Origin of the sequence: Parasedimentitalea psychrophila (genome assembly GCF_030285785.1) — a bacterium.
GTDB lineage: Bacteria > Pseudomonadota > Alphaproteobacteria > Rhodobacterales > Rhodobacteraceae > Parasedimentitalea > Parasedimentitalea psychrophila.
This window is the reverse complement of record NZ_CP127247.1, coordinates 114,166-171,836: the sequence shown is the minus strand read 5'-3', so window position 1 is coordinate 171,836 and position 57,671 is coordinate 114,166. Positions and strand designations below refer to the sequence as shown.

52 protein-coding genes (2 of these 52 only partly in view) are annotated in these 57,671 nt (G+C 60.3%); 36 read left to right on the top strand and 16 right to left on the bottom strand.

Features of this window, described 5'->3' with window-relative positions; all coding sequences use genetic code 11:
- The 10 genes from mraZ to murD all read left to right on the top strand — a co-directional run.
- Positions 1-381, top strand: the 3' portion of a protein-coding gene (gene mraZ / locus QPJ95_RS00810; protein ID WP_270918714.1) for a division/cell wall cluster transcriptional repressor MraZ. 126 nt of this gene lie to the left of the window's left edge; only the last 381 of its 507 coding nucleotides appear in the window; its start codon lies beyond the left edge, outside the window; the stop codon is at positions 379-381.
- The gene (gene rsmH, locus QPJ95_RS00805; protein WP_270918713.1) at positions 381-1,373 is read left to right on the top strand and encodes a 16S rRNA (cytosine(1402)-N(4))-methyltransferase RsmH; all 993 of its coding nucleotides are present in this window, start codon (positions 381-383) and stop codon (positions 1,371-1,373) included. The genes mraZ and rsmH overlap by 1 nt, the downstream gene beginning before the upstream one ends.
- Complete coding sequence (gene ftsL, locus QPJ95_RS00800) at positions 1,370-1,723, top strand: cell division protein FtsL (protein WP_270918712.1); 354 nt, start codon at positions 1,370-1,372, stop codon at positions 1,721-1,723. The genes rsmH and ftsL overlap by 4 nt, the downstream gene beginning before the upstream one ends.
- Positions 1,720-3,501, top strand: a complete 1,782-nt coding sequence (locus QPJ95_RS00795) for a peptidoglycan D,D-transpeptidase FtsI family protein (RefSeq protein ID WP_270918711.1) — start codon at positions 1,720-1,722, stop codon at positions 3,499-3,501. Before ftsL ends, QPJ95_RS00795 begins: the two co-directional genes overlap by 4 nt.
- Positions 3,502-3,515: 14 nt before the next feature.
- Positions 3,516-5,000: a UDP-N-acetylmuramoyl-L-alanyl-D-glutamate--2,6-diaminopimelate ligase gene (locus QPJ95_RS00790; protein ID WP_270918710.1), complete on the top strand. Its 1,485-nt coding sequence runs from the start codon at positions 3,516-3,518 to the stop codon at positions 4,998-5,000.
- On the top strand, positions 4,997-6,412 hold the full coding sequence (locus QPJ95_RS00785) for a UDP-N-acetylmuramoyl-tripeptide--D-alanyl-D-alanine ligase (RefSeq protein WP_270918709.1): 1,416 nt from the start codon (positions 4,997-4,999) through the stop codon (positions 6,410-6,412). Before QPJ95_RS00790 ends, QPJ95_RS00785 begins: the two co-directional genes overlap by 4 nt.
- Before the next feature lie 18 nt (positions 6,413-6,430).
- Positions 6,431-7,513, top strand: coding sequence for a phospho-N-acetylmuramoyl-pentapeptide-transferase (gene mraY / locus QPJ95_RS00780; RefSeq protein WP_270918708.1), 1,083 nt, complete (start codon positions 6,431-6,433; stop codon positions 7,511-7,513).
- Between the two features lie 166 nt (positions 7,514-7,679).
- The gene (locus QPJ95_RS00775; protein ID WP_270918707.1) at positions 7,680-7,889 is read left to right on the top strand and encodes a hypothetical protein; all 210 of its coding nucleotides are present in this window, start codon (positions 7,680-7,682) and stop codon (positions 7,887-7,889) included.
- A 1-nt stretch (position 7,890) separates the two neighbouring features.
- Positions 7,891-8,985, top strand: a complete 1,095-nt coding sequence (locus QPJ95_RS00770) for a tetratricopeptide repeat protein (RefSeq protein ID WP_270918706.1) — start codon at positions 7,891-7,893, stop codon at positions 8,983-8,985.
- 70 nt (positions 8,986-9,055) lie between these two features.
- The gene (murD, locus tag QPJ95_RS00765; RefSeq protein ID WP_270918705.1) at positions 9,056-10,453 is read left to right on the top strand and encodes a UDP-N-acetylmuramoyl-L-alanine--D-glutamate ligase; all 1,398 of its coding nucleotides are present in this window, start codon (positions 9,056-9,058) and stop codon (positions 10,451-10,453) included.
- A 229-nt stretch (positions 10,454-10,682) separates the two neighbouring features.
- On the opposite strand, the gene QPJ95_RS00760 is transcribed toward murD, so the two are convergent.
- Positions 10,683-11,867 (bottom strand): BaiN/RdsA family NAD(P)/FAD-dependent oxidoreductase, encoded by a 1,185-nt coding sequence (locus tag QPJ95_RS00760; RefSeq protein ID WP_270918704.1) that lies wholly within the window; start codon positions 11,865-11,867, stop codon positions 10,683-10,685.
- Between the two features lie 131 nt (positions 11,868-11,998).
- Here QPJ95_RS00760 and ftsW point away from each other — a divergent pair, with 131 nt between their 5' ends.
- The 15 genes from ftsW to QPJ95_RS00685 all read left to right on the top strand — a co-directional run bounded on the left by ftsW (position 11,999) and on the right by QPJ95_RS00685 (position 28,685).
- Positions 11,999-13,168, top strand: coding sequence for a putative lipid II flippase FtsW (ftsW, locus tag QPJ95_RS00755; RefSeq protein ID WP_270918703.1), 1,170 nt, complete (start codon positions 11,999-12,001; stop codon positions 13,166-13,168).
- Between the two features lie 21 nt (positions 13,169-13,189).
- The gene (locus QPJ95_RS00750) at positions 13,190-14,287 is read left to right on the top strand and encodes a UDP-N-acetylglucosamine--N-acetylmuramyl-(pentapeptide) pyrophosphoryl-undecaprenol N-acetylglucosamine transferase (protein WP_270918702.1); all 1,098 of its coding nucleotides are present in this window, start codon (positions 13,190-13,192) and stop codon (positions 14,285-14,287) included.
- Positions 14,284-15,681: a UDP-N-acetylmuramate--L-alanine ligase gene (gene murC / locus QPJ95_RS00745; RefSeq protein ID WP_270918701.1), complete on the top strand. Its 1,398-nt coding sequence runs from the start codon at positions 14,284-14,286 to the stop codon at positions 15,679-15,681. The genes QPJ95_RS00750 and murC overlap by 4 nt, the downstream gene beginning before the upstream one ends.
- A gap of 35 nt (positions 15,682-15,716) precedes the next feature.
- A complete protein-coding gene (locus tag QPJ95_RS00740; protein ID WP_270918700.1) occupies positions 15,717-15,956 on the top strand; it encodes a DUF2484 family protein in 240 nt (79 codons plus the stop codon).
- A complete protein-coding gene (locus tag QPJ95_RS00735; RefSeq protein WP_270918699.1) occupies positions 15,953-16,204 on the top strand; it encodes a DUF2484 family protein in 252 nt (83 codons plus the stop codon). Before QPJ95_RS00740 ends, QPJ95_RS00735 begins: the two co-directional genes overlap by 4 nt.
- Before the next feature lie 10 nt (positions 16,205-16,214).
- Positions 16,215-16,496, top strand: coding sequence for a hypothetical protein (locus tag QPJ95_RS00730; RefSeq protein WP_270918698.1), 282 nt, complete (start codon positions 16,215-16,217; stop codon positions 16,494-16,496).
- A gap of 92 nt (positions 16,497-16,588) precedes the next feature.
- The gene (gene murB, locus QPJ95_RS00725; RefSeq protein WP_270918697.1) at positions 16,589-17,512 is read left to right on the top strand and encodes a UDP-N-acetylmuramate dehydrogenase; all 924 of its coding nucleotides are present in this window, start codon (positions 16,589-16,591) and stop codon (positions 17,510-17,512) included.
- 329 nt (positions 17,513-17,841) lie between these two features.
- The gene (locus tag QPJ95_RS00720) at positions 17,842-18,735 is read left to right on the top strand and encodes a D-alanine--D-alanine ligase (RefSeq protein WP_286018226.1); all 894 of its coding nucleotides are present in this window, start codon (positions 17,842-17,844) and stop codon (positions 18,733-18,735) included.
- A complete protein-coding gene (locus QPJ95_RS00715) occupies positions 18,723-19,613 on the top strand; it encodes a cell division protein FtsQ/DivIB (RefSeq protein ID WP_270918695.1) in 891 nt (296 codons plus the stop codon). The genes QPJ95_RS00720 and QPJ95_RS00715 overlap by 13 nt, the downstream gene beginning before the upstream one ends.
- A 4-nt stretch (positions 19,614-19,617) precedes the next feature.
- Entirely contained in the window at positions 19,618-20,952 is a 1,335-nt protein-coding gene (gene ftsA, locus QPJ95_RS00710; RefSeq protein ID WP_270918694.1) for a cell division protein FtsA, read from the top strand.
- Positions 20,953-21,328: 376 nt separating this feature from the next.
- Complete coding sequence (gene ftsZ, locus QPJ95_RS00705) at positions 21,329-22,927, top strand: cell division protein FtsZ (protein WP_270918693.1); 1,599 nt, start codon at positions 21,329-21,331, stop codon at positions 22,925-22,927.
- 210 nt (positions 22,928-23,137) lie between these two features.
- Positions 23,138-24,073 (top strand): UDP-3-O-acyl-N-acetylglucosamine deacetylase, encoded by a 936-nt coding sequence (lpxC, locus tag QPJ95_RS00700; protein WP_270918692.1) that lies wholly within the window; start codon positions 23,138-23,140, stop codon positions 24,071-24,073.
- 249 nt (positions 24,074-24,322) lie between these two features.
- The gene (locus tag QPJ95_RS00695) at positions 24,323-25,171 is read left to right on the top strand and encodes an outer membrane protein assembly factor BamD (protein ID WP_270918691.1); all 849 of its coding nucleotides are present in this window, start codon (positions 24,323-24,325) and stop codon (positions 25,169-25,171) included.
- Between the two features lie 30 nt (positions 25,172-25,201).
- Entirely contained in the window at positions 25,202-26,854 is a 1,653-nt protein-coding gene (gene recN, locus QPJ95_RS00690) for a DNA repair protein RecN (protein ID WP_270918690.1), read from the top strand.
- Positions 26,855-27,002: 148 nt separating this feature from the next.
- Complete coding sequence (locus tag QPJ95_RS00685) at positions 27,003-28,685, top strand: chloride channel protein (protein WP_270918689.1); 1,683 nt, start codon at positions 27,003-27,005, stop codon at positions 28,683-28,685.
- A 20-nt stretch (positions 28,686-28,705) separates the two neighbouring features.
- On the opposite strand, the gene QPJ95_RS00680 is transcribed toward QPJ95_RS00685, so the two are convergent.
- Positions 28,706-29,641, bottom strand: coding sequence for a LysR family transcriptional regulator (locus QPJ95_RS00680; RefSeq protein WP_270918688.1), 936 nt, complete (start codon positions 29,639-29,641; stop codon positions 28,706-28,708).
- A gap of 96 nt (positions 29,642-29,737) precedes the next feature.
- Here QPJ95_RS00680 and QPJ95_RS00675 point away from each other — a divergent pair, with 96 nt between their 5' ends.
- Positions 29,738-29,929 (top strand): hypothetical protein, encoded by a 192-nt coding sequence (locus tag QPJ95_RS00675; protein WP_270918687.1) that lies wholly within the window; start codon positions 29,738-29,740, stop codon positions 29,927-29,929.
- A gap of 188 nt (positions 29,930-30,117) precedes the next feature.
- On the opposite strand, the gene QPJ95_RS00670 is transcribed toward QPJ95_RS00675, so the two are convergent.
- From QPJ95_RS00670 to cobS, 4 genes are all read right to left on the bottom strand, one after another.
- On the bottom strand, positions 30,118-30,459 hold the full coding sequence (locus QPJ95_RS00670) for a DUF427 domain-containing protein (protein ID WP_270918686.1): 342 nt from the start codon (positions 30,457-30,459) through the stop codon (positions 30,118-30,120).
- 60 nt (positions 30,460-30,519) lie between these two features.
- Positions 30,520-32,310, bottom strand: coding sequence for an aminopeptidase P family protein (locus QPJ95_RS00665; protein WP_270918685.1), 1,791 nt, complete (start codon positions 32,308-32,310; stop codon positions 30,520-30,522).
- 104 nt (positions 32,311-32,414) lie between these two features.
- Positions 32,415-34,292 carry a cobaltochelatase subunit CobT gene (gene cobT, locus QPJ95_RS00660; RefSeq protein WP_270918684.1) on the bottom strand — a complete coding sequence of 626 codons (1,878 nt, stop codon included), beginning with the start codon at positions 34,290-34,292 and terminating at the stop codon, positions 32,415-32,417.
- A 196-nt stretch (positions 34,293-34,488) separates the two neighbouring features.
- Positions 34,489-35,475: a cobaltochelatase subunit CobS gene (gene cobS, locus QPJ95_RS00655; protein WP_270918683.1), complete on the bottom strand. Its 987-nt coding sequence runs from the start codon at positions 35,473-35,475 to the stop codon at positions 34,489-34,491.
- Between the two features lie 283 nt (positions 35,476-35,758).
- On the opposite strand from cobS, the gene QPJ95_RS00650 reads away from it, so the two are divergent.
- The 4 genes from QPJ95_RS00650 to QPJ95_RS00635 all read left to right on the top strand — a co-directional run bounded on the left by QPJ95_RS00650 (position 35,759) and on the right by QPJ95_RS00635 (position 40,006).
- Entirely contained in the window at positions 35,759-36,397 is a 639-nt protein-coding gene (locus QPJ95_RS00650; protein WP_270918682.1) for a DUF1326 domain-containing protein, read from the top strand.
- Complete coding sequence (locus QPJ95_RS00645; protein WP_270918681.1) at positions 36,390-37,190, top strand: DUF2182 domain-containing protein; 801 nt, start codon at positions 36,390-36,392, stop codon at positions 37,188-37,190. Before QPJ95_RS00650 ends, QPJ95_RS00645 begins: the two co-directional genes overlap by 8 nt.
- 82 nt (positions 37,191-37,272) lie before the next feature.
- Complete coding sequence (locus QPJ95_RS00640) at positions 37,273-37,605, top strand: GYD domain-containing protein (protein ID WP_270918680.1); 333 nt, start codon at positions 37,273-37,275, stop codon at positions 37,603-37,605.
- A 256-nt stretch (positions 37,606-37,861) separates the two neighbouring features.
- Positions 37,862-40,006, top strand: coding sequence for a DEAD/DEAH box helicase (locus tag QPJ95_RS00635; protein WP_270918679.1), 2,145 nt, complete (start codon positions 37,862-37,864; stop codon positions 40,004-40,006).
- 340 nt (positions 40,007-40,346) lie between these two features.
- Here the strand turns inward: QPJ95_RS00635 and QPJ95_RS00630 are convergent, their stop codons facing one another.
- Positions 40,347-40,973, bottom strand: coding sequence for a DnaJ domain-containing protein (locus QPJ95_RS00630; protein ID WP_270918678.1), 627 nt, complete (start codon positions 40,971-40,973; stop codon positions 40,347-40,349).
- 105 nt (positions 40,974-41,078) lie between these two features.
- On the opposite strand from QPJ95_RS00630, the gene QPJ95_RS00625 reads away from it, so the two are divergent.
- Positions 41,079-41,333: a BolA family protein gene (locus QPJ95_RS00625; RefSeq protein WP_270918677.1), complete on the top strand. Its 255-nt coding sequence runs from the start codon at positions 41,079-41,081 to the stop codon at positions 41,331-41,333.
- A gap of 26 nt (positions 41,334-41,359) precedes the next feature.
- Here the strand turns inward: QPJ95_RS00625 and QPJ95_RS00620 are convergent, their stop codons facing one another.
- The 5 genes from QPJ95_RS00620 to QPJ95_RS00600 all read right to left on the bottom strand — a co-directional run bounded on the left by QPJ95_RS00620 (position 41,360) and on the right by QPJ95_RS00600 (position 45,897).
- A complete protein-coding gene (locus tag QPJ95_RS00620) occupies positions 41,360-41,848 on the bottom strand; it encodes a DUF4177 domain-containing protein (protein WP_270918743.1) in 489 nt (162 codons plus the stop codon).
- 139 nt (positions 41,849-41,987) lie between these two features.
- On the bottom strand, positions 41,988-43,235 hold the full coding sequence (pepT, locus tag QPJ95_RS00615; RefSeq protein ID WP_270918676.1) for a peptidase T: 1,248 nt from the start codon (positions 43,233-43,235) through the stop codon (positions 41,988-41,990).
- 121 nt (positions 43,236-43,356) lie between these two features.
- Positions 43,357-44,868: an Asp-tRNA(Asn)/Glu-tRNA(Gln) amidotransferase subunit GatB gene (gene gatB / locus QPJ95_RS00610; RefSeq protein ID WP_270918675.1), complete on the bottom strand. Its 1,512-nt coding sequence runs from the start codon at positions 44,866-44,868 to the stop codon at positions 43,357-43,359.
- 280 nt (positions 44,869-45,148) lie between these two features.
- A complete protein-coding gene (locus QPJ95_RS00605; protein ID WP_270918674.1) occupies positions 45,149-45,547 on the bottom strand; it encodes a hypothetical protein in 399 nt (132 codons plus the stop codon).
- The gene (locus tag QPJ95_RS00600; protein ID WP_270918673.1) at positions 45,544-45,897 is read right to left on the bottom strand and encodes a VOC family protein; all 354 of its coding nucleotides are present in this window, start codon (positions 45,895-45,897) and stop codon (positions 45,544-45,546) included. The genes QPJ95_RS00605 and QPJ95_RS00600 overlap by 4 nt, the downstream gene beginning before the upstream one ends.
- Positions 45,898-46,008: 111 nt before the next feature.
- Between QPJ95_RS00600 and QPJ95_RS00595 the strand changes: the two genes are divergently transcribed.
- The gene (locus QPJ95_RS00595) at positions 46,009-46,431 is read left to right on the top strand and encodes a winged helix-turn-helix transcriptional regulator (protein ID WP_270918672.1); all 423 of its coding nucleotides are present in this window, start codon (positions 46,009-46,011) and stop codon (positions 46,429-46,431) included.
- Between the two features lie 105 nt (positions 46,432-46,536).
- On the top strand, positions 46,537-48,894 hold the full coding sequence (locus QPJ95_RS00590) for a Tex family protein (protein ID WP_270918671.1): 2,358 nt from the start codon (positions 46,537-46,539) through the stop codon (positions 48,892-48,894).
- A gap of 387 nt (positions 48,895-49,281) precedes the next feature.
- On the opposite strand, the gene QPJ95_RS00585 is transcribed toward QPJ95_RS00590, so the two are convergent.
- The 4 genes from QPJ95_RS00585 to pepN form a co-directional block, all read right to left on the bottom strand.
- Positions 49,282-50,619 (bottom strand): hypothetical protein, encoded by a 1,338-nt coding sequence (locus tag QPJ95_RS00585; RefSeq protein ID WP_270918670.1) that lies wholly within the window; start codon positions 50,617-50,619, stop codon positions 49,282-49,284.
- Between the two features lie 103 nt (positions 50,620-50,722).
- Positions 50,723-51,169 (bottom strand): hypothetical protein, encoded by a 447-nt coding sequence (locus tag QPJ95_RS00580; RefSeq protein ID WP_270918669.1) that lies wholly within the window; start codon positions 51,167-51,169, stop codon positions 50,723-50,725.
- 78 nt (positions 51,170-51,247) lie between these two features.
- Positions 51,248-51,778, bottom strand: a complete 531-nt coding sequence (locus tag QPJ95_RS00575; RefSeq protein WP_270918668.1) for a hypothetical protein — start codon at positions 51,776-51,778, stop codon at positions 51,248-51,250.
- A gap of 73 nt (positions 51,779-51,851) precedes the next feature.
- Positions 51,852-54,404, bottom strand: coding sequence for an aminopeptidase N (pepN, locus tag QPJ95_RS00570; RefSeq protein WP_270918667.1), 2,553 nt, complete (start codon positions 54,402-54,404; stop codon positions 51,852-51,854).
- A 249-nt stretch (positions 54,405-54,653) separates the two neighbouring features.
- On the opposite strand from pepN, the gene QPJ95_RS00565 reads away from it, so the two are divergent.
- From QPJ95_RS00565 to QPJ95_RS00555, 3 genes are all read left to right on the top strand, one after another.
- Positions 54,654-56,783, top strand: coding sequence for a malate synthase G (locus QPJ95_RS00565; RefSeq protein ID WP_270918666.1), 2,130 nt, complete (start codon positions 54,654-54,656; stop codon positions 56,781-56,783).
- A 112-nt stretch (positions 56,784-56,895) separates the two neighbouring features.
- Positions 56,896-57,321, top strand: a complete 426-nt coding sequence (locus QPJ95_RS00560; RefSeq protein WP_270918665.1) for a GlcG/HbpS family heme-binding protein — start codon at positions 56,896-56,898, stop codon at positions 57,319-57,321.
- Between the two features lie 225 nt (positions 57,322-57,546).
- Positions 57,547-57,671: the start of a gamma-glutamyl-gamma-aminobutyrate hydrolase family protein gene (locus QPJ95_RS00555; protein WP_270918664.1), read on the top strand. The gene runs 652 nt beyond the window's last position; the window shows 125 of its 777 coding nt (coding positions 1-125); the start codon lies at positions 57,547-57,549; its stop codon lies off the right edge, out of view.

Genomic DNA, 57,671 nt, shown 5'->3' with positions numbered 1-57,671 from the left:
GAGCTGGTCATCGTTTACGGCGATGACGATCGTAATTTTCTGGAATGTTATACCATGGAGGCGATCGACGAAGTCGATGCCAAGATCGATGCATTGCCGCGCGGCTCGGATCCGCGAAAGGCCTTGCAACGGTTGTTCCACGGGCGGTCTTTTCCGACCACAGTTGACGAGACCGGCCGTTTGGTGCTGCCGGCCAAGCTGCGCAACAAGATCGGCCTCAAAGGTGAGGCGTTCTTTATTGCTGCAGGGGATACCTTTCAGATCTGGAAGCCGGAAACCTATGAGCAGGAAGAATCTGCTCAGACCGATAAATGGTTGGAAGAGTTGCCCAAGGGCTATGATATAATGCAGTTCCTTGATGGAACTGGAGAGGCTGAGTGATGACTACGGACCAGAATGGCGATTCTGCCCCCCATATTCCCGTTTTGCTGCGCCCCCTGCTGAAGGCCGTGGCGCCGGTTTCAGGTCGCTGGCTGGATGGCACATTTGGGGCTGGCGGTTATACCCGTGGATTGCTGGAGGCCGGGGCCTCGCAGGTCATTGGCGTCGATCGTGACCCCTTGGCGTTCGAGCTGGCGCAAAGCTGGGCTGGCGACTATGGCGACCGGCTGGTGATGCAGCAGGGCGTGTTTTCGCGCATGGATGAATATGCCAGCGATTTGGATGGCGTTGTGTTGGACTTAGGCGTGTCGTCGATGCAGCTGGATCTGGCCGAGCGCGGGTTCTCGTTCATGAAGGATGGGCCGCTGGACATGCGGATGTCGCAGGAGGGGCCCTCGGCGGCGGATCTTGTGGCCGAGCTATCCGAGGTTCAACTGGCGGATATCCTGTTTCATTTTGGCGAAGAACGCGCCAGTCGCCGCATTGCCAAGGCCATCGTCAGAGCCCGGGCGCTGGAACCGATCACCACCACCTTGCAATTGACCAAAATCGTTGAAAGCTGCCTGCCGCGCTCCAAGCCAGGCAGATCACATCCCGCCACCCGCAGCTTTCAAGGGCTGCGCATTGCAGTGAATGCCGAGTACGAAGAGCTATTCCAGGGATTGCTGGCGGCTGAACGGGCGCTCAAGCCCGGCGGATTGCTGGCTGTTGTCACCTTTCATTCCATCGAAGACCGTATGGTCAAACGGTTCTTTCAGCACCGGGCCGGCAAGACCGGGCGCGCCAATCGATATGCGCCAGAGATTGAGGAAATCCCGACCCAGTTCTCACTGATCACCGGCAAGGCTGTTGGCCCGGATGATCAGGAATTGGAGGAAAACCCAAGGTCGCGGTCAGCCCGGTTGCGGGTTGGGCGGCGTAGCGAAGCCCCGGCGACGCCGATTGAAGCCCGTGATATTGGCATGCCGCAACTGAAAGAATCGCATCGATGAAAGCACTGGCTTATGTCTTGTCGGCGCTGGCGGTGTTTGGTCTGGCGTTTTGGGCCTATCGCGAAAACTATTCGACGCAGCAGGTGTTAAAGGAAACCCGAACCCTGCAACGGCAGATTGGCTCAGCCCAAGTGCGACTTGGGGTTTTGCGGGCCGAGTGGGCCTATCTGAACCGCCCTGACCGTCTGCGTGAACTGGCCGAGCTGAACTTTAACAGCCTCGGCCTTTTGCCTCTTCGCCCCAATCAGTTTGGCCGGGTGGACGAGGTGGCTTATCCGCAGGTGCCACTGCTGCCCATCACCAATGGTGTTGATGTGTCGACCATGGCAGCTGGCGGGGGGGACCGATGATCCGTATTCCGCTTCGCCCACTGGCCCGCATCCTGACCGCCCGGGCAAATGGGGAAAACCCGGACGCCATTGAAAAAGAGAACCTGCGCCAGCGCCATTTTGAAATTCAGGGCCAGTCTCAGCAGCGCTCTGAGGGTCGGCTGCTGGTGCTGGGGGTGTTTTTCCTCTGCGCCTATGCGGTGATCGGGCTTCGCATGGGGATGATGGCGACCTCAGAACCGACCGAGCCGACAACCAGCGCATCCGGCAGTGCCATTGCCGCGCAGCGCGCGGATATCGTCGACCGCGAAGGTCGCATTCTGGCCACCAATTTTGAGACCCATTCGCTCTATGCCCATCCGCAGAAACTGATCGATGCGGCGGCCTCGGCTGCGGCGCTGGTCGGGATCTTCCCGGATCTGGATTCCGAACGGTTGCTGAAGGATTTGACCGGCAAGCGCAAGTTTGTCTGGATCAAGAAAAAGATCAGCCCCGAGCAAAAGCAGGCGGTGCATGACATCGGCGATCCTGGCCTGCTGTTTGGCCCGCGAGAAATGCGGCTGTATCCCAATGGCAGTCTGGCAGCCCATGTTCTGGGCGGCGCTGGGTTTGGCAAGGAAGACGTTGATGCCGCCGAGGTGATCGGGGTCGCCGGGGTTGAGCGTCAGTTCGACAGCTATCTGCGCGATCCGGCCAACGGGGCTGAGCCGCTGCAACTGTCGCTGGACCTGACCATTCAGGCCGCCGCCGAGCAGGTGCTGTCTGGTGGCATGCGACTGATGAATGCCAAAGGGGCCACCTCGATCCTGATGGATGTGCACACCGGCGAGGTGATCTCGGTGGTGTCTTTGCCCGACTTTGACCCGAACCAGCGGCCCCGGCCCCTGGTATCAGGGGATTCATCGGACAGCCCGCTGTTCAATCGGGCGGTGCAGGGTGTGTATGAGCTGGGCTCCACCTTCAAGATCTTTGCCGCGGCGCAGGCGATGGATCTGGGGTTGGTCACTGCCGACAGTATCGTTGATATCCGGGGGCCGCTGCGCTGGGGCCGCTTCGCGATCCGGGACTTTCACAACTACGGCAATAGCCTGTCGGTTGAGCGGATCATCGTGAAGTCGTCGAACATTGGCACCGCGCGGCTGGCCCAACAGATCGGCGCCGAGCGTCAGCGCGATTTCCTGTCGCGACTGGGCATGTTGGAGCCAACCCCGTTTGAGATTTCCGAGGCCGCTGCCGGTCGGCCTTTGTTGCCGCCGAACTGGTCCGAATTGTCGGCGATGACCATTTCTTATGGCCACGGCTTATCGACCAGTCCGATGCATCTGGCCGCCGGCTATGCCGCCATTGCCAATGGTGGCAATTATGTCAGCCCGACCATCCTGAAACAGAACCGGCCGCAACCGGGCCCCCGGGTGATGTCCGCTGAGACGGCTGCGGCGGCGCGCAATATGCTGCGTCTGGTGGTGACCGAAGGCACCGCCAGCTTTGGCGAGGTGCCCGGCTATCAGGTGGGTGGCAAGACCGGCACGGCCGATAAGCCAAAACCAACCGGCGGCTATTACGATGACAAGGTGATTGCCACTTTTGCCTCGATGTTCCCGGCGCATGATCCGAAATATGTGCTGGTGGTGACACTGGATGAACCCTCGATCATTGCCTACGGCGAAGAGCGCCGGACCGCCGGGTGGACGGCTGTTCCGGTGGCTGCGGAAATGATCGGTCGGATCGCACCTTTGCTGGGGCTGCGTCCGCAAGTTGAACCTGCCACGGTGACTGGTATAACCCTCACCTCAAACTGACAGCGGGGGTCGCTATGAGCAATACATCCGAGAATACCCTGGGCCGGCTGGGCCTGACGGCGCGCGGCGGAGCGGATCCGGTGATCAACGGGATGACCGTCGACAGTCGTGCGGTGCGCCAAGGGTTTCTGTTTGCAGCCCTCCCCGGGTCTGTGGTGCATGGCGCCAGCTTCATCGCCGCGGCGTTGGACCTAGGCGCTGCGGCCATTCTGACCGATGCCGAGGGCGCCAGGCTGGCAGCGGCGGATTTGGCGGATGGCCACGCCGCCTTGGTGGTGGTCGAAGATCCACGTCAGGCCCTGGGCTATGCCGCCGCCCTGTGGTTCGGCGCCCAGCCGCAGACTGCGGTGGCCATCACCGGCACCAATGGCAAGACATCTGTGGCAACATTTGTCCGCCAGATCTGGGAACTCTTGGGTCATCCGGCTGTCAACCTTGGCACCACCGGCGTCGAAGGCGCTTGGAGCTATCCGCTGACCCATACCACCCCGGACCCGATCACCCTGCACAGGGCGCTGGCGAAAGCTGTCGAGAACGGCGTCACCCATGTGGCGATGGAGGCCTCCAGTCACGGCTTGGATCAACGGCGCCTGGACGGCGTGCGTCTGGCGGCTGCGGGGTTCACCAATTTCAGCCAGGATCACCTGGATTATCACCACACGTTTGAGGCCTATTTTGCCGCCAAGGCGGGCCTGTTCCGCCGGGTGCTGCCGGATGATGGTGTTGCGGTAATCAATATTGACGATAAACGCGGCGCGGAAATGCGCGCTCTGGCCGCTGCCCGGGGCCAAGAGGTGATCACCGTGGGGCGCGGAATGGGTGATCTGTGCCTGATGAACCAGCGCTTTGATGCCTCTGGGCAGGACATGCGGTTCAGCTGGCATGACAAGCCGTTCCAGACCCGGTTGAACCTGATCGGTGGCTTTCAGGCGGAAAACATCCTGTTGGCCTGTGGGTTGGTGATCGCATCGGGCGAGGCTCCCGAGCGGGTGTTTGAAACCCTGCCGGATCTGACAACAGTGCGGGGCCGGATGCAGCTGGCGGCGAGGCGCCGCAATGGCGCGGCGGTGTTTGTTGATTTTGCCCACACCCCCGACGCCATTGCCACCGCGCTAAAGGCGCTGCGGCCGCATGTTCTGGGCCGATTGGTTGCCATTGTCGGCGCTGGTGGTGATCGCGATGCCAGCAAACGCCCCTTGATGGGGCAGGCGGCGGAGGAAAATGCCGATGTGGTGATCATCACCGACGACAACCCGCGCAGCGAAGACCCCGCGGTGATCCGCGCTGCCGTCAAGGGCGGCGCCCCGGCTGCCCGCGTGGTCGGCGACCGTGCCGAAGCAATCCTGCGCGGCGTTGATGCGCTGGGGCCGGGCGATGCGCTGATGATCTGCGGTAAGGGTCATGAGAGCGGTCAGATCGTCGGCGATGACATTCTGCCCTTTGATGATGTGGAACAGGCCAGCATGGCGGTGGCGGCACTGGATGGGGGGCTGGTATGAGCCTGTGGACGATGCAAGAGGCCGTTGCCGCAACCGGTGGCCGGGCGCAGGGCAACTGGAGTCTGGGCGGGATCTCTATTGACACCCGCACGCTGGCGCCGGGTGATTTGTTTGTGGCGCTGAAGGCGGCCCGCGATGGGCATGACTTTGTGGCGCAGGCTTTGGCCGCAGGGGCCGGGGCCGCTCTGGTGTCGCATATCCCCGACGGGCTGGACGCAGGCGCGCCACTGTTGATTGTTGAGGATGTTTTGCAGGGGCTTGAGGCGCTTGGACAGGCCGCCCGCTCTCGTTGTGATGCACGCGTCGTCGCCGTGACCGGATCGGTGGGCAAGACCTCGACCAAGGAAATGCTGGCGCGGATGCTGTCGGATCAGGGTCGCACCCATGCGGCGGTGGCCAGTTACAACAACCATTGGGGGGTGCCGCTGACTCTGGCGCGGATGCCACGCGACAGTGAATACGCAGTGATCGAAATTGGCATGAACCACCCCGGCGAGATCGCTCCGCTGGCGCTGCAGGCCCGGCCGCATGTGGCAATGATCACCAATGTGGCCGCCGTGCACCTTGAGGCCTTTGACGACGTGGGCGGTATCGCCGCTGAAAAGGCAGCGGTGCTGCAAGGGCTGGAACCCGGTGGCGTTGCAGTGCTGAACAGCGATACCGCCGAGGTGGATGTTCTAGGCGATGCGGCAACGGATCGGGGCGTGAAGCCCCTGTGGTTTGGGCGCAATGCCAGCGACTACAGGCTGCTGTCGACGACGGTGCAGGGCGAAGAAACACTGGCCCATGCCACTGCAATGGGTCGTGAAATAGAGATGCATATTCAATCTCTTGGGGCGCATTTTGCGATGAATGCGCTGGGGGCATTGGCCTGCCTGTCGGCGCTTGGCGCGGATATGGACAAGGGCCTGCGCAGCCTGGCGCTGTGGTCGCCGGTCAAGGGGCGCGGTGCCCGCGAAGTGATCCATTTAGACAGTGATAATTCGGCCAGTGGCAAAATCCTGTTGCTGGATGACAGCTATAACGCCAATCCCACCTCGATGGCGGCGGCGCTGGAGGTTCTGGCGGCAACGCCGGGCATGGGCCGCAAGATCGCCTATCTGGGCGACATGAAAGAGCTGGGACCAGAGGAACGCGCGCTGCACATCAAGCTGGCACAGCATCCGGCGATCCGTTTGATCGACCAGATCCATTGCATCGGCCCGCTGATGCAGCATCTGCACGCCGCCTTGCCCGATGGCAAACGCGGTGCCTTCTATCAAACCAGTGCCGAGGCGCTGCCGGATTTGGCCAGACAGATCCAAGGTGGCGATATTGTGCTGGCCAAGGGCTCTCTCAGCATCGCATTGGCCAAGATCGTTGACGGCATCCGCAATTTGGGCCATGGCGGCCCTTCTGACATTTCAAAATAGCGAACAGGACCCCCTTACATGCTCTATTGGCTTACCGAGCTATCGGACGGCGGCGATTTCTTTAACCTGTTCCGCTATATCACCTTCCGCGCCGGCGGCGCCTTCCTGACCGCGCTGATCTTTGGCTTTGTCTTTGGCAAGCCGCTGATCAACGTGCTGCGCAAAAAGCAGGGCAAGGGCCAGCCGATCCGCGAGGACGGCCCCGAGGGGCATTTCGTCAAGGCCGGCACCCCAACCATGGGCGGGCTGCTGATCGTCGGCGCACTGTTGTTTTCCACTCTGGTCTGGGCGCGCTGGGACAACCCCTTTGTCTGGCTGGTGCTTTTCGTCACCGTCTCCTTTGCTCTGATCGGGTTTGCCGATGATTATGCCAAGGTCTCCAAGCAGAACACCGCTGGGGTGTCGGGCAAACTGCGGCTGGCACTGGGGATTATCATTGCGGTGATCGCCGCGCTCTGGGCCTCGGCCTATCACCCCGAGGCGCTGCAGAACCAGCTGGCGCTGCCGGTGTTCAAGGACACCCTGATCAATCTGGGCTATTTCTATGTGCCGTTCTCCATCTGCGTGGTGGTGGGCACCGCCAATGCGGTGAACCTGACCGACGGGCTGGACGGGCTGGCAATCATGCCGGTGATGATCGCCGCCACCACGCTGGGCATCATTGCCTATGCGGTGGGGCGGGTTGATTTCACTGAATACCTCGACGTGCATTATGTGCCCGGCACCGGCGAGATCCTGATCTTTACCATGGCGCTGTTTGGCGGCGGTCTTGGCTTCCTGTGGTACAATGCCCCGCCGGCGGCGGTGTTCATGGGCGACACCGGATCATTGGCTCTGGGCGGCGCATTGGGCGCCATCGCGCTGGTCATCAAGCACGAGCTGGTGCTGGCGATTGTCGGTGGCCTGTTTGTGGTTGAGGCGCTGAGCGTGATTATTCAGGTGCTGTATTACAAACGCACCGGCAAGCGGGTGTTCCTGATGGCGCCGATCCACCACCACTACGAGAAAAAGGGCTGGTCCGAGCCGACCATCGTGATCCGTTTCTGGATCATCTCGCTGATCCTGGCGATGATCGGTCTGGCAACGCTGAAGGTGCGGTGACAACGCCCTTACTTTGGCCCGGCACCGCCGGGCAGCGCCTGACCTTCCCCCCGGGAAGGCGCTTCTCGCCTCCCCAAGGTCAGGCGCTGCCCTAAGTGGCCGACTATGCCTTTCAACTTACCCGCGACCTGTTAGAGTGGCGCGCAATTGAGTTGGAGGGTTTTGCATGTCGAGCTGGGAATTGATGGATTGGATTGTAGTTGCTGGAGTAATAGCAGCTATCTTAGGCACGTATTTCGCATGGAAATCTCTCAGGGGCGGCAAACTCAAAACCACCAACACCATCAATCACGGTGACAACAACACTCAGACCGGTGGATCAGGAACAACCGATAACCGCGTTGATCACGGCAGCAACAACAAGCAAAGCGGTTAACATGCTGGGCGATAACACTGACAACACAATTCACAACGGTTCAGGCAATACTCAGGCACGCGATATCCACGGTATCTCGCCCGAACAGTTTGAGCGGCAGTTGAACAAGTCGCTTGTGGATTTGCGCGCGGATCTAGAGGCGAAACACGCCGAAACCCGCAGGGCGGATGCAGCTGAGTTGAAGATGCGGCAAATGGAGATTTCTGATCTTCAGCGTCAGATCGGCGACTATGAAGCCCGCGTTGCCAACCCGGAAGCCGCCTATAAAGAGCATATCGCCCGGATTGCCGAGCTGGAACAGTTGCTCAGGGATGCAACGGTTGAGATTGGTGAAAACCGGATCAAGGATGCACAGGCAGCGCTGGAGCAGGGTGATTTTTCCAAGGCCGATGAGATTTTCGCTGAGGTTGAGGAGTTTGAAACGCAGGCTGTCAAACGTGCCTCAAAAGCTAGCTTTGGCCGCGGCCTGATCGCCGAGGAACAAGTGCGCTGGCAGGATGCCGCCGAACATTACAGTCGCGCCGCGCGGTTGGATCCGAGTTATGAGACACTGATCAAAGCGGGCCACTTTTTGGGGCGCTCCGGGCTGTATGCCGAGGCTATCCGTATTGAGGAACAATTGCTGCAAGTCGCCATGAAAGAATTCGGCGATGAGCATAAAAATACGGCGATTGCTCTTAACAATCTTGCAGCGAATTATAAAGAGACCGAGCGGTACGGCGAGGCCGAACCGCTGTACCGCAAGGCGTTGGAGATTGACCGCAAGGTGCTGGGCACGGATCATCCCGACTATGCCATCCGCCTGAACAACCTCGCCGCACTGCTAGAGGCAACGGGGCGCTACGGTGAGGCTGAACCGCTGTACCTCGAGGCGTTGGAGGTTGACCGCAAGGTGCTGGGCATCGAGCATCCTGATTATGCCATCCACCTGAGTAATTTTGCAGGCTTGCTGGTAAGGACGGGGCGGCCTGAAGACGCTGAACCGATGTACCGTAAGGCTCTTTTGGTTTTTGAAACAGCCTTGGGTATGGAGCATCCTCATACGGTGCAATCCCGAGGTCTTCTTGAGGGTTTCCTTACCGACCACCCCAACTAGCCATCTTGCAATCTCCCCATCCTCCGGTGCAGGGTGCGGCGAAAATGATGAGCTTGGAAAGGGCGCGACAATGATCCCGGTATTAGGATTTGCACAGGCCAATGTGGCGGTTCTGGGGTTGGGGCGCTCTGGCCTTGCGACGGCGCGCGCTTTGCGCGCGGGTGAGGCCACTGCGGTCTGTTGGGACGACAACCCGGCGGCGCGGGCGGTGGCTGAGGCGGAGGGCTTTACCTGCCGGGATCTGCACAAGCAGGGGGCGTTCGATGGCATTGCCTCGCTGATCGTCTCACCCGGAATTGCGCATCTGTACCCCTCGCCGAACCCGGTGGTGCGCGCCGCGCTGGAGGCAGGGGTGCCGGTGGACAATGACATCGGGCTGTTCTTTCGCTCCATCGCGACGCCCGAGTGGGACAATTTCGAGCGCCTTCCTCGGGTGGTGGCGGTGACCGGATCGAACGGTAAATCCACCACCGTGGCGCTGTTGCACCATATCCTGAGCGAGGCTGGCAAGGGGGTGCAGATGGCCGGTAATATTGGCCGCGGCGTGCTGGATATTGACCCACCGCAGGATGGCGATGTGGTGGTGCTGGAGCTGAGCTCGTACCAGACCGAACTGGCGCGCTCCTTAACGCCGGATGTGGCGATTTTCACCAACCTCAGCCCCGATCATCTGGATCGCCACGGCGGGCTGGGGGGGTATTTTGCCGCCAAACGACGGCTGTTTTCTGAGGGCGGCCCGGATCGCGCCATCATTGGTGTGGACGAGGACGAGGGCCTGTTTCTGGCCGGGCAGATGTCCATGGGGCAGGTGGATGACCGGGTGATCCGGGTGTCGTCGGGGCGCAAACTGGGCGGTGCCGGCTGGAATGTCTTTGCCCGCAAGGGGTTCCTGTCGGAATACCGCAAGGGCCGTCAGGCGGGATCGATTGATCTGCGCGCCATGACGGGGTTGCCGGGGGCGCATAACCACCAGAACGCCTGCGCCGCCTATGCGGCGGCCCGCACTCTGGGGTTGGCGCCCCGGATGATCGAGGGCGCTTTGGAGACTTATCCCGGCCTGCCGCATCGCAGCCAGACCATCGCGGATGAGGGCGGCGTGCGCTATGTCAATGACAGCAAGGCCACCAATGTGGACAGCGCGGCCAAGGCGCTGAGTGCCTTCAAAAAGGTCCGCTGGATCTGTGGTGGCTTGGAAAAGGACGGCGGATTGGCAGCGTTGAGTGGGAATACAGGATCGGTGCAAAAGGCCTATGTGATTGGTCGTGAGGCGGCGAAGTTTGCCTTGCAGCTGGATGTCGAGACCGAGGTTTGCAGCTCGATGGCGGTTGCGGTGGAGCGGGCGATGGCGGATGCGCAAGAGGGTGAGACCGTGCTGCTGGCCCCCGCCGCCGCGAGCTTTGATCAATACGACAATTTTGAACAACGCGGCGATGATTTCATTGCCGAGGTGACCGCGCGCCTAGTGTAGAGCCTGTATCGGGTCAAAAGGAAAAAGGGGCTCGGGCTCACCAAAGCAGATGCTGCCCCTGATCCACCCTCGCATGATCCCTTGCCTGCCAGAGCCCGCCGCCAGGCTCAAGCCAAATTGCCGCATCCCCGCGTTGCGGGGGCCCTCGGCGATTGGGCGTGATCCTGGCGTCTGTCCCCGGCCGTTGGGGTTCAGGCGAGGGCGGCTCCGAAGCAGATCAGCATGAGGTCTAGCGGCGGCTGGCGGCAATGGCGCTGCCGGCCGCATGGCCTGATGACCAGGCCCACTGGAAGTTGAAGCCGCCAAGCCAGCCGGTGACATCAATGCATTCGCCGATGGCATAGAGGCCGGGGATGGATTTCGATTCCATGGTTTTTGACGACAGTGCATTGGTATCAATGCCGCCCAGGGTGACCTCGGCGGTGCGGTAGCCCTCGGTGCCAGAGGGGGTGAGCTGCCAGTTCGACAGTTGCTGGCACAGGTCCTGCAGGGCGGTGTCGGACTGGTCGGCGAGGCGGCCCTTGAGGCGCAGCTCAGCCGAGAGGAAATCCGCCAGCCTAGATGGCAGCAGCCGCGACAGCTCGGTTGTCAGGTCGCGGCGGCCTTCGGCCTGGCGCTGCTCACGCAGCAAATCATACAGCGGCAGTTCGGGGATCAGATTGACCATGATCGGCTCGCCGTCGCGCCAGTAGGAGGACAGCTGCAGCACCGAGGGGCCGGAGAGGCCGCGATGGGTGAACAGCAGAGCCTCGTCAAACGATGTGCGGGTATTGGACAGGCGGGCGGGCAGGGCGATACCGGCCAGCGGCTTGAAACGGTCTTCGGAAAAGGTGAAGGGCACCAGCCCGGGGCGGGTCTCGGTCAGGGGCAGGTCGAACTGGCGGGCGATGTCGTAAGCAAGGCCGGTGGCGCCCATCTTGGGGATGGATTTGCCACCGGTGGCCAGCACCAGATTGTGGCAGGTCACGGTTTGGGCTTTGCCATCTCGCGACACGGTGACCGAAAACCCCTGTTCGATCCGGGTGACCGAGGTGATCGAGGTTTCCAGCCACAGCTCGGCTCCTGCGCGCTGCAATTCCCCGACCAGCATGGCGACCACCTGTTTGGCCGATCCATCGCAGAACAATTGTCCCAGTGTTTTCTCGTGCCAGGCGATACCGTGTTGATCCATCAGCGCGATGAAATCCCACTGGGTATAGCGCGCCAGCGCTGATTTGCAGAAATGCGAATTGGCGGAGAGGAAGTTCTTGGCCTCGGCATACATATTGGTGAAGTTGCAGCGGCCGCCGCCCGAGATGCGGATCTTTTCGCCGGGGGCGCGGGCGTGGTCGATCACCAGTGTGCCGGGACCTGCGAAACGTGCGCACATCATGCCGGCCGCGCCGGCGCCAAGGATGAGGGTTTGATACAACATTGCCAGCCCATGGCGCGGATTCCTGCCAAAGGCAAGTGGAAGAGGCTGGCTTGAATCGGGGTTTCAGGCTATGGGGAAGCTATAGATCCCGAAAACGGGGCGATAATGAGGCAGAGATTGGCGGTATTCCCATGACTGAAATGGTCTATGGCGCGGTTCCCATGCAGGTTGGCGAACCAATCCTCCCGAAGTGGTGGCGGACAGTGGATAGGTGGACTCTGTCCTGTATCCTGGGCTTGTTCATCGTCGGGCTGTTGCTGGGCCTTGCGGCCTCGGTGCCGCTGGCGGCGCGCAATGGGTTCGACAATTTCCACTATGTGCAACGACAGGCGGTGTTTGGCTGCACCGCGCTGGTGGCAATGGTGATGACATCGATGATGACGCCGATACTGGTGCGCCGACTGGCAGTGATCGGTTTTGCCTGTGCCTTTGTGGCACTGGCGATGCTGCCGGTGTTTGGCACCGATTTTGGCAAAGGCGCTGTGCGCTGGTACAGCCTTGGCTTTGCCTCGCTGCAGCCTTCCGAATTTCTGAAGCCCGGTTTTGTGGTCGTGGCGGCCTGGATGATTGCGGCCAGCCAGCATATCAACGGCCCTCCGGGCAAGCTGTGGTCCTTTGGCCTCTGCGTGACCGTGGTGTTGATGCTGGCGCTGCAGCCGGACTTTGGTCAGGCCTGTCTGGTGCTGTTTGGCTGGGGAGTGATGTATTTTGTGGCGGGCGCGCCGATGCTGCTGCTGGTGGCAATGGCGGCAGTGGTGGTGCTGGGCGGCATGTTCGCCTATTCCAACTCCGAGCATTTTGCCCGCCGTATTGATGGCTTTCTCAACCCTGATGTCGATCCGACGACGCAGTTGGGCTATGCGGCGGATGCGATCCGTGAGGGCGGCTTGTTTGGTGTCGGGGTCGGCGAAGGTCAGGTGAAATGGTCGCTGCCGGATGCCCATACCGATTTCATCATCGCGGTTGCCGCCGAGGAATACGGGCTGGTGCTGGTGCTGATCCTGATCAGCCTCTACGCCACGATTGTGGTGCGCTCGCTGTTCAGGCTGATGCGCGAGCGTGATACCTTTACACGATTGGCCGGCACCGGACTGGTTTGTATGTTTGGTGTTCAGGCGATGATCAACATGGGGGTGGCGGTGCGGCTGCTGCCGGCCAAAGGCATGACGCTGCCCTTTGTCAGCTATGGCGGCTCATCGCTGATCGCCGGTGGCATTGCGGTTGGCATGTTGCTGGCCTTTACCCGCTCGCGGCCCCAAGGGGGCATTGCAGACCTGCTGCGCGGACATGAGCGCGGCTGACAGTAAGGAATACAGGGGCAGATGGCTCAGAAACTGTTATTGATGGCGGCTGGCGGTACCGGAGGGCATATGTTCCCGGCACAGGCGCTGGCTGAGGCGATGCTGAAGCGCGGTTGGCGGGTGAAGCTGTCGACGGATGCACGGGGTGCGCGTTATACTGGCGGCTTTCCACATACCACCGAAATAACCGAGGTCTCCTCGGCCACTTTTGCGCGTGGCGGGTTGTTGGCCAAGGCTTTGGTCGGCCCCAAGATTGCCAGCGGCGTGCTGAGCATGGCGTTGCAGATGCGGCGCCAGCGGCCCGATGCTGTGGTGGGATTTGGCGGCTATCCGTCAATCCCGGCGCTGGGGGCGGCGTGGCTCCTGGGTTTGCCGCGGATCATCCATGAACAAAACGGCGTGCTGGGCCGGGTGAACCAGCTGTTTGCCAAACGGGTGGCCGGTGTTGCCTGTGGTGTCTGGCCGACAGATCTGCCCGATGGCGTGCTGTCCGAGCACGTAGGCAACCCGGTGCGCAGCGCCGTGCTGGATCGGGCCGGGGCGTCTTATATCCCGCCCGGAGATTACCCGATGTCGATCCTGGTGATGGGTGGCAGCCAGGGCGCCCGTATCCTCAGCGATGTGGTGCCGGGCGCCATTGCCGCCTTGCCCCAACAGATCCGCCAGCACCTGCGGGTGTCACATCAGGCGCGGGCCGAAGACGGCGAACGGGTGACGGCGTTTTATGCCGCGCATGGCATCAATGCCGATGTGCAGCCATTTTTCCATGATGTGCCAGCCCTGATGAGCGAAGCTCAGCTGGTGATTTCCCGCTCGGGCGCCTCCTCGGTTGCCGATATCTCGGTGATTGGCCGGCCCTCGATCCTGATCCCATTTGCCGCTGCCGCAGGCGATCACCAAAGCGCCAATGCGCGCGGGCTGGTCGGGGCAGGCGGCGCCATCCTGATCCCGGAGCGCGCATTGGATGTGGCGTCGCTGTCGGCGCAAATCACCACCATTTTAACCAACCCCGCTGCGGCCCAGAAAATGTCAGCCGCAGCCTTAAGCGCCGGCGTTCCCGATGCCACCGATCGTTTGGTGGCTTTGGTCGAGCAACTGGCCCAGAAGGATAGATCATGACCCCTACAACCAAGCTGCCCGGTGATGTTGGCCCGATCCATTTTGTCGGCATCGGCGGCATTGGCATGTCAGGCATCGCCGAAGTATTGCTGAATCAGGGCTATGTGGTGCAGGGATCGGACCTGAAGGCGTCCAAGCTGACTGATCGTCTGGCCAGGTTGGGCGCGCGGGTCTTTGTCGGGCAGCGGGCAGAAAACCTAACGGATGCCGCGGTGGTGGTGATCTCCTCGGCGATCAAGCCGGGCAACCCGGAACTGGACGAGGCCCGCCGCAGTGGCCTGCCGGTGGTGCGCCGTGCTGAAATGCTGGCCGAACTGATGCGGTTGAAATCCAACATCGCCATTGGTGGCACCCACGGCAAGACCACAACAACAACGATGATGGCCGAGCTGATGGTGGCCGGTAAATTTGACCCCACCGTGGTCAACGGTGGTATCATCCACGCCTATGGCAGCAACGCGCGCGTTGGTGGTGGTGAATGGATGGTGGTCGAAGCGGATGAGAGCGACGGCACCTTTAACCGTTTGCCCGCGACCATTGCGGTGGTGACCAATATCGACCCCGAGCATATGGAGCACTGGGGCGATTTCGACACCCTGCGCGACGGGTTCTATGAATTTGTCAGCAATATCCCGTTCTATGGCGTTGCCGTCTGCAACACCGACCACGCGGAGGTGCAGGCGCTGGTGGGCCGCATCACCGACCGCCGGGTGGTCACCTATGGCTTTAACGCCCAGGCTGATGTGCGGGCCAGCATTCCGACCTACAAGGCAGGCGTGGCGCATTTCGACATCCACTTGCAGGCCGAGGATCTGGTGATTGAGGGCTGCTCACTGCCGATGCCCGGCGACCACAATGTCTCAAACGCGCTGGCGGCGGTTGCAGTGGCGCGGCATCTGGGCATGGACAGAGATGACATCCGCGATGCGCTGGCCAATTTTGGCGGCGTCAACCGGCGCTTTACCAAGGTCGGCGAGGTCAATGGCGTCACTATCATTGATGATTACGGCCATCACCCGGTGGAAATTGCTGCGGTGCTGAAAGCCGCCCGTCAGGCCTGCGAGGGCCGGGTGATCGCGGTGCATCAGCCGCATCGCTATTCACGTTTGGCCAGCCTGTTCGAGGATTTCTGCGGCTGTTTCAACGAGGCCGACGTGGTGGCTATCTCAGATGTCTTTGCGGCCGGCGAAGAGCCGATCGAAGGGGCCGGGCGCGACGATCTGGTTGCCGGGCTGATCCGCCACGGCCACCGCCACGCGCGGGTGCTGATCGACGAGGATGATCTGGAACGGCTGGTGCGCGAGCAGGCCCAACCGGGCGATATGGTGGTCTGTCTGGGCGCCGGTACCATCAGCGCCTGGGCCAACGGTCTGCCTGACCGGCTGGGATCTTAAGGAATGAGGCTGGCAGCCCGATCCAGAGCGCGGTCATGAATAGTGTTGTGCTGGCGGCGGTCTGGGCTTTGGCGGCCACCACGGTGGCTTTCTTGCCGATGCGGTGGCAGTTTGTACCGGGTGTTTTATTGCTGGCCGCCGCTCCGGTGATCATTGCGGTGCTGGGGGTGCAGCACGGAGGGATCCCGGCCCTGATCGGGGTGGCGGCTGTGGTCTCTATGTTTCGCAGGCCGCTGTTGCACTACTGGCGCAAGTGGAGAGGTGTAGAGCTATGACACTGTCGTTGACTTTGACCGCGCTGTGGGCGCTGGCTGCCAATGTTCTGGCAATTATCCCCAGTCGCGACAATCATTGGCGGCGTGCCTATATCCTGATCTGCCTGGGGATTCCCCTGCTGGGCTATGTCACCTACGAGAACGGGCCCTGGTGGGGGCTGGCGGTGCTGCTGGCGGGAATGTCGGTGCTGCGCTGGCCGGTGATCTATCTGAGCCGCTGGCTGCGCGGTCTTTTGCGTAAAGGGTAAAACGGTTCACATGGAAGCAACGATTTTAATATTGGTCGGGCTTAGTTCGGGTGTCTTTGCGCATCAGTTGGCGCTGCGGCGCAGGTTCTTGGTGATCCTGATTTTTCTGGCAATTGTCGGCGGGCTCTACGCCGTTATCCGCTGGTATGTTGGTATTGCCGAAGGCTTGGATAGTTTGGTGCTGGCGATATTTGCAGGGATTGCGGTCGTGCCTTTTGCGGCGGGGCTGGTTCTGGGGGCGATAACAGGCTACCTGCACCTGCGATGGAGAACCGCGCGCAGATCGACGTGACCTATTCATAGGCCTGCAGTCAGATCCGAACGTTGTTTCCGCACTGCATTTCGGGCAAAAAGCACAGAGATTCGCGGCAAGGGGCAGGCATTATGAACATGGACGGTATCCGAGGCCGATTGACCGCCAACCGGCACCTGTCAGAGCTGACCTGGCTTCGCGTGGGTGGTCCGGCGGACTATCTGTTCCAACCTGCAGATATCGATGATCTGGCGCTGTTTCTGTCTCAGCTGGACCCGGATGTGGCAGTGTTTCCCATCGGCGTCGGCTCTAACCTGATCGTGCGCGATGGCGGGTTGCGGGCGGTGGTGATCCGTCTGGGGCGCGGCTTCAATGCAATCGAGGTCGACGGTGACTGTATCGTCGCAGGGGCTGCGGCCTTGGATGCCCATGTGGCCCGCAAGGCGGCGGACGGTGGCCTGGACCTGACCTTTCTGCGCACCATTCCCGGCACCATCGGCGGTGCGGTTCGGATGAACGCAGGCTGTTACGGCAGCTATGTGGCGGATGTCTTTGTCTCGGCCCTGATCGTGACCCGCGCCGGTGAGATCCGTGAGATAACAGCCGAGGATCTGGCATTCCAATATCGTCAGAGCGCGCTGCCTGAGGGGGCGGTTCTGGTTTCGGCCAGGCTGCGGGCCGGGGCAGGGGAGCCGACTGACCTGCATGCCCGGATGGCAGCGCAGCTGCAGACCCGCGACAACACACAACCCACCAAGGATCGCAGCGCCGGATCGACGTTTCGCAATCCGGCAGGATTCTCCTCCACCGGCAAGGCGGACGATGTTCATGACCTGAAGGCCTGGAAGGTGATTGATGATGCCGGGTTGCGCGGTGCCATGCGGGGGGCGGCCCAGATGAGCGAGAAACATTCCAACTTTTTGATCAACAGGGGTGGCGCAACTGCCGCAGATCTTGAAGGTTTGGGCGAAGAGGTGCGAAAAAAGGTTTACGCCTCAAGCGGGATAACGCTAGAGTGGGAAATTATGCGGATCGGAGAGCCGCAGTCAGACTAACCTTAAATTACAAGTTCTTTCAATCACTTAGGTGTTTTGGAGCCTATTTGCATCCAGCTGGCTTGACCAGAATATTGCGGATGAAAGTAAACATGGTAAACCGGATGTTAATATGTCGGTAAGACTTGTGTTGGTAAGGTGGCGCAGGGACTGGCTGGTTCCTTTGATCCTCTGGCGGCAACGCCGAACATACCAAAAGGCGAAAAATCGTCTGACTATAAAATGGGCCGTCAAGGGTCCGAATAACCAAAGGGGCGCAAAGCCCTGTGTATATTGAGGCAATTGTTGTGGGTAAGTCGAGCAGGACTCTCCCGAAGGTAGCGGTATTGATGGGTGGACCCTCGGCTGAGCGCGAGGTTTCCCTGTCCAGCGGGCGCGAATGCGTCACCGCACTACGGGGCGAAGGATTTGAGGTGATAGAGGTGGACGCGGGTCCAGACCTTGTCACCCGTTTGCAGGACATCAAGCCAGATGTCGTGTTCAACGCGCTGCATGGCCGTTGGGGCGAAGACGGCTGTGTGCAGGGGCTGCTGGAGTGGCTGGGCCTGCCGTATACTCATTCGGGGGTGCTCTCTTCGGCCTTGGCGATGGACAAGCAGCGCAGCAAGGATGTGTTCCGCGCCGCCGGGCTGCCGGTGGTCGACAGCGGGCTGTTCGACAAGGTCGCTGTGATGGCCGCGCATGTGATGCCGCCGCCCTATGTGGTCAAGCCCAACAACGAAGGCTCCAGCGTTGGGGTCTATCTGGTGAACGAGGCCGCCAACACCCCGCCACAACTGTCGGATGACATGCCAGAACAGGTGATGGTCGAGACATTCGCACCGGGCCGCGAGCTGACCACGACAGTGGTGGGTGACGGCGAGACGGATCCGGGCGCCCTGACGGTGACGGATATTCTGACCGACGGCTGGTACGACTATGACGCCAAGTATCAGCCCGGCGGCTCCACCCATGTGGTGCCTGCGGATCTGCCGCAGGAGATTTTCGATCTCTGTCTGGACTATGCCCGGCGCGCCCATCAGGCACTGGGCTGTCGCGGTGTCAGCCGCACGGATTTCCGCTGGGACGAAAGCCGGGGGGCCGCAGGCCTGATCCTGCTGGAAACCAACACCCAGCCCGGCATGACGCCAACCTCGCTGACGCCAGAGCAGGCGGCGCATTGCGGAACGACTTTTGGTCAGCTCTGTGCCTGGATGGTCGAGGATGCTTCATGCGATCGTTGATCCCCTGGCGCCGCAAAAAATCTGTGTTTAAGCAGGATCCGGCACCGTCGCGGTTGAAGTACCGGATGCAGCGCTGGATGCTGACACCGGGCATTCGGCTGGGGCTGCGGATCGGCGTGCCTTTCTGTCTGATCTTCACCCTGGGCAGCGCCTATATGGCGAATGAGCAGCGCCGCGATGGCCTGAACATCTTTCTCTCCGATCTGCGCCAGTCGATCCGTGAGCGGCCAGAATTCCGGGTCAAGATGATCGCAATTGATGGGGCAGGCGCCGATCTGGCCGATGACATCCGCGAAGTCGCCGGGTTGCGGTTTCCGGTCAGCTCCTTTGATCTGAACGTGGACCTTATCCGGGAAGTGATCGAAATGCTGGCCCCGGTAAAGTCTGCCGCCGTTCGTATCCGCTCGGGCGGGGTGTTGCAGGTGGATGTGGTTGAGCGCGACCCGGTGTTGGTCTGGCGCAACCGCCAGGGGCTGGCGCTGCTGGACGAAACCGGTATTCATGTGGCCGAGCTGGGTCGCCGCTCACTGCATGCGGATTTGCCGCTAATCGCGGGTGACGGGGCTGACGCCCATGTCGCCGAGGCGCTGCGGATCTTTGCCACCGCCAGACCACTGGGGGCGCGGTTGCGGGGCCTGGTGCGCATCGGCGAGAGGCGCTGGGATGTGGTGCTGGATCGCGGTCAGCGGATTATGCTGCCGGCCGAAGATCCGGTCCCTGCCTTGCGGCGGGTGATCGCGGTGAGCGAGGTGCGGGACCTTCTGGAGCGCGATATTGCATCAGTCGACATGCGATTGTCAGCCCGTGCCACGGTCCGGATGAACAAGACTGCGGTGCAGGAATGGTGGCGGATCAGACAGATGAACGGAGGCGGATAGCAGCATGACAGATCTCTATCAATCCCAGCGAGCCATGCGGCAAATGCGCCATCAGGCCATGCAGCGTGGGGTGGTTGCCATCCTGGATGTGGGCAGTTCCAAGATTGCCTGCCTGGTGCTGCGCTTTGACGGCAGCAGCCGGTTGAGCGAGGATAATTCCATTGGCTCGCTGGCCGGCCAATCCGGGTTTCGGGTGATTGGCGCTGCCACCACGCGGTCGCGGGGGGTGCAGTTTGGCGAGATCACCGCCATGCAGGAAACCGAACGCGCCATTCGCACCGCGGTGCAGGCGGCGCAGAAAATGGCCGAGGTCCGGGTGGATCACGTGATGGCCTGTTTTTCGGGCGCCAACCCACGGTCCTATGGTCTGAACGCCCAGGTGGAGCTGCAGGGGCAGGTGGTCACCGAAGACGAAGTCGCCCGCGTGCTGGCAGCCTGCGAGGTGCCGGAATATGGCCACGGTCGCGAAGTTCTGCATGCGCAGCCAGTGAATTTTGCGCTTGATAACCGCTCGGGGTTGAACGACCCGCGCGGCCAATTGGGCCAGTCTCTGGCGGTTGATATGCATATGCTGACGGTTGACGCCGCCTCGGTGCAGAATCTGGTGCGTTGCATCAAACGCTGTGATCTGGAGCTCGCCGGAATTGCCAGTTCGGCCTATGCCTCGGGAATTTCAGCGCTGGTCGAAGACGAACAGGAACTGGGCGCGGCCTGTGTCGATATGGGCGGTGGCTCGACCTCGGTGTCGGTCTTCATGAAGAAACACATGATTTATTCCGATGCCGTGCGCATGGGCGGGGATCATGTCACCAGTGATATTTCACTGGGTCTAGGGGTTCCGACCTCCAGTGCCGAACGCATTAAGACCTTTTGCGGTGGCGTCCATGCCACCGGCGCGGATGACCGCGATATGATCGACATTGGCGGCGACACGGGCGATTGGGAACATGACCGTCGCACGGTGTCGCGGGCAGAGCTGATCGGCATCATGCGGCCCCGCGTCGAGGAAATCCTGGAAGAGGTGCGGGCGCGGCTGGATGCGGCCGGCTTTGACCAGCTTCCCAGTCAGCAGATTGTTTTGACCGGCGGCTCCAGCCAGATCATGGGACTGGACGGATTGGCCAGCCGTATTCTGGGGCAGCAGGTTCGGTTGGGCCGCCCACTCCGGGTGCATGGGCTGCCGCAATCGGCCACCGGGCCGGGATTTTCCAGCGCCGTAGGCCTGAGCTTGTTTGCGGCCAATCCGCAGGATGAATGGTGGGATTTTGATGTGCCAAGCGACCGTCAGTCGGGCGGCTCAATCCGTCGCGCGGTGCGCTGGTTCCGCGACAACTGGTAGCGGGCAGGCGGTGGGAATAATCCGCACTCGGTGCAGGATTGTCGGGTGACAATTGGCGCGACTTGCATTATGAAACCGTTAACCAGCCGCAGAAAGCGGCGGAGCACGCAGGCCGAGCAGTGGTTTGCACATAATGTCGTGACGATCTCACCCATGTGGAAGCATGGGGGCTTTTGCTATGCTTGTGTGTGCTTTTTCGAATACCCCAAGATATACCCCGATCGGCGAAATAACGCAGATAGTTGTCCCAATTTTGCCATATTTTGTAGGGAACCGCGCTTTTATTGGTGACGGGTCTGCCCTCACTTGGTACTGTCAAGATGGACAGGAATAATAATGCCTCGGAATGAGGCACAAAAAAACAGGCGGACTGAGCATGACATTGAACCTATCGATGCCCGGACAGGAAGAGCTGAAGCCACGCATCACTGTTTTTGGCGTTGGTGGAGCTGGCGGAAACGCGGTCAACAACATGATCGAAAAAGAGCTGGATGGCGTCGATTTTGTTGTCGCCAATACCGATGCTCAGGCGCTGCAGCAAAGCAACGCCCAGAGCCGGGTGCAGCTGGGCGTGAAGGTCACCGAAGGTCTGGGCGCCGGCGCCCGCCCCTCGGTTGGCATGGCCGCCGCCGAAGAGAGCATTGAGCAGATCGTTGATCACCTGGCGGGGGCGCATATGTGCTTTATCACCGCCGGTATGGGCGGTGGCACCGGCACAGGTGCCGCCCCGATCATCGCCGCGGCCGCCCGCGAGCTGGGCGTTCTGACCGTTGGTGTTGTCACCAAGCCGTTCCAGTTTGAAGGCGCCAAGCGGATGCGCCAGGCGGAAGAGGGCGTCGATGCGCTGCAAAAGGTCGTTGATACGCTGATCATCATTCCCAACCAGAACCTGTTCCGGTTGGCCAATGAGAAAACCACCTTCACCGAGGCCTTCTCGATGGCGGATGACGTGTTGTACCAAGGCGTCAAAGGCGTGACCGACCTGATGGTCCGCCCCGGCCTGATCAACCTCGACTTTGCTGATGTTCGCGCTGTGATGGACGAAATGGGCAAGGCGATGATGGGCACCGGCGAGGCCGAGGGCGAAACCCGTGCCGTCGAAGCTGCTGAAAAGGCCATTGCCAACCCGCTGCTGGACGAAATCAGCCTGCGCGGTGCCAAGGGCGTGTTGATCAATATCACCGGGGCCCATGACCTGACCCTGTTTGAACTGGACGAAGCCGCCAACCGCATTCGCGAAGAGGTGGACCCAGAGGCCAATATCATCGTCGGTTCCACATTGGATACTGAAATGGAAGGCAAAATTCGGGTCTCTGTTGTGGCGACTGGCATCGACGCGGTTGAGGTGCGTCTCGATTCACCGGTTCCGCGCCGCCCGATGTCTGCCCCGCTGAAGCAAACCGTATCCGCCGAAAACCGGCGCCCTGCGCCGCTGGAACTGGGCGCTGCAATCGAGGCGCCTGCGGCTGCCGAAGTTGCCGCTCAGGAGCCATCGTTGTTTGAGGGCATGGGGGTTGAGCAGATTGCCGCTCAGGACCAGGCCGAGGATATTTTTGAGGAGCCAGAGCTGGTTGCTGACGATGGTCTGCCGATGCCCGCCTATCAGCCAACAGTGGCCGAGTTCCAGCCGCAGGCTGATATCGCCGAGACACCTCAGCAGAGCTTTGTTGCGCCTAAGGCTCCGGCGCTTGGCACTCCGTCGCCAGAGGCCATTGTACGGCTGCAGGCTGCGGCGGCCCAGCGGGTGTCTCCGGGTGCAGCCCAGGAGGCTGAGCGGCATGACACCAAACAGCGGTCCGGCTTTGGCTTGAATTCGCTGATCCACCGGATGACCGGACAGGCCGGCGATACACCTGCCGGGGCTCAGCGTCAGCAACCCATCGTGCAGCCACATGCTGCTGCCCCCGTGCAAGAGGTCAATCCTGAGCAGGATCGCATCGAGATTCCTGCGTTCCTGCGCCGTCAGGCCAATTAAAACAGTCACATATCTGTTTGAGAGGGTCGCCATTGGCGGCCCTTTTATCGTTTTATGGCAGACCGTTAAAAAGTATTAAGCGGCGTTTTGCCGATTTGTAACAGTGATGTTTCAATCGGTTACAAAGATTGTGTTGTGCCTTTATATTCAACCACCTAACTCTGCTCCAACACAGCTCATGAGGCTGGAAACGGTGCGACGAGGCTAAGAGTGCAAAATACGCTCAAGACATCAGTGACAATTGAAGGCGTCGGCCTGCATTCGGGGCATCCCGTCAAAATGGTGCTGAAACCGGCCCCTGCAGGGCACGGCATCAGCTTCAAGCGTACTGACATTGCTTTGGGCAACACCGTGATCCCGGCCCGTTGGGATATGGTCGAGCGGACAGCTCTGTGCACCCGTCTGGTCAATGCAGCAGGGGTCTCGGTTTCCACCGTCGAACACATCATGGCGGCTTTGGCTGGCTGCGGCGTGCACAATGCGCTGGTGGAGCTGGACGGCCCGGAAGTGCCCATTGTCGATGGCTCGTCGGCGCCATTTGTACGGGCCATCATGACCCAGGGGCTGCGGCGCCTGGACCGCGCCGTGGTGGCCTATGAAGTGTTGAAACCAGTCACGGTGGAGCACAATGGCGCTAGGGCGACCCTGCTTCCATCGGATCGCACGCGGATTGAGTTTCATATTGATTTCACTGAGGAGGCCATCGGTCGCCAGAGCAAAACGCTGGATCTGCGCAACGGTGCCTTTGCCCGTGAGCTCTGCGACAGCCGCACCTTTTGCAGCCGGTCCGACGTTGAGGCAATGCAGGCCAATGGCCTGGCGCTGGGAGGGGTTCCCGGCGAAAATGCGGTGGTGTTTGACGGCGATTCTGTCGAAAGCGGCGCCGGGCTTCGCCACAATGACGAACCCGTTCGCCACAAGATGCTGGATGCTCTGGGGGATCTTGCGCTGATCGGTGGGCCGCTGATTGGTCACTATGTCGGGGAGCGTGCCGGTCACGCCCTGACCAATACCCTACTGCGCCAGCTGTTTGCCACCCCTGGCGCGGTGCGCGCGGTGACCTGTGATGCGGTGATGACCGCGCGGCTGCCCGGACAGGGTCTGATCTGGTCGGAAATTCCTTCGGAAATCGCCCGCGTCGCCTGAACAAAACCCACATGATCTGATGGTTTTCAATGGGCAGGCCGACGGGCACAGCCCGGTTTTTGGCCATTTTATCAGTGTCGTTTTGCATCCGGATCTCTGCCGGGCCTTGACCATCGGTGACTTTCTCTGCCAAGTGAATGCGAAATAGAATTAAAGGCGTTTTGCACGTTAGATGAATGTGCTAGACCCAGCATAACCGGGGTAAACACCCGCAAGTTAAGCAAGATAAGACGGTGAGGTTAGGCGATCATGATCGGCATCAGAGCAGGGGCCAGAACCTTTGGCGCAGTTCTTCTGCTGACCGCCTTGGTCAGCTGTAGTGGCAAAGGCCGCGAGGGCGACCGGACGACGGATCTCGCGGCTTTTACCCCCGAGCAGATTTTCCAGCGTGGCGAATTTGATCTGGCCCGGGATCGCACCGAAGACGCTGCCTATTATTTTTCTGAGATCGAACGGCTGTACCCCTATTCGTCATGGGCGCAGCAGGCGCTGATCATGCAGGCCTTCACCTATCATCAGGGCAAGGACTATGAGAGCAGCCGCGGTGCGGCGCAGCGGTTCATTGATTTCTATCCAACCGACGAAGACGCGGCTTATGCGCAGTATCTTCTGGCGCTCAGCTATTACGATCAGATCGACGAAGTGGGGCGCGATCAGGGCTTGACTTTCCAGGCGTTGCAAGCGCTGCGCACGGTCATTGAGGTCTACCCCGATAGTGAATATGCTAATTCGGCGATTCTCAAATTTGATCTGGCGTTCGACCACCTGGCGGCCAAGGAAATGGAAATTGGCCGTTATTATCTGCGGTTCGGACATTATTCATCGGCGATCAACCGGTTCCGGGTGGTGGTCGAGGATTTCCAAACCACCAGCAACACCCCCGAGGCGCTGCATCGACTGGTCGAGGCTTACCTGTCGCTGGGCCTGACTGCCGAGGCCCAAACGGCCGGTGCCATTCTGGGCCATAACTATCGCTCAACCGACTGGTATGAGGACAGCTATAAACTGCTGACTGCCAATGGGCTGAAGATGAAAGACCGGGGCAACAACTGGCTGAGCCAGATCTATCGCCAGTCGGTTAAAGGCCAATGGCTGTAGGGTCTTCTGCACAGGAGATAGGGCTCGGCGATGCTACGCACGCTTGATATCCGCGATCTGTTGATCATTGATCATCTTGAGCTGAACTTTCAAGCCGGGCTGAACGTGCTGACCGGCGAGACCGGGGCCGGCAAGTCCATTCTTCTTGATTCGCTTGGCTTTGTACTGGGCTGGCGCGGCCGCGCTGAATTGGTGCGCCGTGGCGCAGCGCAGGGCGAAGTTGTTGCGGAATTTGACCTTCCTGACGGCCATCCTGCTCATGCTGTGTTAAGCGAGGCCGGCTTGCCGCCGAGCGAAGATGGCGCGTTGATTCTGCGCCGGGTCAACACCGCCGAAGGGCGCAAGACGGCTTGGGTCAACGATCGGCGCTGCTCGGGCGAGGTGCTGCGGGCGCTGTCGGCGACATTGGTGGAACTGCATGGTCAACATGATGACCGCGGCTTGCTGAACCCACGCAGCCACCGGGCGATGTTGGATCAATACGCCAATCTTGGAGATCTTCTGGCGACGGTGCGGCAGACCTGGACCGGGTTGGCAGGCAGCCGCAAGGCAGTGAATGCCACACGGACAGCGCTGGATGCGGTTCGGGCCGAGGAAGAGTTTCTGCGCCACGCGGTGGCAGAGCTGGACCAGCTGAACCCGGCCCCCGGCGAGGATGCCGAACTTGATGTCCGGCGACGGATGATGCAGGGCGCCGAACGCATTCGCGGTGACGTGGAGCGGGCACAGCGGCTGCTGAATGATGGCGCCGAAGGCGCAATGATTGAGGCACAGCGCTGGCTTGAGGCGGCCGAGGGCAGTGACGCTGCCAGCCTGGACGCCCCGCTGGCAGCGCTGAGCCGCGCCATGCTGGAACTGGGCGAAGCGCAGGATGGCGTCGGTCGGGTGCTGGACCATCTGGAGTTTAACCCGTTCGACTTGGAACAATGTGAAGAGCGTTTGTTTGCCATCCGGGCTTTGGCCCGTAAACACGATGTGCTGGCCGATGACCTTGGCAGCTATGCCGAAACCCTGCGGGTTAAACTGGCGGCGCTGGATGCCGGTGACCGCCAGCTTGCGGAACAGGAAGCGGCGCTTGCCGCGGCACAAGCAGCCTATAATACCGCCGCCACCGCCCTGAGCGCCGGGCGCAGGCAGAAGGCCGCAGCCTTGGACCAGGCAGTGATGGCGGAACTGGCGCCGCTGAAAATGGAGCGGGCGGTGTTCGAGACGACTTTTGAGACGGCCGAGCCGGGCCCCGAGGGGCAGGATGCCGTGTCCTTTACCGTGGCCACCAACCCCGGGGCCCCTGCGGGCCCGTTGAACAAGATTGCCTCGGGCGGCGAGCTGAGCCGGTTTCTGCTGGCGCTCAAGGTCTGCCTGCACGGCGAAGATGGTGGCCAGACACTGATCTTTGACGAGATCGACCGCGGTGTCGGCGGTGCAACCGCAGATGCGGTGGGGCGTCGTCTGTCGGCTTTGGCCGAGGGCGGTCAGGTGCTGGTGGTGACACATTCACCGCAGGTTGCGGCGCTGGGGGCCTATCATTGGCGGGTGCAAAAACAGGTGGTGAATGAAGTCACCCTGTCCACTGTTGTGCCGCTAGACCGCGATGAGCGGATCACTGAAATTGCCCGGATGGTGTCCGGCGACACCATCACAGATGAGGCGCGGGCCGCGGCGCGATCGTTGCTGGTGGGGTAAACTGTACCGCAGATTCGGAAAATTCGAATTTTCCGGGTCAGTTTCTTTGAAGAAACTGAATAGTGCGGAGGGCTAGTGACAAAATTAACTGTCTTTTTCGTAGCATCCCCCTGTCCTAAACAGCTTGGGACCAGATCAGAGGCATATGATGGCTGACAGTACCCGTTCAGAATCGTTGACCCAGCGGGCACAGCTTCGGGCTGCGATGCGTGACGGCTGGAGGCTCATTCGCCAGCGCGGCCCCAGCCAGGTGCAGTTCTGGTTCATCGCCCTGCTCATCGGCATTGCCGCCGGATTTGCCGCACTGTTTTTTCGCATGGGCACCGCAGCGCTTCAGGCCTGGGTCTATGGGGCCGAAGATGTGCATTTTTTGCACAGTTTTGTGCAGAATCTTGATTGGTACTGGGTGCTGCTGATTCCTACGGTTGGCGGCCTTATCGTTGGCTTGATCCTGCACCATTTCACGCCGGACGGGCGGGTGCGCTCGGTGGCCGATGTGATCGAGGGGGCAGCGCTGGGGGATGGCCGGGTTGAGGTGCGGGCCGGGTTGGCCTCGGCGCTGGCTTCGTTCCTAACCCTGAGCACCGGCGGCTCCACTGGGCGTGAGGGGCCCGTGGTGCATCTGGCGGCGGTGATTTCGACCTGGGTCAGCACCCGGATCGGCGCCGATGGCCTGACCGGGCGGGATCTTTTGGGCTGTGCGGTGGCGGCGGCGGTCTCGGCCAGTTTCAATGCGCCCATCGCCGGCGCGCTGTTTGCCCTTGAGGTGGTGCTGCGCCATTTTGCGGTGCATGCTTTTGCGCCGATCGTGATTGCCTCGGTGGCCGGCACGGTGATCAACCGGATGGCCTATGGCGATGTGACCGAATTCGACCTGGTCACTCCCGGTGCGCTGCAGTTCTACGTCGAGCTGCCGGCATTTTTGCTGTTGGGAATGATCTGCGGTCTGGTGGCCGTGGTGCTGATGCGGTCGATATTCTGGGCCGACGCGGTTGGCAGCTATATGCAAGATCGGCTTGCCTTGCCGCGCTGGCTGCGGCCGATGGCGGCCGGTGTGCTGTTGGGGCTTATTGCAATCTGGTTTCCGCATGTCATCGGCGTTGGCTATGAGACCACGGTGCTGGCCCTGACCGGCAGTCTGGTTCTGGGGCAGGTGATCCTGTTTGCCATGGTCAAAACGGCCGCGGTAGCGATCACCATGGGTGGCCGCATGGGCGGCGGCGTGTTCTCGCCATCGCTGATGATCGGGGCGCTGACCGGGCTGGCCTTTGGGCTGATCGCCACCTCGATTCTCCCTGATGTCTCGGGCACCCACACGCTCTATGCCTTTGCGGGGATGGGCGCGGTGGCCGCCGCCGTGCTGGGCGCGCCGATTTCCACAACCCTGATTGTGTTTGAGCTGACCGGCGATTGGCAAATTGGCCTGGCTGTGATGGTGGCGGTCTCGATGTCGACCGCGCTGGCCTCGCGGCTGGTCAATCGTTCGTTTTTCCTGACCCAGCTGACCAAGCGAGGCATTCACTGCGCAGCTGGTCCGCAGGCCTATCTGCTGGCGACGATCCGGGTCGGCACGATGATGCGGCCACTGGCGGATCCACGCTGTGCAGCGGCCGAGGACTGTGCGGTGCTGGTCGACCGGGGGCTGGTACTGCCTGCCAGCGCCAGTCTCGATGCTGCGATGCCGATCTTTGATGGCGCTGATGTGGCCTATTTGCCGGTGATTTCACAAAATGGCGACAGCTCTGAAATCTTGGGGGCGCTGTATCATGTCGACGCGCTAAAGGCCTATAACCGGGCGCTGGCTGCCGCCGCTGCGGAAGAGCATCGCTGAGCTGAAGGTCTCAGGCACGGTCAGGCACGGTCAGGCGCTGCTGGGGAGCGGGTTTCTGCGGCCATGGATTTCTGGATCACGTCGCGCAGCCATTTCAGACGGGCGGAGTTATCGTAGCGGCGGTGCCAGACCAGATCAAAGTTCAGCTCGGATTGTACAAGAGGCAGGGCGCAGGATTGCAACCCGTAAAAGACCGTCGGTGCCAATTGTGACGGCAGTGTTGCGATTAGATCGGTCCCACGGATCATCTCGGCCAGCAACCAAACATTTGGCGCCATGCAGGATATCTTACGGCTCAGTCCCTGCTTTTCCAAGGTTTGCGCCAGTTCGCTATTTGCTCGGCCACCAAAATCCAATGTGGCGTGGCGGGCGCTGCTGAAATCTGAGACCGTCCGAATAGGTCCCAAAATCGAGGCATCATAATACACCACCATCCGGTCGGTGAATAACAGCTGATGTTTCAAGGCCTGTGGATAGGAGGAGGGACGCACCGTTATGGCGATGTTTGCACTGGCGTTGTCCAGAAGCATTTCGGCATTGGCGCGGGATCCCAACTCGCGAAAGATCACCGTCTTTCCAGGGACATGGCTCCAGATGCTGTCACGCAGCCGGGTGACACCGCAGGCCAGCGTGCTGCCGTTAGCTGCGATGGTAAACGGCTCATCGTCCTCTAACGGATCATAGTCGCCGAGATCGACCAGCGCCTCCATATCTGCTAGCAATTGACGGATCTTGGGAGCCATCATTTCGGCATGGGCGCTGGGGATAATGCCACGCCCGGCCTGAACAAACAGGCCATCGCCCAGAATGGAGCGGAGCTTTTCAATGCTGTGGCTGACCGTCGATTGGTTGATGTCCAACTGGTGCGCCGCTTTGCTTACCGATTGCAAGTCAAAGACTGCGAGAAATATGCGCAAAATGCGACCATTGACCTGTGATATATCTACATTGCGCATAGGTTAATTTTTTCTTTCGATTGATCTTGTCCATAGGTTTGCCACAGGATGCGATACGGCAGTAGCATTACTCACAGGCACGACGGAAGGAATACTATGTTCTTCTCGAAAGTTGGTCCGCAAGAGACTGATTTAAATAAAAAAATGAGCGAGCAAGAAAACGAACGAGTGGCAATGGAGGCTCTCATCGATTACGCGATCAGATGTGCAAACGAAACGCATTTTGTTGGATCGGGTGAAGCGATGGAAGCCGCACGGCGCCAACTAAGTAATTCTTTGTTTTACTGACAAAAACCTGACTGCGGAGCAGGTTGCAACGGCCTGGGCCGTGTTGAACCGCGCGCCCTGTTGCAGGTTGGGGGACTGATCGGTCCGCCGCTGGGCGGCCTTGATCTGACGGAACGCATTGCGGCAACGTCAGACCGTTTCTGTTTCCAGGCGGGCTGCAGGTCATATGAGACAGGTCTGTGGAGACCCTACAGCTGTTCAACCTTGACTGACTCGCCAATCACAAAGGCTAGGTGGTCCTTGATTTCTGCGACGGCCTCGATTGGATTCTCATAGCTCCAAACGGCATTCTCGGTCACCGAAGACTTGTTGACGATCGAGAAATAGCTGGCGTCACCCTTATGCGGGCAATGGGTGGTCTTGCTGCTTTGGTCGAGCAGAGCCATGGCAATATCGTCGCGCGGGAAGTATATCACCGGCGCCAGTTCGCCTTCGTTCAGCTCCAGCACATTATTGCTTTCTCCCAGAATGGCGCCGCCGGAGCGAATAACCCAGGTGCCGCTGACCTTGCGAATGCGAATCTCCGTCATGTGCTATTTCCTGTCATTTTTGTACTTTTGGGCTTTGAACAGCTGTCTAGCAGCCGGGTATCAAATTGCGGCCGTTGCATCCTCTAACCAGGCGCGCGCCTGCGCACTGACGAGGGGGCCGATTTTGGCAGCGACCTCTTGATGGTAGCTGTTCAGCCAGTGCCGTTCGTCGAAGCTCAGCATCTCAGCGACGATCAACCGCCGGTCAATTGGTACATAGGTCAAAGTCTGCCAGCTCAGCATCTGCCTCTCGGGGTCGGCGCTGGCCAATTCAGCAGCGGGCTGCACCACCAGCAGGTTCTCGATCCTGATGCCAAAGGCGCCCTCGCGGTAGTAGCCTGGTTCATTCGACAGGATCATACCGGTTTCCAGTGGAACATGACTGGCCCGGCTCAATCGCTGCGGCCCTTCGTGAACACTCAGAAACGCGCCGACACCATGGCCCAGCCCGTGATTGAAATCCTGCCCCGCCTGCCACAGCGGCACCCGGCCGACGGCCTCGATGTCCCGTCCCGCCAGCCCCTTGGGCCAGCGCAGTCGGGACATGGCAATCATGCCCTGCAGCACCCGGGTAAAGGCCGCCCGCTGGTCCTCGCCGGGCGCTCCAATAGGCAGGGTGCGGGTGATGTCGGTGGTGCCATCCAGATACTGACCGCCACTGTCCAGAACCAGAAGATCACCATCCTGCAACCAGCTGTTGCTGTCCTCGGTGACCCGGTAATGCATGACGGCACCATTTTCGCCGGTGCCGGCGATGGTCTCAAAGCTGATGTCGCGCAGCATCTGATCGCGGCGGCGCAGGTCTTCCAGTTTTACCACCACATCGATCTCGGTCAGGCTGCCTGGCGCATGCGCCTGCAGCCAGGCCAGCAGTTCAACAACCGCGCCGGCATCGCGCAGATGCGCCGCGGCACTGCCGGCGATCTCGGCGGTATTCTTGCGCGCCTTGGGTAGCGAGCAGGGGTCTCCGGCATTCAACAGACGGTCGCCCAGAACATCAGCCAGCGCCTGAGGGATCGTGGTCTCGTCCACTGCAACAGTGCCGGTCAGCGCCGCCACCGCAGTCTGGAAACCGGCTGGGGCCTGCTGCGTCACCGAGGATCCCAGATGATCGGCCAGACCAACCAGCTTTGCCTGATCCATAAACAGATCGACGCGCCCATCGTCATGCAAAATGGCGAACCCCTGTGCCACCGGGTTGCGCGGGATATCGGCACCGCGAATATTCAGCAGCCACATGATCGAGTCGGGCAGGGTGATCACCGCCGCCGCCTGACCGGCCTTGCGCAATGTCTTGGCAAGACGGGCACATTTGTCTGCCGCGCTTTCGCCGGCATGATCCAGCGCGTGGACGCTCACCCTTTGTAGGGGGGCATCAGGCTGATCCTGCCAGATCCGGTCCACCAGATTATCCACCTGCACCAGCTCAATGCCACTGCCCCAAAGGTCTTTTAGCAGCGTTTGCATTTGCCCCGCCGCGTGCAACCACGGGTCAAAGCCAAGGCGGCCGCCTTCGGGCATCTGCTCTTTCAGCCACTGCGCCAGCGAGACTTCAGGCCAGGGCACCGGTGTGAAGGCATCCGCCACCTGCCGTTTGACCTGAGTGCGATAGCGCCCGTCGATGAAGACCCCGGCCTTGTCTTGCAAAACCGCGCAGAAGCCGGCCGATCCGGTAAACCCGGTGAGCCAGCTCAGCCGTTCATCGCGAGGCGCCACATATTCCCCCTGATGCGCATCGGCGCGCGGCACCAGAAACCCATCCAGGTGTTGCGCTGTCATCTCAACCCGCAGAGCCTGCAGTCGCGGCGGTCCCTGTTCCGGGCGGGCGGTCACATCAAATGTCTGATACATGCAGGGTCCTCCAATACGGGCCTAAATAAAAAGGCGCGCCCAGCCGGTGACGCGCCCCATTTTCTTCTTGTTCCAAATACCTCCGCCGGAGGCAAGGGGCGGCGCTAGCCGGCCCTTTTGATCCCCATCACCCGGGCTCGCGCCCGCGGATCTGAATCAAACAGCGCTGCCAGCTGTTCGGTCATCGCGCCGGCCAGCTGTTCCACATCGGTGATGGTGACCGCGCGGTTGTAATAGCGGGTCACGTCGTGACCGATGCCAATCGCCAGCAGCTCGACAATCTTTCTCTTCTCTACCATGGCAATCACATCGCGCAGGTGTTTTTCCAGATAATTGGCGGGGTTCACCGACAGAGTGCTGTCATCCACTGGCGCGCCATCGGAAATCACCATCAGGATTTTGCGCGATTCCTGTCGCGCCGCCATCCGCCGATGTGCCCATTCCAGCGCCTCGCCGTCGATGTTTTCCTTCAGCAGGCCTTCTTTCATCATCAGCCCCAGATTGGGCCGGGTGCGGCGCATGGGGGCGTCGGCACTTTTGTAGATGATGTGGCGCAGATCGTTCAATCGGCCCGGCATCTGCGGGCGACCATCGTTCAGCCAGACTTCGCGTGCCTGGCCGCCTTTCCAGGCCCTGGTGGTAAAGCCGAGGATCTCGACCTTGACGTTGCAGCGCTCCAGCGTGCGGGCCAACACGTCGGCACAGATTGCGGCGATGGAAATCGGCCGTCCCCGCATCGAGCCGGAATTGTCGATCAGCAGCGTCACCACGGTATCGCGGAACTCGGTGTCTTTTTCAATCTTGAACGACAGCGGCGTGGTGGGGCTGACCACCACCCGTGCCAGACGGCCGGCATCCAGAATGCCTTCCTCCAGATCAAATTCCCATGAGCGGTTCTGCTGCGCCTGCAGGCGGCGCTGCAGCTTGTTGGCCAACCGGTTGACTGCACCCTTCAGCGGTTCCAGCTGCTGGTCCAGATAGGCCCGCAGCCGTTCCAGCTCGGCCGGCTCAGCCAGATCTTCGGCGCGAATTTCCTCGTCGTGGTCGCCCATATAGACCCGGTAGTCGGGGTCGGCATCCGAGGGCGGCATCGGGGTCGGTGGCTCCAGTGGTGCCTCACCATCCGGCATCTCAGTTTCTTCGCCGGTTTCCTCGTCGGCCATATCATCGGCCGAGACCTGGGCCTGCTGTTCGTCCTGCTGCTGCTCCTGGCTTTGCTCGGGCTCGGCGTCAGCCTCATCGTCCGAGGCATCGTCCTGACCGGAGCTATCCGGGTCGTTCTGCTCATCGCCGTCGTCTTCGGCCTGATCGTCCTGATCATCATCCTGTTGGTCCGGGTCGTCGCCCAGCTGATCGCCATAGCCAAGATCCGAGATCACTTGCCGTGCAAACCTGGCAAACTCGGCCTGATTGTCGATTGTCTGGTCCAGGTTCTCCAGGGTGTCGCCGGCCTGACCTTCGATAAAGCCGCGCCACAGTTCCATCACATTGGCAGCGCCCGCGGGCAATGGGCGACCAGTGGCCAGATGGCGGATCAGATAGCCGGCCGAGACCGCCAGCGGCGCCTCGGATGCGGTCTTGCACTGGTCATAGCCCTTGCGCAGCGCCTCGTTCTGGATTTTGACGTCGATATTGCTGGCAGTGCCCGGCATATGCCGCGCCCCCATCGCCTCGCAGCGGGCGGTTTCCATCGCCTCGTAGAGATCCCGCGCCATGTCACCCGGAGGGGCGTATTTGGTGTGGACGCCATCGTCGTGGTACCGGTGCCGCAGGGCCAGCGCATCGGCGGTGCCACGCGCCAGCAGCACCTCTTGCCGGGTCATCCGGCGCGACACCTGCGGCAGCCGCATGGCGTCACCAGACAAGCCCGAGGGGTCAACTGTATAGCTGACGCTCAGCTCGGCATCATTGGCCATCACCTTGGTGGCCTCGGCGAGGGCCTTTTTGAACGGATCAGCTGGATTGTCGTTTGGTTTTTTCATGGTCACGCAGTGTCCTTGGTCCAAGCATTCCGTCTTGCGCAGCCAATGTCCAGTCTCCTCTCATCTTAGCAGAGAAGGCAGAGCCCGGCCGCGGGCGGGAAACGAAGTGCCCGCTCCGTTTCACCGAAGGCAAACCTTCGGTTTGGCAGAGCGGACGGGCACTGCCCGGCGTTGCCGCCGGGCGGGTCGTCACAAGTTAGCCGAGGCTCACGTTTGCGGCGCTCTCGGGCAGTTCCTCATCGAAACAGCGCTGATAGAACTCGGCGACGGTCTGGCGCTCCAGTTCGTCACATTTGTTCAGGAACGACAGCCGGAAGGCATAGCCCACATTGCGGAAGATCTCGACGTTTTGCGCCCAGTTGATCACCGTCCGCGGCGACATCACGGTGGACAGATCACCGTTCATGAACGCGGTGCGGGTCAGGTCGGCGACGGTGACCATCTGGCTGACGGTCTTGCGACCGGCCTCGGTGTTGTAATGCGGTGCCTTGGACAGCACGATCATGGTTTCGGCGTCGTGGCTCAGATAGTTCAGCGTCGCCACCAGCGACCAGCGGTCCATCTGGGCCTGGTTGATCTGCTGAGTGCCGTGGTACAGTCCGGTGGTGTCGCCCAGACCAACAGTGTTGGCGGTGGCGAACAGGCGGAAATAGGGGTTCGGAGTGATGATCTCGTTCTGATCCAGCAGGGTCAGCTTGCCATCATGCTCCAGCACCCGCTGGATCACAAACATCACATCGGCACGGCCGGCGTCATATTCATCAAACACAATCGCAACCGGGTTGCGCAACGCCCAAGGCAGGATACCCTCGTGGAACTCAGTGACCTGCTTGCCGTCTTTCAGCTTGATCGCATCCTTACCGATCAGGTCGATCCGGGAGATGTGACTGTCGAGGTTGACCCGCACCGCAGGCCAGTTCAGCCTTGCGGCAACCTGTTCGATATGGGTGGATTTGCCTGTGCCGTGGTAACCTTGGATCATCACCCGGCGATTGTGCGAGAACCCGGCCAGAATCGCCATCGTGGTGTCGGGGTCGAATTTGTAGGTGGGATCGATCGTTGGCACCCGTTCGGAGCTTTCGGCAAAGCCCTTGACTGTCATGTCGGTGTCGATGCCAAACACATCGCGGACCGAGATGCTCTCGGTGGGTTTAGCATTGATATCCAGCAAGCCGTTGCTCATGACGCGCGATCCTTATTCTTTTCCCTAGGGTGGGGCCCCGTTTGTCGGATTGGTGCAACATCTTACCGGCGAGGGCAAGGGGAAGTGCAACCGTATGCCAGTTGGCTTGGTGTTTGTTTGCCGCCTGGCCTTAGTTGGCGGCGGTTTCAGGAGATGAAAATTTTCTGCGACATTCAGGTCGTAATCCAGAAAGACGCCCTATCATTAGGGAAGGCGTCGTTGCGGGGAGAACCCGAGCGGCGGTTGTGCTGTTTTGGTAACGATTTGTTCGGGGGGATTTTCTGTGGAAAAATGGAGCATTCAGGGCGAGGAAATTGTCAATTGTAACTGTAACTTCGGCTGTCCCTGCCAATTTGGTGTGCTGCCAACGGATGGCACCTGCGAGGCGGCGGTATTTTTCCGCATCGACAAGGGAAATTATGGCGATGTTCAGCTTGGCGGGCTGCTGGCTGCCGGGGTCTATAAATGGCCCGGCGCAATCCACGAGGGTGAAGGCCAGATGCAGCTTATTATAGATGAGACTGCCAGTGCTGCGCAGCGGGCCGCGCTGGAGGCCATCATGACCGGCAAGGATACCGTTGAAATGGCCACCATGTGGTATGTTTTCAGCGCCATGTGCCCAACCAAGCATGAAACGATCATTGCGCCGATTTCGGTTGAGATAAACGCTGAGGATCGGATCGGCAAAGGCAGTGTTGCTGGCGTCGTCGAGGTCAACGCCGAACCGATTCCACATATCATGTCGGGGGCGCCGCACCGTGTGGGGATCCGGCTGCCGAACGGGTTTGAATTTGGCTTTGCCGAGATGGCCATGGGCAGCACCAAGACCTCGGGCGGGGCGATTGAGTTGCTCAAGAATTCAGGAACCCATGCGCATTTCGCCAGTCTGCATCTGACCGGAGAAGGACGAGTTGGTGCCTGAAGGGGGAGCGGATGTAGCGCCGGAAAATCCCGTCTTGGGGCGGGGGGCGGTGGAACGCTTGGCACGCCGGGACGGGCTGATCGTTGCCCTGTCGGCGCTGTCGATCACCGTGATGGCTGCCTGGTATACCTTTGCCGAGGTGGAGGTCTCGATGACCGCAGGTCCGCTGTGGACGCCGGGCTATGCGCTGCTGAACTTTGCGATGTGGTGGGTCATGATGATTGCCATGATGACCCCCAGTGCGGCCCCGATGTTGCTGTTGTATACGGCGGTCAAACGGATGGGACCGGATGCGGAGCGGGTTGTACTGCTTAGTCACTTGTTCCTGGCCGGGTATCTGTTGGCTTGGGGGGGCTTCAGCCTGATCGCCACTCTGGCGCAATGGCAGGTCGAGACCCTTGGTCTGTCGATGGGCGCAATGATGCCGATCAGGTCCGGCGGGCTGGCCGGGGTGGTGGTGCTGCTTGCGGGACTGTACCAGATGAGTGGTCTCAAACATGCCTGCCTGGCCCATTGCCGCTCGCCCGGCGCGTTTCTGGTGCAGCATCGCCGCCCGGGCGCAACCGGGGCGCTTTGGTTGGGGATGATCCACGGCGGGTATTGCCTGGGGTGCTGTTGGGCGCTGATGGCACTGCTGTTTGTTGGCGGCATCATGAATGTCTACTGGATCGTCGGGCTGGCGCTTTATGTGCTGGCCGAAAAGAACGTGCCGCAGATACGCGCGATGACCCGCCTGACGGGCGGATTTCTGATCGTGGCTGGCACCTATGTGCTGATCTCTGCGCTGGCTTGACACTCGGCGGCAGAGCTTGGGCCCTGACAAAAGCTGTCAGGGATTATTTGTGAGACTGGCAAGTCTGTTATGGGAGAAAAACATGCCACTATTTATAACATATGCAAGCTATTCTCAGGTCGGTATCAAGGGGTTGCTCAGCAAACCTGAAAACAGATCTTCGGTTGTTCAGAGCCTGATCGAAAAGGTCGGAGGTAGGCTGGTGGCGATGTATAACACCACCGGCACCAATGATGTTGTGCTTGTCTCAGAGGCTCCGGATGGTTCGGATGCGGTGGCGATCGCCATGGCGGTCTCTGCATCGGGAGCGATCGCGCGGGCCGAAACCGTGCGGGCCTGGACCAGCGATGATTTTGAAGCGGTCATCAAGAAGGCTGCTGGCCTGACCGGCGCCTATGTGCCTCCTGGATCCTGAAATTCGGTCTGGGTCGCCTTGATACCGGCGGCCCGAACCGCAGGCAGTGATCTCCGGCGAAGGGGGCTTTCCTATGGGGTTGATTTTTGTCGGCCGCTGAACGCATAGCTGCCTTTACCACAGAGCATCTATACTTTTGCTCTGAAACCTATTACATGCCCCCATTCGGGTCATGTGGACCCCGCCCACCGGGATGGTGGTGCCATCAAAATTCCGGGCTGGCTGTCCCAATTGCCGTGCCCCGCAGCAAGCGAAAATGAATATCGTGAAAACAGCACTCGCAGAGGCGCTCAAGGCGCGCGGTTACGAATCGTTGACCCAGGTCCAGCAAGAGGTCAGCAACCCTGATCTGGTGTCTAAGGATCTGTTGGTCTCGGCCCAGACTGGCTCGGGCAAAACAGTAGGATTTGGTCTGGCGATGGCGCCGACCTTGCTCGGTGACGACGAAGGCTTTGGCCGCGCCGCATCACCCTTGGCGCTGGTGATTGCACCCACGCGTGAATTGGCAATGCAGGTCAAGCGCGAGCTGGAATGGCTCTATGCCGGCGCCGGGGCCCATATGGCCTCGACCGTTGGCGGCATGGATATGCGCGACGAGCGCCGGGCGCTGGATCGCGGCACCCATATCGTTGTGGCCACACCGGGTCGTTTGCGCGACCACATCATGCGCGGCTCGATCAACCTGTCCGAAGTGCGCGCCGTGGTGCTGGACGAGGCCGACGAGATGCTCGACCTCGGTTTCCGCGAAGATCTGGAATTCATTCTGGGCGAAACCCCTGAAACCCGTCGCACCCTGATGTTCTCGGCCACCGTGCCAAAAGGCATCGCGCGTCTGGCTGAAACCTATCTGAAGGATTACGAGCGGATCACCACCGTTGCCGCGACATCGCAGCACGCGGATATTGATTATCAAATGCTGGCTGTGTCTCAGCGCGATAGCGAAAACGCCATCATCAACGTGTTGCGCTACCACGAAGCGCCCAATGCGCTGGTGTTCTGTAACACCCGTGCAATGGTCAACCGTCTGACCACACGCCTGTCGAACCGGGGCTTCTCGGTGGTGGCGCTGTCGGGCGAGCTGTCGCAGGCCGAGCGGTCCAACGCGTTGCAATCCCTGCGCGACGGTCGTGCCAGCGTCTGCGTGGCCACCGATGTGGCGGCGCGCGGCATTGACTTGCCCAAGCTGGATCTGGTGGTTCATGCCGAACTGCCAAACAGCCACGAAACCCTGCTGCACCGCTCAGGCCGGACTGGCCGGGCCGGACGCCAGGGTGTCTCTGCGCTGATCGTACCACCCAAGTCACGCGGCAAGGCGATGCGCCTGTTGCGGGCGGCCAAACTCACCGCCGAAGAGCTGAACGCGCCAAGCGCCGAAGCGGTTCGTGGTCAGGACGAGGCCCGTATGCTGGGCGATGCAACCTGGACCGAAGTCGTCACCGACGCAGAGGCCACACCAGTGGCAAACCTGCTGGAGAAGTTTGCGCCCGAACAGCTGGCCGCAGCCTATCTGCGCCTGTTCCATTCGCGCCACACTGCGCCCGAGGAACTGGGTGATCCCGGTCAGGACAAGGGCGCCCGCAAAGAGCGCGAGCCGTTTGGTCCTTCGGTCTGGTTCTCGATTTCCGGTGGTCGCGATGCGGGCGCTGAACCGCGTCGTTTGCTGCCGATGCTGTGCAAGGCAGGCAACCTGTCCAAGGACGATATCGGCGCCATCCGGGTGCAGGGCCAAGAAAGCTATGTTGAGCTGCGCCAGAGCAGTGTCGATGGCTTCCTCAAGGCACTGGGCAAACCTGAAGTTGAAGGCTCCAAGGTTGTCAAGCTGGACAAGGCCCCGGATATCGCCCATTCGCCACGCCCCAAATTTGAGGGCAGCGGCCCGCGTCGCGATGATCGCAAGCCCCGTGGCGACTTTAAGCCACGCGAAGATCGCAAACCGCGCGACGATTATAAGCCACGCGAAGATCGCAAGCCGCGTGACGATTTCAAGCCTCGCGAAGATCGCAAACCGCGTGACGACTACAAACCGCGCGAGGATGCGGGTAAGAAGGGTGGCGACGCCAAATATGGCGGCAAATCGTCGACCCCTCCGGTCGATTGGAACGATTCCCCTGCGCCCCGCTCGAAAAAACCCAAGGCAGGGATCGGCAAAGGTGGCGGCAACCCGTCTCAGCGCATGGCGCGTCCGGGTGAAGAACACGTCACGCCGCTGAAACGGCGCAAGACTGGCGACAGTAAGCCCTATGCCGGTAAGCCCGGCGGCGACAGTGACCGCAAAGGTCCGCCCCCCCCCAAGGGCCGGGCTGACAGCAAAAAGAACAAGGCCCGTGCGGCGCTGGCCAAGGGAGGCCCCGCCAAAGGTGGCGGCGGTTTCGCCAAGAGCAAGCCTCGCAAGGGGAACTGAGTAACAAAGGGCGGCCCGGTTGGGCCGCCCTTTTCCTTTGTCGACCCCGGTTTTGCGGTGATGAAATATCGGGAACTGGCCCACCTGGTACCGGCCCACCTGCCGCAGACCGAGGGCATTACCAGCAATCGCGACCTGGCCGGGCGCCCCTCGCGCAGAGCCTGAAGGCGACCGTCGTCGAGGGCTGTCTGCGCTGCGGCGGTATCGCATTGTGCACGAGCCAGAACGGATGCGTCCCTTTGCCTGCCAGTTCGACCCTTTGGGTGGCCGATCGCGGATGGGAGAATCAAAAAAGGGCACCTGCAATGGCGCCCTTTGATAGCTATGGTTTGTGACCGGCTTATTTAAAGGTCTTGCTGTCCTTGATCTGATCCCAGGCCCACATCACCTCTTGCAGCTGTTCTTCCTGCGAGCGGTCGCCGCCGTTCATGTCGGGGTGCAGCACTTTGATCAGTTTCTTATAGGCCTTGCGGATCTCAATTTTGGTCCAGCCATCACTGGCCTCCAGAATTTCGATCGCGCGACGTTCGGTGGCGGGAAGGCGGCGGCCGGTGCTGCCGCCGTTTTTGCCGGGGTTCTGGGTGGCATTGGCGCCCAAAACCTGCTGCGGGTCCTCGATGCCCAACCGGGCCCAGGCCCGTGCCTCGGGATCGCCTATTGGCCGGGTTTCGCGTTCCCAGACCTTGTCCTTGGATGACTGGGCATTCAATTCGGCCTCGGTCGTGCCATCAAAGAAGCTCCACTTACTATTGTATTCACGGACGTGCTCTTGGCAGAACCAAAAGAAATCATCCAACACATCCGGCGCCTTGGGGGCGCGGAACTTGCCGGCCTCCTGGCAGCCTTCGTGGTGGCATTCACGCACGGAGGTCTCGGAGGCTCCGGACATGCTGCGCCGCCCGCGCGGGTTTTTTTTCTTGGCGGATCGGACCGACATATCGAAACCGAAAGGATCTGACTTGCTCATGGGGGTGCACCTTCTACGACGCATCTATTCGACTCGGAGCAAACACTTTAATCTACACAGCGGCAGATAGAAGGGGGTAACGAAAAAAATATGGGAAATGAGGCTATGAACATCACGCAAGAGATCGAAAATCGGCTGCAAGAGGCGTTTCAACCGTCTGAATTACAGGTCGTTGATGACAGTGACAGCCACCGCGGCCATGCGGGGCACGACGGGCACGGCGAAAGCCACTTTAACGTGATGATCCGGGCCGCCGCGTTTGGCGGACAAAACCGGCTGCAGCGTCATCGCATGGTGCACAAGGCGCTGGGGGATATTGTGCCGCGCATCCACGCGCTGGCACTGGACATCGACGCCTGATCAAGAGGCGGGCTGGGGCGGCCTGATTACTGGCCGTCCTCGTCGCTTTGCTGCTTGGCCCGTGCTTTCAGCGCGGCGGTGACGCCAGCCACCGGGCTCAGCTCTTCGACACCATCATCGGCCTGCATTTCGCGGGCACCGGCACCGGGCACCGGGGTGGCATCTGCCGCAGCCTGAGGGTCGCCCGCGATTGCGGTCAGCGGCACCGTTTCAGGGGCGTGGACAGCGCGGACGGAGGGGCTGTGATCTGCCTGTGCGGCGGGCATGCTCATTTCCTCATCCCCGGTGGGGCGGCGAAACACCATCACATTACGCCAATGGGTGGTTGATCCGGTCAGCCCCGAGCGCTCCTCGCTGGGCAACAGCTCGGCGCGCTGAAACTCCCAGCCGTCAGCCCCCATGTCATTCAGCAGCTGCTCAATGGTCACGGCAAACCGCCCCTGAGGCGTCTTCACCCCTTTGGCCTTGGTGCCCTTGGCGGGGGCGGGAACAACTTTGTACTCGAACATCATCAGGATCCGGATCGTTTGTTTGTTGCATGTGTTTAGCAAGAGCAGGGGGGCAGGCCAAGGTGGGAATGTGACGCCAGCGGCACATCGCATAATTGGACGCCGGTATCACCCCAGCGCCCAACTTGATTTGCCTTTGGGGGCTTTATCCGGCCTGCTTATCTGCGGCCAGGCTGGCCAGCGACAGGCAAACTTCGGTTGCGGTCACCATGTCCTGCACCGAGATCCATTCCAGTGGTCCGTGGATGCATTGCATGCCGGTAAAGATATTTGGCGCCGGGATTCCCAGTTCCGTGAGCCGCGAGCCGTCGGTGCCGCCTCGAATGGGCACTGACACCGGGTCAATCCCATGCGCCTTGCTGGCCTCCCGGGCGAGCTCAACCGGCGTCATGTCTTTCTCCAGCCAGTAGCGCATGTTGCGGTATTGCGGGTAGATTTCGCAGGTGATGGATGCGCGGGGTTCCGTGGCCTGCACCGCGCTGCAAACCTGCCGCAGGATGTTGCCTTTGGCCGCCAGCCCCTCCATTTCAAAATCACGCAGGATCAGTTTGATCACCATTTCAGACGATCCACCAAGCATATCCGTGGCATGGATAAAGCCGTCGCGGTCATCGGTGGTCTCGGGTGTCATGGTTGCCTGCGGCAGCGTCTGTATGATCTTGGAGGCAAGGTGGATGGCGTTGACCATTTTCTCTTTTGCCAGACCGGGATGGATAGAGACGCCGGTAACGGTGACAACGGCGCGGTCAGCCGAGAAGCTCTCAAATTCGATCTCACCCACTTCGCCGCCATCCAGAGTATAGGCAAAATCGGCGGCCAGATCTGTGATCAGCGCGTCGCCCACGCCGCGGCCAATTTCTTCGTCCGGGGTAAAGGCGATGCGGATTGGTCCGCGGCGGAAGTCTGGATTGTCCAGCATATGACGTGCCATTGTCATAATGATCGACACACCCGCCTTGTCATCGGCCCCCAAAAGAGTGGTGCCAGATGCCGTTATCAGGTTGTGGCCCTGTTTGGTCGCCAGATACGGATGCTCGGCCGGAGACAACACAAGGTCGGGATTGTCCGGGAAGGTGATATCACCGCCGTTGTAGCCCTTGATCACCCGTGGTTTGACGCCTGTTGCATTGAACTGCGGCGCCGTGTCCACATGGGCAAGGAAGCCAATCGTTGGCCCCGGCACAGTGCCTGGAATGGTGGCTAGCACAACGCCGTATTCAGTCAGCTGCACGTCCTGTGCGCCAATGGAGCTGAGCTCTTCCTTGAGCAGGTCCAACATCCCGAACTGGCATTTGGTACTCGGGGCCGAGGGAGAGTTTTCGTCGCTTTGGCTATCGATTGCAGCATAGCGGACAAGCCGGTCTTCGAGTTCCTGATTGAAACTGTTCTGCATGGTGACTCCTGAATTTTTGCCCAGAGAACGGGCCGCTTGGCGGAGAGTCAAGCTGATGAAGGCGGCAAAACAAAAGGGCGACCCTATGGCCGCCCTCGTATTACTTGCTGTAACCGTTGGGTTATTCGCCCAGTTTTTGCGCTACTAGCTGGTTCACGGCCTTGGGGTTGGCCTTGCCGCCGGTGGCTTTCATCACCTGCCCGACAAACCAGCCCGCCAGTTTTGGGTTCAGCTTGGCTTTTTCCACCTGCGCCGGGTTGTCGGCGATGATCTTGTCCAAAGCCGCCTCAATGGCGCCGGTGTCGGTCACCTGCTTCATGCCGCGCGCCTCGACGATTTCAGCCGGGTCGCCACCCTCGGTATAGACGATCTCAAACAGATCCTTGGCGATCTTGCCGGAGATGGTATCCGCCGAGATCAGCGCGATGATGCCGCCCAGTTGCGCCGGAGAGACCGGGCAGTCGGCGATATCTTTGTCGTCGGCTTTCAGGCGGCCAAAAAGTTCGTTGATCACCCAGTTCGCAGAGAGCTTGCCGTTGCGGCCTTCGGCCACGGCCTCAAAATACGCGGCCGATTCCACATCCGCCGTCAGCACCGAGGCGTCATAGTCGGACAGGCCAAAATCGGCGATAAAGCGCGATTTCTTGGCGTCTGGCAGTTCCGGCAGGGTGGCGGCAATCTCGTCGACCCAGGCCTGCTCGATTTCCAGCGGCAACAGATCGGGGTCGGGGAAGTAGCGATAGTCGTGCGCTTCTTCCTTGGAGCGCATCGACCGGGTCTCGCCCTTCTCGACGTCATAGAGACGAGTTTCCTGGGCCACGGTGCCGCCAGCCTCGACGATTTTGATCTGCCGTTCGGCTTCAACAATGATCGCTTGCTGGATGAACCGCATCGAGTTCATGTTCTTGATTTCGCAACGGGTGCCGAGATGGGCAAAGTCCTGAGACTCCTGGTATTTTTCATACTGACCGGGACGGCAGATCGATACGTTGACATCAGCCCGCATATTGCCGTTCTGCATATTGCCGTCACAGGTGCCCAAGTAGCGCATGATCTGACGCAACTTGGCGACAAAGGCGGCGGCTTCTTCCGGGCTGCGGATGTCGGGACGGCTGACGATCTCCATCAGGCAAACGCCGACACGGTTCAGGTCAACAAAGGACATGTTCGGATCCATATCGTGGATCGACTTGCCGGCGTCCTGCTCCATGTGGATGCGTTCGATGCGAATGTTGCGCGCCAAGCCGTTGCCCAGTTCGACCAGCACTTCGCCTTCGCCGACGATGGGGTGATACAGCTGCGAGATCTGGTAGCCCTGCGGCAGGTCGGGGTAGAAATAGTTCTTGCGGTCAAAGGCGGAATTCAGGTTGATCTGCGCCTTCAGGCCCAGTCCGGTGCGCACCGCCTGTTCGATGCAGTATTCGTTGATTACCGGCAGCATGCCGGGCATTGCGGAATCGACAAAGGCCACGTTTGAGTTTGGTTCAGCACCAAACTGGGTCGAGGCGCCGGAAAACAGTTTGGCGTTGGAGCTGACCTGAGCGTGGACCTCCAGGCCGATGACCAGTTCCCAGTCATGCTTGGCACCCGAGATCACCTTGGGTTTGGGCAGTTCATATGTCAGGTCGAGCATGTCGCACCGGCTCCTTTGATCAGGTTTGCCAGCGTTCTAGGCCAGCCAGTGAACCGGGGCAAGAGGCACGAGCGGTGCCGGGCAGAGGAATCGGGGTTAAGGGGCCGAAGCCTGGCCTGGTCAGTGCAGGCTGTGCCAGTGATTTCCGCGATCAAGCTGTTGGGGGACGAACATCCAACCGGGCTGGCAGAGCTGGGGGGCTTGATTTATCTGAAATCCCCGATGGGCTCCTGTGGTTGGCAGCACATCGGGGTTCCTGTTGGCAATTGTAGATAGCGCCTTATGCGATCTTTCGATGGATCCATCCCAACAGGATGCCAAACACACCAAATTGAACCGCACTGGCTGTCGCCTCAATTTTTATCCAGTCCAAAATGGACGGCACTGCGTATTTGGCGGGTTCTGTCAGGACAATGTAACTCGCCAGGAACAGGCCAAAACCCAACGAGATGGTTATTGCGTCACGCAGCGTTGGCACCGTTGGGGCCAGCCGGGAAAGAGCCAGGCTCAGAATCAATCCCTGGATGATCATGACGGAGAATCCCATCAGCATAATGGGGGACCCGCGCAGGAACCCCACTGCGGCAAAGTGATCTTTGTTGAGCAGAAAGTGCGAGGATCCCTGCACCGCAAAGGTGACCGCCATAAAGGCGAGCACGGAGATCAGGTGCTTTGTCATGCCTTGGCGTTCCCATCCCGCTTCCACAGGGCCAGCGGGGCGCCGCCCGGATCCCGAATGAAGGTCGCAACGCCCGCGGGTCCAGTCAAGTTTTCCGCAATAATTGTGGCGCCATTTGACGCGGCTTTGGTCACCGCAGATGTCAGATCTTCAACCTCGATATAGGGCACCCATCCGCTGAGCCCGTCCATGGGGTCACAGGCCGCTGCAAACGGCTTTCCACTGCCACTCTCCAGAAATGTCATCGGCCCAACGCTATTGGCTGACCAGCCAAATGTCTCGTTCAGGAAATGGACGGTTTCCTCGCGTTGCGCACCAATATTGTCAAACCATACAAAAGGTGAGGGCATGTTTTCTCCAATTCACTTGTGTTTTGCAAGTGAATATTTGATCGAGAGCTTTCAAATTGCAAGTATTATTTTTGCTGTTATTCTTTGGGCATGAAAAGATCAGAGAAAATCATGTGGTCCGGGTGTCCGGTTCGCTATGCAGCCGGTGTGTTTGGCGACAAATGGTGCTTTGTCCTGCTGAGGGACGTATTGCTGCATGGTAAACGATATTACGGCGACTTTGCGGCCTCGGAGGAGGGGATATCGACAAATATTCTGGCGGACCGTCTGTCCCGGCTAGAAGAGGAGGCCATGTTGACCCGGCATGTGGATCCGAACAAACGAAGCAAGGTCTTCTATCTGCCGACAGGCAAAGCACGGGCGCTGTTGCCAGCATTATTGGGCATGATGGTTTGGGCCACTGAATATGATGAAAACACTGCGGCGCCGGCCTCATTTGCAAAAGCATTCCGGGAGGACCCCAAGGCTGCAATCGCCTGGTATGAGGCTGAAATCGACCGGGTGAATGCGGCTTTGGATCTATCCTTATGCTGAAAATGCCCAGCTGGGCGCTATTTTGCCCTGCTGACCCCGTGACCACTTGGCGGACTTCACCCGCGCGGCTAAGAAGGGTGTCCCAACAGACTTGAGGAGACCGCCGTGGAAACCGCCCGCCGTATCGCCCATTCCATCGCCACACAGATCAGCGCCCGACCTGAGCAGGTGGTGTCGGCCGTGAAGCTGCTGGATGAAGGCTCAACCGTGCCGTTCATCGCCCGCTACCGCAAAGAGGTGACCGGGGGCCTGGATGATACCCAGTTGCGGACACTGGCCGAGCGGTTGTCTTATCTGCGCGAGCTGGAAGCGCGCCGTGCGAGCATTCTGCAGACCATCAAGGCGCAGGATAAGCTGACCGTTGAACTGGCCGGCACAATTGCCAAGGCCGAGACCAAGGCGCAGCTGGAAGACATCTATCTGCCCTATAAGAAGAAGCGCCGCACCAAGGCGATGATTGCCCGCGAAAATGGGCTGGAGGCACTGGCGGATGCTATTCTGGCGGATCGGATGACCGCGCCCGAGGCGCTGGCCGAAGGCTATGTTTCTGAGGCTGTCGAGACGGTGAAGGATGCGCTGAACGGTGCGCGCGATATTCTGGTGGAACGGCTGACGGAAAATGCTGCCTTGCTGGGAGGTTTGCGAAGTTTTTTGCAGAAAGAGGCGTTTCTGACGGCGCGGGTTGTGCAGGGGCAGCAGGACAAGGGCGCCAAGTTCTCGGATTATTTTGACCATCGCGAGCGCTGGGCGGATGTGCCGTCACACCGGGCACTGGCGATGCTGCGCGGCGCGAATGAGGGCGTGCTGACACTGGATATCGGTCCCGACTCCGAGGAGGGCGCGGCCCGTGCCGAAGCCATGGTGGCGGCGCAGTTACAGGCTGGCGGCAAAGGCCCCGGAGATATCTGGCTGCGCAAAATTGCCGGCTGGGCCTGGCGGGTGAAGCTGAGCCTGTCGATGATGCTGGAACTGATGAGCGAGCTGCGCAAGCGCTCGCAGGATGAGGCGATCCGGGTGTTTGCGCGCAATCTGAAAGACCTGCTGTTTGCCGCTCCGGCCGGTGCGCTGGTGACTCTCGGGCTGGACCCGGGCATTCGCACCGGCGTCAAGGCGGCAGTGGTTGATGCCACCGGTAAAATGGTGGGTACAGATACCTTCTACCCGTTTCAGCCAAGGAATGATGTTGGTGGCGCCAAGGCGGCGATCCTGAGACTGGTGGTGCAGCATGGCGTCGAGCTGATTGCCATCGGCAATGGTACCGGTAGTCGCGAGACCGAACGTCTGGTGGCGGACGCGCTGAAGCTGTTGCCGCCGGGTGTGAAAGTGCCAACCAAGGTGGTGGTCAGCGAGGCGGGGGCCTCGGTCTATTCCGCATCGGAACTGGCAGCGCGGGAGTTCCCGGACTTGGATGTGAGCCTGCGCGGCGCAGTGTCAATTGCGCGGCGGCTGCAGGATCCGCTGGCTGAACTGGTCAAGATCGAACCCAAGTCGATTGGCGTCGGTCAGTATCAACATGACGTTGATCAGCACCAACTATCGAAGTCGCTGGAAGCGGTGATCGAGGATGTAGTGAACGGGGTTGGCGTCGATTTGAACATGGCCTCGGCACCGTTGCTGGCGCATGTCTCTGGTCTGGGGCCGGGACTGGCTGAGGCAATTGTGGCGCACCGGGATGTAAACGGCGCCTTTGCCTCGCGCCGGGAGCTGCTGAAAGTGGCGCGGCTGGGGCCACGGGCATTTGAGCAATGTGCCGGTTTCCTGCGCATTCGGGGTGGCGCCGAGCCGCTGGACGGCTCGTCGGTGCATCCCGAGGCCTACCGAGTGGCGCGCAAGATCGTAAAGGCCTGTGGTCGGGATCTGCGGGCGCTGGCCAGTGATCCAGGGGCCCTGCGCGGGGTGCAGGCCGAAGCATTTGTAGATGACAAGTTCGGCCTGCCGACGGTGCGTGACATTCTGGCCGAACTGGAGAAACCGGGCCGGGATCCGCGCCCCAGTTTTGTCACCGCGACATTTGCCGACGGGGTCGAGGACATCAAGGATCTGAAGCCGGGTATGGTGCTTGAGGGCACTGTGACCAATGTTGCGGCTTTTGGTGCCTTTGTCGATATTGGGGTGCATCAGGACGGGCTGGTGCATGTCAGCCAGTTGGCAGACCGGTTTGTCAAAGACCCGCATGAGGTGGTGAAAACCGGCGCGGTGGTCAAGGTCACCGTCACCGAAATTGATGTGCCCCGCAAACGCATTGGCCTGACCATGCGCAAAGATGGCGGCGCTTCGTCCCGCGACGACCGCGCCGCGCGAGGCGGGGCTCTGGGGGGCAGGCCTGACGGCAAGCCGGGCAAAAGCAATCAAGGCGGGCGCGGCAAGCAGCCGATGTCCGCAGGCCCCAAAGGGCCAACGGCGGGCGGTGACGCGGGTGGCGCATTTGGGGCAGCCCTTTTGGATGCGCTGAAAAAGCGCTGAAACATCTGCAATCGCCAGGGTCTTTATCTTGGCGATTGCCGTTGCTGGAACATAGTGTATTTCATTGGTCGAACTCCAAAATCAGGGATCTGAAGCTGTCCGGAAGGACTATGCCTTTTGCCGAAGTCAGATGAAAATTCCGCCGAGGCGCGCCGAACTTCCCCACCGGCGCCGGACGTCGATTTTGGCCGGACACCCTGTCGCAGATTTCGCCGGCGCCCTGCACCGAAGCCTATAGTTGCCCGGCCCTGTTGTTATATGAGTATTTTTGGCAACGAGAAACACAGGTGATTTTTCCTGCAGCTTCTTTTTGCTAAAAATACTCAAATGCATCGATCTGCCAAAGGAGAAGTCGTTTTGGGGTAAAACCCGCTTGCAGGTTCTGTTCTAGGCAAGGCTGAACTGGGGGCCGTCGGTGGTGAAGGTCACCTTGTGGCCCCGGTTGATTTCATCGCGGAACTGATCTGCAATGATCTGCATCGCATCCGCGCGGCCGCGGGCGGCAAACCGGCTGGGGGAGGTGATTCTGGCGTTGTTGTCAAACCCGTCCGCCGCGTGGGCCCAGATCAGGGGGTGCAACTCGTACAGGTGATCCCGGATCAGCCAGTCAACGGCTTCGGCTATTTGCAACCTTGGCATATCAGCCCATTCGCAGAGGCCCAGACCGTTGCACAGGGCCACCGAACAGTATGAGGCAAGCAGATTGATCATCTCTTGGGTAGGCTGGGTTTTCACGATGTCACGCAGCCCGTCGAGAAAAAACTCGACGTCAACCTGGGCACAGGCCTGTTCGTCATTGGCAATGGCATCGAAATAGACCCATGTGTAGCCGCCAGCCCCCCAGATGGGCGCGGTGCGCGAGGCAGTGCGGCGCGCCTCAAGTTCGAGCGCGGCATAAGAGCCAGACCAGCGTGGCAGCATGTGATTGCCAAGGGCTCGGAAATGGCGGCTGTCCATCGGATCAAGATCAATCAGGCGCTCATACCCATTGGCGACAGTCATGGTTTTTGTGCTGTTGCCCTGTAACATGGCGCAGCTTGTCGCCGTCATAAACGGACTATTCAGTTCTGTGGTGTCGAACGGGGTGAGCAGCGCTGCAGCGCGATCAAAATGGGACGTCCAGCGCTGTCGGTTAACCGCGGGGAGTGTGGTCTCCCAGCCGGTGCCACGCCAGGTCCAGCCGATATCGATATGGGCCAGAGCCACCACAGTTGCCAGATAGGGATCGTTTCGGTAGGCCATCCGAACGGCCTCGAGTGCCATGATGCCGTCGATCAGGGGCCGGGAGTCCGCTTGGTGGCCATCGCTGAGCGCATGTTCAACGGCATTGACCACATCAGCGCGGGCGCCGTAAGCAAGCAGGTCGGCCACCGGCATGCCGCCTGGGGTTTTGGTGCGGGCTTTGTCCGCGGCTTCGATCTCGGCGGAAAGCTCGTCCCAGCGGTCTTGTCTGGCCAGATATTGGCCGCGGGCCTGTGCGGCCCGGCAGGCGATGTCATCGACGCCCTGATCCATCACCGGAATAGAGAGACTGTCCTCGGGGCGCAACTGGGGGAATGTGGTGTCGACTGGCAGGGCACGGGCGATCATCTGTTCCTTTTGCGGCAGGCAGAAGCGACCCTTGAAAGGACGGATCATTTGAGAAATGGCATCGCGCGCCTGTTGGGAGAGGTTGAGCATCGGCAATATCCGGTTCGGTGGCAGCATCAGAAGGTGTTGCGCCATTATCTCGCGGCAATGGGGCGCAATAAGGGCAAGCTTGCGGTGTTTCGGGTTTTGAATTGGGGTTTTCGCATGGCCTTGGTGAGGGGGCGGCGAGGACCCGGGATCAAGACAGTCGAAAATGATGTCGTTCAGTTCGCACACCGCGTGCCTGTAGTTCGGGTTCAAGCTGGCGGCGCGGTGGCAGCACCTGAGGTGGCAGCCGCAGTTTGCTGCCGTTTTGCAGAATCAAGGTGACCCGCACGGAAAAATCCCAGCGGGTGTCGAACCTTGCATGGTCGATCTGTTCCAGCGCCAGGCTGTCGATGTGTTGGCCGCTGTACCACTCGACCTGGTCCGGGCCGAGCGATAGGCCCGAGCGGATATCACGCCAATAGTCCCAGGCGGCAGGGATTGTTGGCAGTGCCAAAAGGGCGACGATCCAGCCGGCGGCGTCCACAGCGAAATAGAGACCAGCCAGCACGCCATAGAGTATCATCAATGTGACAAGCAGTTGGGGGGTGCGGGAATACCTGGAGAACTGAAAAGTTTCGGGCATTAACGTTTCGGGCATTGTCGACCTCTGATCACATCAATGGGGGGCAGCGCGGCTGATGAGGCGTGGTTTGCCCATTGGATTTAGGATCTGCCTTTAGGATCCGGCTTTGCGAAAGGCTGACCGTAACCCTTCCATCGCGTCCTTTTGGCGCGGGCTCAGACCGTTGCCTGACAGGCTGCCGTTGACGATGTCCATCAAGGGTTGCAGCGTCTCTGCGCCGCCAAGCCTGTATACTTTGCGGGACAATCTGGCCAAGGCCGCCTCAGTTCCACCACATTGCGAGACCAGCCAGCGCCCCAGAATGGCCGCATCTTCTGCGGCGTCGCTGTCCATGCCCAATTGCCTTTGCAGCTGACAGATAAGTTTATCGCCCTGGTCTCGCCCTGGCTTGCCGTTGAGCTCTTGAAAGGCAATCGCCAATGCGGCGATGGCCAGGTTGCGGTCTTCAACACTTTCGACCGGATGCATGTTGGCCTGGCGGCGGAACCCAAACCGCCGGGCTGCCAGTTTTACATCCTTAGCCACATCCACAAGGTCTCCGGCCATCAGGGCCGCGTTGCGGGCGCGGTTCAGGAAGAAATAAACCGCAGCGGCGATGCCGATGATGGCGATAAGAAGGGGCACTGTGTGAACTCCATAAAAAGGCCGCATGGCAGGCCCGTCCGGATTGATGCGTGACCAGGTGCTTGAGGCGGCGCTAGCCGTTCAGGATCCTGGTGACCATCTCATTGGTGTCCCGGCTGAGGTTTTTGGTCGCGGCGATACGGTCCAACTGGCTGCGGATCAGGTCCTGACGTGGCTGGTCATAGCGTTTCCAGGTCTGAAAGACCGAGCACATGCGGGCGGTGGTCTGCGGGTTCAGGGCGTCCAGCGCGATCAGATTGTCGGCCAGCAGCTGATAGCCCGCGCCACCGGCATAGTGGAAACCAGCCTGGTTCATCGCCAGCGCGCCCATCACCGCGCGGAACCGGTTGGGGTTCTTCATGTCGAACAGCGGGTGCCTGGTCAGCGCCTCGGCGAGACTTGCGGCTTTGTCTGGTGCGGCGCAGGCGACCTGCAGGCCAAACCATTTATCCATCACCAGTCGATCCCCCTGCCACTGATCAAAGAAGGCCTGTGACTGCTGTTCGCCCTTGTCGGCTTTTAGTAAGCAGGCCAAGGCGGCGTTCTGCAAGGTCATGTTGTCAGCAGCGCCATATTGGCGGGCGGCTTGGTCGCCGCCATCCAGACGGGTCAGCAGCGACAGGATGCGGGCGTTGAGATCGCGCTTGCCGGTGCTTGTGGCATCGGGGCTGTAGGGGCCTTGCACGGTGGTGTCGGCATAGAGCCGCGGCAGGCTGTCGGTCAGCGCCTCGGCCAGAGTCTGGGTAAAGGTCTCGGCGGCGTCGTAGATGGCCTGCGGATCCGGGGTATGGCCACGCTCATACAGGGTCTGGGCCAGATCCGACTGGCTGGGTGGCGACAGCACCAGGGCGCGGAAGGCCGGATCAAGGCTGTCATCGCGGACCAGTTTGGTCAGCGCATCCAGATAATCGGCATCCGGTGCAACGCCTTCCAGCACCATGGCGATGCGGGAGTCCTTGGCCAGAGCATTGCCTGCCTCCCACCGGTTGAAGGGATCGCTATCATGAGCCAGTAGAAAGGCGCGCTCAGAATTGCTGGTGTCGCGCTGCAGGATCACAGGGGCCGAGAACTGGCGCAGGATCGAGGCAATCGGCTTGGCGGACAGACCGTCAAAGGTGAAGCTTTGTTTGGCTTGGGTCAGTTCCAGCACCTGTGTCGCCTGTACCTCATCGCCGTTCTGGCCCAACAGGCCGACGGCCACCGGGATGACACGGGGATCTTTGTCGGGCTGGCCCGGTGTGGCGGGCGTCGATTGCTCTAGTGTCAGCGTGTAGGTGCCATCTGCATAAGCGTCGGTCACCTTGACCCGCGGTGTGCCGGCCTGACTGTACCATAGTTTGAACTGGCTCAGATCGCGGCCGGTGGTGTCTTCAAACACTTGCAGCCAATCCTCGATGGTGCAGGCCTGACCGTCGTGACGTTCAAAGTACAGTTTCGCAGCCTTTGCGTAGCTGTCATCGCCGACCAGCCGTTTCAACATGCCGATCACTTCGGCGCCTTTTTCATAGATGGTGGCGGTGTAGAAGTTGTTGATTTCCTGAAAGCTTTCAGGGCGGACCTGATGCGCCAGCGGGCCGTTGTCCTCGGCAAATTGCCGCCCGCGCAGGTCGATCACATCCGAGATCCGTTTGACCGAGGCCGAGCGCATATCCGAGGTGAACTGACTGTCACGGAACACTGTCAGCCCCTCTTTCAGGCAGAGCTGGAACCAGTCGCGGCAGGTGATGCGGTTGCCGGTCCAGTTGTGGAAATACTCATGCGCGATAATCGCCTCGATGCGCTCAAAATTGGCATCCGTCGAGGTTTCGGGGGAGGCAAGAACGCAGGAGGAGTTGAACACGTTCAGCCCCTTGTTCTCCATCGCGCCCATGTTGAAGTCATCAACTGCAACGATGTTAAAGATGTCGAGGTCATATTCCAGACCATAGACATCCTCGTCCCATGACATCGACTTTTTCAGCGCTTCCATGCCAAAGGCGCATTTGCCCTCATCGCCGGGGCGGACCCAGATGTTCAGCTCGACATCCCGACCCGAGGCGGTGGTGAAGCGGTCCGGGTGGTTGATCAGATCGCCGGCCACCAGTGCAAACAGATAGGCCGGTTTGGGCCATGGGTCGTGCCACTCGGCCCAGCCGTCACCGCTGCCGGTGGGGTTACCGTTGGACAGCAACACCTTTTCGTCGCCCTCAATGCGCACGGTAAAGGTGCTCATCACGTCGGGGCGGTCCGGGTAATAGGTGATCTTGCGAAAGCCCTCGGCCTCGCACTGGGTGCAATACATGCCGTTCGACATATAGAGCCCTTCCAGCGCGGTATTGCCTTGCGGGTCAATCTCCACCTCACTCTCCCAGATGAAGGCGGTGTCAGGGGTATCGCAGGTCAGCCCCTGCAGGGTGACTTGGGGCGAGACGGATTGGCCGTCGATCTTGGCGGTGATCAGCTGCAATTGTTCCCCGTGCAGGAAGAACCGTTTGTCTGCGGCGTCGGGTAGCGGGGTGAATTGAATGCGGCTGAGCACGCGGGTGGATTTGGCGGAGAGGCGAAAGGTGAGGTGGACCGAGTCTACCTGATAGCCAAAGGGGGTGTAGTCCTTGAGGTAGATCGTCTGGGGGGCGGTTTCGGCCATGTCACTCTCCTATGTCACGCTGTGTGACAGGTTTAGTGCACGGTCCCGCAACTGCAAGTGGATAGGCACAATCAATGCGATTTGGGTGCGCAGCAGGGCAGGGAATGGCACCGGTTGGTCATCAAATGGATTTTGAAACAGATGCGTGGCAATTGGTAAAATAAGTTTACCAACCGTGTTGCTGATCGGAAACTATTACCCTAAATTGCCGCCAGCATACAGGCGCATACTAAAAAACCGGAGGGCCAGATGACTGCACGAGTCGAAAAGCAGGGGCTGCAAGTTGCAGTTGAATACGCTGATTTCATTGAAAAGGCTGCATTGCCAGGCACTGGCGTCGCCGTGGATATTTTCTGGCAGGGTTTGAGCCAGTTGGTACATGAGTTTGGCCCAGAGAACCGCGCGTTGCTGGCCAAACGCGAGGATCTTCAAGGGCGCATTGATAGCTGGCATATCGAACGCCGGGGTCAGCCACATGACACCGAGGCCTATACAGCGTTTTTGCGCGAAATTGGCTATTTACTGCCTGAAGGCGACGATTTTGAGATTGAGACGCAGAATGTCGATCCCGAGATTGCTCTGGTGCCGGGGCCGCAACTGGTGGTGCCGATCACCAATGCCCGTTTTGCACTGAACGCGGCGAATGCGCGTTGGGGTTCGTTGTATGATGCGCTTTATGGCACCGATGCCATGGGTGATCTGCCGCAGGGCAAGGGATATGATGCGACCCGCGGGGCGCGGGTTGTGGCCTGGGGTCGCGATTTTCTGGATGCAAATTTTGCACTGGCCCAGGGATCCTGGGCTGACGTCGGGGCGTTGACTGTGGTCGATGGGGCGCTGCTGCCATCCCTTGGCGATGCGGCGGGCTTTGCCGGATATGTTGGCGATGCCAGCGCTCCGTCGCGGGTTCTGTTGAAAAACAATGGCCTACACGTGATTATTGAGGTCGATGCGACCGGTAATATCGGCAAGAATGATGCCGCAGGCATCAACGACATCACTTTAGAATCGGCAATGTCGACGATCATGGATTGCGAAGACAGTGTTGCCGCAGTCGATGCGGTGGACAAGGTGCAGGCCTATTCCAACTGGCTGGGCCTGATGACGCGCGATCTGAGCCAAGAGATCGTCAAAGGCGGTACCACCTTTACCCGGGTGCTGAACGATGATGTCGTTTATACTGCGCCAGATGGCGGTGCCTCTTCGCTGAAGGGGCGGTCGTTGTTGCTGATCCGCAATGTCGGCCATCTGATGACCAACCCGGCGGTGCTGGACCGTGATGGGCTGGAGATCGGTGAGGGTTTTCTGGATGCGATGACCACCGTGATGATTGCGATGCATGATCTGCTGGCGTCGGGTGGCAATTCGGCGCATGGCTCGGTCTATGTGGTCAAGCCCAAGATGCATGGCCCCGAGGAAGTGGCATTTGCCTGCCGGATCTTTGACCATGTCGAGGACGCGCTGGGCCTGCCGCGCAATACCGTCAAGATCGGCATCATGGATGAAGAACGCCGCACCAGTGTGAACCTGAAAGCCTGTATCCGGGCGGCGAAATCTCGGGTGGCGTTTATCAATACCGGTTTCCTGGACCGCACCGGGGATGAGATCCATACCTCGATGGAAGCCGGCGCCATGTTGCCCAAGGGTGAGATGAAGGCGACGCCATGGATTGCGTCCTATGAGGATCGCAATGTGGATATCGGTCTGGCCTGCGGCTTGAAAGGCCGCGCGCAGATCGGCAAAGGCATGTGGGCGATGCCGGATCTGATGGCGGCGATGCTGGAGGCCAAGATTGGCCATCCCAAGGCTGGGGCGACCTGCGCCTGGGTGCCGTCACCGACCGCCGCCACCCTGCACGCAACCCACTATCACAAGGTTGATGTGCTGGCTGTTCAGGACCAGTTGAAGGTCTCTGGTGCCCGGGGATCTCTGGAGGATCTGTTGACCATTCCGGTGATGACGGGTGAGAACCTGTCGGAGGAACAGACCCGTCGTGAGATCGAGAACAACGCTCAGGGTATTCTGGGCTATGTGGTGCGTTGGATCGATAATGGGGTCGGCTGCTCGAAGGTGCCGGATATCCATGATGTGGGTCTGATGGAAGACCGGGCGACATGTCGGATTTCAAGTCAGGCACTGGCGAACTGGCTGCATCATGGTGTGGTTGATGCGACGCAGGTGATGGCGGCAATGCAGAAGATGGCGGCGGTAGTGGATGCGCAGAACAGCGGTGATCCGGACTATCAGTCCATGGCTCCAGATTTTGATGGCATCGCCTTTCAGGCGGCCTGTGATCTGGTATTCAAGGGACGGGTGCAGCCTTCGGGATATACCGAACCGGTGCTGCATGCGCGGCGGCTGGAGCTGAAGGCCGTTTGAGCCCAACGCGGATTTATTGACAGGGACACTGAGGGGACTGTTGCAATGAGGGGGCTGTCTGCCCCCTCAAACTCCCCCGAGGATATTTTCAGCCAGATGAAAGGGATCTACTATGGCTATTTCTTTGCGCGAAGCGCGGATTATCATTGAAAAGGCACTGGACAAGGGCCGTGCGCTAGAGCTGAAGCCGTTGTCGGTGGTGGTGCTGGATGCTGGCGGCCATGTGCAGGCCTTTGAACGCGAAGATGGCGCCGCGCCCGGTCGCTTTGCCATTGCCCGAGGCAAAGCCTACGGCGCGGTCATGTTGGGCATGGCGGGAACGGCGCAGATGGCACGGGCCGAGGCGCAGGGCTATTTCATGGCAGCGGTAAACGGAGTTTACGGCGGTCAGGTTGTTCCGGTTCCCGGTGGCGTGCTGGTGCGGGACACAAACGGCACAGTGATCGGTGCGGTTGGGGTGACAGGTGATAGCTCGGACAATGATGCCATTGCCGCCTTGAGTGGCATTGAGGCTGCTGGCCTGGCTGGCGAAATCTAACCAAACGGGCCATGTGCCTTGGCCCATGAGCGATATCTTCATGGGCCAGAAACCGAATTGTGAGAGTTGCGCCATTTGCGCGCATCGCCGTTGCCGGGTGGATGGGAAGCGACCTGTGCGGAGACCTGTGCGGGGGTAAACATCTGGTTGCGCCGCGTTGTGGAGTTGCACAAGGTATCAGCTTGGCGCTAGGTTCGCGCTACTGGTCACAAACAGAGAAAACCTATGGCACGCCCCCGCGTCGGTATTATCGGCAACTCTTACCTGATTAATGATCAGTATCCGGCCCATGCGGGCGGCACCATGAATTCCGAGGCGGTGGCCGAAGTGGCGGGCTGTATGCCCTTGTT

Coding starts and splice junctions, on each gene's coding strand:
- rsmH (WP_270918713.1), top strand. CDS start 381: ATGACTACGGACCAGAATGGCGATTCTGCCCCCCATATTCCCGTTTTG.
- ftsL (WP_270918712.1), top strand. CDS start 1,370: ATGAAAGCACTGGCTTATGTCTTGTCGGCGCTGGCGGTGTTTGGTCTG.
- QPJ95_RS00795 (WP_270918711.1), top strand. CDS start 1,720: ATGATCCGTATTCCGCTTCGCCCACTGGCCCGCATCCTGACCGCCCGG.
- QPJ95_RS00790 (WP_270918710.1), top strand. CDS start 3,516: ATGAGCAATACATCCGAGAATACCCTGGGCCGGCTGGGCCTGACGGCG.
- QPJ95_RS00785 (WP_270918709.1), top strand. CDS start 4,997: ATGAGCCTGTGGACGATGCAAGAGGCCGTTGCCGCAACCGGTGGCCGG.
- mraY (WP_270918708.1), top strand. CDS start 6,431: ATGCTCTATTGGCTTACCGAGCTATCGGACGGCGGCGATTTCTTTAAC.
- QPJ95_RS00775 (WP_270918707.1), top strand. CDS start 7,680: ATGTCGAGCTGGGAATTGATGGATTGGATTGTAGTTGCTGGAGTAATA.
- QPJ95_RS00770 (WP_270918706.1), top strand. CDS start 7,891: ATGCTGGGCGATAACACTGACAACACAATTCACAACGGTTCAGGCAAT.
- murD (WP_270918705.1), top strand. CDS start 9,056: ATGATCCCGGTATTAGGATTTGCACAGGCCAATGTGGCGGTTCTGGGG.
- QPJ95_RS00760 (WP_270918704.1), bottom strand. CDS start 11,867: ATGTTGTATCAAACCCTCATCCTTGGCGCCGGCGCGGCCGGCATGATG.
- ftsW (WP_270918703.1), top strand. CDS start 11,999: ATGACTGAAATGGTCTATGGCGCGGTTCCCATGCAGGTTGGCGAACCA.
- QPJ95_RS00750 (WP_270918702.1), top strand. CDS start 13,190: ATGGCTCAGAAACTGTTATTGATGGCGGCTGGCGGTACCGGAGGGCAT.
- murC (WP_270918701.1), top strand. CDS start 14,284: ATGACCCCTACAACCAAGCTGCCCGGTGATGTTGGCCCGATCCATTTT.
- QPJ95_RS00740 (WP_270918700.1), top strand. CDS start 15,717: ATGAATAGTGTTGTGCTGGCGGCGGTCTGGGCTTTGGCGGCCACCACG.
- QPJ95_RS00735 (WP_270918699.1), top strand. CDS start 15,953: ATGACACTGTCGTTGACTTTGACCGCGCTGTGGGCGCTGGCTGCCAAT.
- QPJ95_RS00730 (WP_270918698.1), top strand. CDS start 16,215: ATGGAAGCAACGATTTTAATATTGGTCGGGCTTAGTTCGGGTGTCTTT.
- murB (WP_270918697.1), top strand. CDS start 16,589: ATGAACATGGACGGTATCCGAGGCCGATTGACCGCCAACCGGCACCTG.
- QPJ95_RS00720 (WP_286018226.1), top strand. CDS start 17,842: ATGGGTGGACCCTCGGCTGAGCGCGAGGTTTCCCTGTCCAGCGGGCGC.
- QPJ95_RS00715 (WP_270918695.1), top strand. CDS start 18,723: ATGCGATCGTTGATCCCCTGGCGCCGCAAAAAATCTGTGTTTAAGCAG.
- ftsA (WP_270918694.1), top strand. CDS start 19,618: ATGACAGATCTCTATCAATCCCAGCGAGCCATGCGGCAAATGCGCCAT.
- ftsZ (WP_270918693.1), top strand. CDS start 21,329: ATGACATTGAACCTATCGATGCCCGGACAGGAAGAGCTGAAGCCACGC.
- QPJ95_RS00695 (WP_270918691.1), top strand. CDS start 24,323: ATGATCGGCATCAGAGCAGGGGCCAGAACCTTTGGCGCAGTTCTTCTG.
- recN (WP_270918690.1), top strand. CDS start 25,202: ATGCTACGCACGCTTGATATCCGCGATCTGTTGATCATTGATCATCTT.
- QPJ95_RS00685 (WP_270918689.1), top strand. CDS start 27,003: ATGGCTGACAGTACCCGTTCAGAATCGTTGACCCAGCGGGCACAGCTT.
- QPJ95_RS00680 (WP_270918688.1), bottom strand. CDS start 29,641: ATGCGCAATGTAGATATATCACAGGTCAATGGTCGCATTTTGCGCATA.
- QPJ95_RS00675 (WP_270918687.1), top strand. CDS start 29,738: ATGTTCTTCTCGAAAGTTGGTCCGCAAGAGACTGATTTAAATAAAAAA.
- QPJ95_RS00670 (WP_270918686.1), bottom strand. CDS start 30,459: ATGACGGAGATTCGCATTCGCAAGGTCAGCGGCACCTGGGTTATTCGC.
- QPJ95_RS00665 (WP_270918685.1), bottom strand. CDS start 32,310: ATGTATCAGACATTTGATGTGACCGCCCGCCCGGAACAGGGACCGCCG.
- cobT (WP_270918684.1), bottom strand. CDS start 34,292: ATGAAAAAACCAAACGACAATCCAGCTGATCCGTTCAAAAAGGCCCTC.
- cobS (WP_270918683.1), bottom strand. CDS start 35,475: ATGAGCAACGGCTTGCTGGATATCAATGCTAAACCCACCGAGAGCATC.
- QPJ95_RS00640 (WP_270918680.1), top strand. CDS start 37,273: ATGCCACTATTTATAACATATGCAAGCTATTCTCAGGTCGGTATCAAG.
- QPJ95_RS00635 (WP_270918679.1), top strand. CDS start 37,862: ATGAATATCGTGAAAACAGCACTCGCAGAGGCGCTCAAGGCGCGCGGT.
- QPJ95_RS00630 (WP_270918678.1), bottom strand. CDS start 40,973: ATGAGCAAGTCAGATCCTTTCGGTTTCGATATGTCGGTCCGATCCGCC.
- QPJ95_RS00625 (WP_270918677.1), top strand. CDS start 41,079: ATGAACATCACGCAAGAGATCGAAAATCGGCTGCAAGAGGCGTTTCAA.
- pepT (WP_270918676.1), bottom strand. CDS start 43,235: ATGCAGAACAGTTTCAATCAGGAACTCGAAGACCGGCTTGTCCGCTAT.
- gatB (WP_270918675.1), bottom strand. CDS start 44,868: ATGCTCGACCTGACATATGAACTGCCCAAACCCAAGGTGATCTCGGGT.
- QPJ95_RS00605 (WP_270918674.1), bottom strand. CDS start 45,547: ATGACAAAGCACCTGATCTCCGTGCTCGCCTTTATGGCGGTCACCTTT.
- QPJ95_RS00600 (WP_270918673.1), bottom strand. CDS start 45,897: ATGCCCTCACCTTTTGTATGGTTTGACAATATTGGTGCGCAACGCGAG.
- QPJ95_RS00595 (WP_270918672.1), top strand. CDS start 46,009: ATGTGGTCCGGGTGTCCGGTTCGCTATGCAGCCGGTGTGTTTGGCGAC.
- QPJ95_RS00585 (WP_270918670.1), bottom strand. CDS start 50,619: ATGGCGCAACACCTTCTGATGCTGCCACCGAACCGGATATTGCCGATG.
- QPJ95_RS00580 (WP_270918669.1), bottom strand. CDS start 51,169: ATGCCCGAAACGTTAATGCCCGAAACTTTTCAGTTCTCCAGGTATTCC.
- pepN (WP_270918667.1), bottom strand. CDS start 54,404: ATGGCCGAAACCGCCCCCCAGACGATCTACCTCAAGGACTACACCCCC.
- QPJ95_RS00565 (WP_270918666.1), top strand. CDS start 54,654: ATGACTGCACGAGTCGAAAAGCAGGGGCTGCAAGTTGCAGTTGAATAC.
- QPJ95_RS00560 (WP_270918665.1), top strand. CDS start 56,896: ATGGCTATTTCTTTGCGCGAAGCGCGGATTATCATTGAAAAGGCACTG.